The sequence below is a fragment of the Streptomyces sp. NPDC104307 genome (assembly GCF_055584045.1).
In genome coordinates this window covers 223,400-278,744 of record NZ_JBVJMU010000003.1, presented here as the reverse complement: position 1 = coordinate 278,744, position 55,345 = coordinate 223,400, and the positions used below count along the sequence as shown (strand labels likewise).

General features: G+C 70.7%; 54 protein-coding genes (2 of these 54 cut by a window edge). 33 read left to right on the top strand and 21 right to left on the bottom strand.

Annotated elements, in window-relative coordinates; translation table 11 throughout:
* The 6 genes from lpdA to ACZ601_RS11290 all read left to right on the top strand — a co-directional run.
* Window positions 1-74 carry the end of a dihydrolipoyl dehydrogenase gene (gene lpdA / locus ACZ601_RS11315; RefSeq protein ID WP_390090255.1) on the top strand. Its footprint begins 1,315 nt before the window's first position, so only the last 74 of its 1,389 coding nucleotides appear in the window; the start codon falls outside the window, past its left edge; its stop codon occupies window positions 72-74.
* 61 nt (window positions 75-135) lie between these two features.
* Window positions 136-1,920: a 2-oxoglutarate dehydrogenase, E2 component, dihydrolipoamide succinyltransferase gene (gene sucB, locus ACZ601_RS11310; RefSeq protein ID WP_469535883.1), complete on the top strand. Its 1,785-nt coding sequence runs from the start codon at window positions 136-138 to the stop codon at window positions 1,918-1,920.
* 147 nt (window positions 1,921-2,067) lie between these two features.
* The gene (locus tag ACZ601_RS11305; RefSeq protein ID WP_440575890.1) at window positions 2,068-2,691 is read left to right on the top strand and encodes a GntR family transcriptional regulator; all 624 of its coding nucleotides are present in this window, start codon (window positions 2,068-2,070) and stop codon (window positions 2,689-2,691) included.
* Window positions 2,692-2,991: 300 nt separating this feature from the next.
* Window positions 2,992-5,661, top strand: a complete 2,670-nt coding sequence (gene aceE, locus ACZ601_RS11300) for a pyruvate dehydrogenase (acetyl-transferring), homodimeric type (RefSeq protein WP_469535880.1) — start codon at window positions 2,992-2,994, stop codon at window positions 5,659-5,661.
* 450 nt (window positions 5,662-6,111) lie between these two features.
* Complete coding sequence (locus ACZ601_RS11295) at window positions 6,112-7,092, top strand: helix-turn-helix transcriptional regulator (protein ID WP_469535877.1); 981 nt, start codon at window positions 6,112-6,114, stop codon at window positions 7,090-7,092.
* Between the two features lie 87 nt (window positions 7,093-7,179).
* Entirely contained in the window at window positions 7,180-7,701 is a 522-nt protein-coding gene (locus ACZ601_RS11290; protein WP_469535874.1) for a DUF4240 domain-containing protein, read from the top strand.
* Window positions 7,702-7,758: 57 nt separating this feature from the next.
* Here the strand turns inward: ACZ601_RS11290 and ACZ601_RS11285 are convergent, their stop codons facing one another.
* Window positions 7,759-8,529: an SDR family NAD(P)-dependent oxidoreductase gene (locus tag ACZ601_RS11285; RefSeq protein WP_440577840.1), complete on the bottom strand. Its 771-nt coding sequence runs from the start codon at window positions 8,527-8,529 to the stop codon at window positions 7,759-7,761.
* Window positions 8,530-8,669: 140 nt separating this feature from the next.
* Between ACZ601_RS11285 and ACZ601_RS11280 the strand changes: the two genes are divergently transcribed.
* Window positions 8,670-9,299 carry a TetR/AcrR family transcriptional regulator gene (locus ACZ601_RS11280; RefSeq protein WP_440577841.1) on the top strand — a complete coding sequence of 210 codons (630 nt, stop codon included), beginning with the start codon at window positions 8,670-8,672 and terminating at the stop codon, window positions 9,297-9,299.
* 18 nt (window positions 9,300-9,317) lie between these two features.
* On the opposite strand, the gene ACZ601_RS11275 is transcribed toward ACZ601_RS11280, so the two are convergent.
* Window positions 9,318-9,845 (bottom strand): GNAT family N-acetyltransferase, encoded by a 528-nt coding sequence (locus ACZ601_RS11275; RefSeq protein ID WP_440577842.1) that lies wholly within the window; start codon window positions 9,843-9,845, stop codon window positions 9,318-9,320.
* 53 nt (window positions 9,846-9,898) lie between these two features.
* Between ACZ601_RS11275 and ACZ601_RS11270 the strand changes: the two genes are divergently transcribed.
* Window positions 9,899-10,798 (top strand): TIGR01777 family oxidoreductase, encoded by a 900-nt coding sequence (locus ACZ601_RS11270; RefSeq protein ID WP_469535870.1) that lies wholly within the window; start codon window positions 9,899-9,901, stop codon window positions 10,796-10,798.
* A 262-nt stretch (window positions 10,799-11,060) separates the two neighbouring features.
* The gene (locus ACZ601_RS11265) at window positions 11,061-12,410 is read left to right on the top strand and encodes an NAD(P)/FAD-dependent oxidoreductase (RefSeq protein WP_469535867.1); all 1,350 of its coding nucleotides are present in this window, start codon (window positions 11,061-11,063) and stop codon (window positions 12,408-12,410) included.
* Window positions 12,411-12,424: 14 nt separating this feature from the next.
* Here ACZ601_RS11265 and ACZ601_RS11260 read toward each other — a convergent pair whose 3' ends face one another.
* A complete protein-coding gene (locus tag ACZ601_RS11260; RefSeq protein WP_469535865.1) occupies window positions 12,425-14,188 on the bottom strand; it encodes a regulator in 1,764 nt (587 codons plus the stop codon).
* Window positions 14,189-14,453: 265 nt separating this feature from the next.
* Between ACZ601_RS11260 and lipB the strand changes: the two genes are divergently transcribed.
* The 4 genes from lipB to ACZ601_RS11240 all read left to right on the top strand — a co-directional run bounded on the left by lipB (window position 14,454) and on the right by ACZ601_RS11240 (window position 17,603).
* A complete protein-coding gene (gene lipB, locus ACZ601_RS11255) occupies window positions 14,454-15,266 on the top strand; it encodes a lipoyl(octanoyl) transferase LipB (protein WP_469535863.1) in 813 nt (270 codons plus the stop codon).
* A 133-nt stretch (window positions 15,267-15,399) separates the two neighbouring features.
* Window positions 15,400-16,362: a lipoyl synthase gene (gene lipA / locus ACZ601_RS11250; RefSeq protein ID WP_440577847.1), complete on the top strand. Its 963-nt coding sequence runs from the start codon at window positions 15,400-15,402 to the stop codon at window positions 16,360-16,362.
* A gap of 310 nt (window positions 16,363-16,672) precedes the next feature.
* Window positions 16,673-16,873, top strand: coding sequence for an SCO2195 family GlnR-regulated protein (locus ACZ601_RS11245; RefSeq protein ID WP_440577848.1), 201 nt, complete (start codon window positions 16,673-16,675; stop codon window positions 16,871-16,873).
* Window positions 16,874-16,892: 19 nt separating this feature from the next.
* Complete coding sequence (locus tag ACZ601_RS11240) at window positions 16,893-17,603, top strand: DUF4191 domain-containing protein (RefSeq protein WP_469535859.1); 711 nt, start codon at window positions 16,893-16,895, stop codon at window positions 17,601-17,603.
* Between the two features lie 253 nt (window positions 17,604-17,856).
* Here ACZ601_RS11240 and ACZ601_RS11235 read toward each other — a convergent pair whose 3' ends face one another.
* A complete protein-coding gene (locus ACZ601_RS11235) occupies window positions 17,857-19,881 on the bottom strand; it encodes a recombinase family protein (RefSeq protein ID WP_469535856.1) in 2,025 nt (674 codons plus the stop codon).
* A 229-nt stretch (window positions 19,882-20,110) separates the two neighbouring features.
* The gene (locus ACZ601_RS11230) at window positions 20,111-20,578 is read right to left on the bottom strand and encodes an RDD family protein (protein ID WP_469535853.1); all 468 of its coding nucleotides are present in this window, start codon (window positions 20,576-20,578) and stop codon (window positions 20,111-20,113) included.
* A gap of 287 nt (window positions 20,579-20,865) precedes the next feature.
* Here ACZ601_RS11230 and glnA point away from each other — a divergent pair, with 287 nt between their 5' ends.
* The 3 genes from glnA to ACZ601_RS11215 all read left to right on the top strand — a co-directional run bounded on the left by glnA (window position 20,866) and on the right by ACZ601_RS11215 (window position 24,609).
* Window positions 20,866-22,275, top strand: a complete 1,410-nt coding sequence (gene glnA, locus ACZ601_RS11225) for a type I glutamate--ammonia ligase (RefSeq protein WP_123526481.1) — start codon at window positions 20,866-20,868, stop codon at window positions 22,273-22,275.
* Window positions 22,276-22,580: 305 nt separating this feature from the next.
* Window positions 22,581-23,033, top strand: coding sequence for a hypothetical protein (locus ACZ601_RS11220; protein WP_469535849.1), 453 nt, complete (start codon window positions 22,581-22,583; stop codon window positions 23,031-23,033).
* Between the two features lie 511 nt (window positions 23,034-23,544).
* On the top strand, window positions 23,545-24,609 hold the full coding sequence (locus ACZ601_RS11215; RefSeq protein WP_469535848.1) for an outer membrane protein assembly factor BamB family protein: 1,065 nt from the start codon (window positions 23,545-23,547) through the stop codon (window positions 24,607-24,609).
* A gap of 57 nt (window positions 24,610-24,666) precedes the next feature.
* Here the strand turns inward: ACZ601_RS11215 and ACZ601_RS11210 are convergent, their stop codons facing one another.
* Window positions 24,667-25,227 (bottom strand): peptide deformylase, encoded by a 561-nt coding sequence (locus ACZ601_RS11210; RefSeq protein WP_469535846.1) that lies wholly within the window; start codon window positions 25,225-25,227, stop codon window positions 24,667-24,669.
* 5 nt (window positions 25,228-25,232) lie between these two features.
* Window positions 25,233-26,120: a helix-turn-helix domain-containing protein gene (locus ACZ601_RS11205; protein ID WP_469535843.1), complete on the bottom strand. Its 888-nt coding sequence runs from the start codon at window positions 26,118-26,120 to the stop codon at window positions 25,233-25,235.
* A gap of 236 nt (window positions 26,121-26,356) precedes the next feature.
* On the opposite strand from ACZ601_RS11205, the gene ACZ601_RS11200 reads away from it, so the two are divergent.
* From ACZ601_RS11200 to ACZ601_RS11180, 5 genes are all read left to right on the top strand, one after another.
* Complete coding sequence (locus tag ACZ601_RS11200; RefSeq protein WP_469535842.1) at window positions 26,357-27,514, top strand: glycosyltransferase; 1,158 nt, start codon at window positions 26,357-26,359, stop codon at window positions 27,512-27,514.
* A gap of 327 nt (window positions 27,515-27,841) precedes the next feature.
* Window positions 27,842-28,210 (top strand): hypothetical protein, encoded by a 369-nt coding sequence (locus ACZ601_RS11195; protein WP_469535839.1) that lies wholly within the window; start codon window positions 27,842-27,844, stop codon window positions 28,208-28,210.
* A complete protein-coding gene (locus ACZ601_RS11190; protein WP_469535836.1) occupies window positions 28,207-29,442 on the top strand; it encodes a glycosyltransferase family protein in 1,236 nt (411 codons plus the stop codon). Before ACZ601_RS11195 ends, ACZ601_RS11190 begins: the two co-directional genes overlap by 4 nt.
* A complete protein-coding gene (locus ACZ601_RS11185) occupies window positions 29,436-30,311 on the top strand; it encodes a glycosyltransferase family 2 protein (RefSeq protein WP_469535833.1) in 876 nt (291 codons plus the stop codon). The genes ACZ601_RS11190 and ACZ601_RS11185 overlap by 7 nt, the downstream gene beginning before the upstream one ends.
* A 39-nt stretch (window positions 30,312-30,350) precedes the next feature.
* The gene (locus ACZ601_RS11180) at window positions 30,351-30,881 is read left to right on the top strand and encodes a P-loop nucleotide/nucleoside kinase family protein (protein ID WP_469535830.1); all 531 of its coding nucleotides are present in this window, start codon (window positions 30,351-30,353) and stop codon (window positions 30,879-30,881) included.
* 376 nt (window positions 30,882-31,257) lie between these two features.
* Here ACZ601_RS11180 and ACZ601_RS11175 read toward each other — a convergent pair whose 3' ends face one another.
* The 3 genes from ACZ601_RS11175 to ACZ601_RS11165 form a co-directional block, all read right to left on the bottom strand.
* Window positions 31,258-31,863, bottom strand: coding sequence for a hypothetical protein (locus tag ACZ601_RS11175; RefSeq protein ID WP_469535827.1), 606 nt, complete (start codon window positions 31,861-31,863; stop codon window positions 31,258-31,260).
* A gap of 5 nt (window positions 31,864-31,868) precedes the next feature.
* Entirely contained in the window at window positions 31,869-32,792 is a 924-nt protein-coding gene (locus ACZ601_RS11170; RefSeq protein ID WP_469535824.1) for a metallophosphoesterase family protein, read from the bottom strand.
* A gap of 183 nt (window positions 32,793-32,975) precedes the next feature.
* Window positions 32,976-33,461, bottom strand: a complete 486-nt coding sequence (locus ACZ601_RS11165; protein ID WP_469535821.1) for a hypothetical protein — start codon at window positions 33,459-33,461, stop codon at window positions 32,976-32,978.
* Between the two features lie 135 nt (window positions 33,462-33,596).
* On the opposite strand from ACZ601_RS11165, the gene ACZ601_RS11160 reads away from it, so the two are divergent.
* Window positions 33,597-34,046, top strand: coding sequence for a hypothetical protein (locus ACZ601_RS11160; RefSeq protein WP_469535818.1), 450 nt, complete (start codon window positions 33,597-33,599; stop codon window positions 34,044-34,046).
* A gap of 58 nt (window positions 34,047-34,104) precedes the next feature.
* On the opposite strand, the gene ACZ601_RS11155 is transcribed toward ACZ601_RS11160, so the two are convergent.
* Window positions 34,105-34,374, bottom strand: coding sequence for a hypothetical protein (locus tag ACZ601_RS11155; protein WP_469535815.1), 270 nt, complete (start codon window positions 34,372-34,374; stop codon window positions 34,105-34,107).
* Between the two features lie 119 nt (window positions 34,375-34,493).
* Here ACZ601_RS11155 and ACZ601_RS11150 point away from each other — a divergent pair, with 119 nt between their 5' ends.
* Window positions 34,494-34,853: an arsenate reductase family protein gene (locus tag ACZ601_RS11150; protein ID WP_469535813.1), complete on the top strand. Its 360-nt coding sequence runs from the start codon at window positions 34,494-34,496 to the stop codon at window positions 34,851-34,853.
* Window positions 34,854-34,871: 18 nt separating this feature from the next.
* Here the strand turns inward: ACZ601_RS11150 and ACZ601_RS11145 are convergent, their stop codons facing one another.
* Window positions 34,872-35,750 (bottom strand): alpha/beta fold hydrolase, encoded by an 879-nt coding sequence (locus ACZ601_RS11145; protein ID WP_469535811.1) that lies wholly within the window; start codon window positions 35,748-35,750, stop codon window positions 34,872-34,874.
* Between the two features lie 69 nt (window positions 35,751-35,819).
* On the opposite strand from ACZ601_RS11145, the gene ACZ601_RS11140 reads away from it, so the two are divergent.
* Window positions 35,820-36,329 carry a MarR family winged helix-turn-helix transcriptional regulator gene (locus ACZ601_RS11140; RefSeq protein WP_469535808.1) on the top strand — a complete coding sequence of 170 codons (510 nt, stop codon included), beginning with the start codon at window positions 35,820-35,822 and terminating at the stop codon, window positions 36,327-36,329.
* A gap of 48 nt (window positions 36,330-36,377) precedes the next feature.
* On the opposite strand, the gene ACZ601_RS11135 is transcribed toward ACZ601_RS11140, so the two are convergent.
* On the bottom strand, window positions 36,378-37,292 hold the full coding sequence (locus tag ACZ601_RS11135; protein WP_469535806.1) for a Gfo/Idh/MocA family protein: 915 nt from the start codon (window positions 37,290-37,292) through the stop codon (window positions 36,378-36,380).
* Window positions 37,293-37,552: 260 nt separating this feature from the next.
* On the opposite strand from ACZ601_RS11135, the gene glnII reads away from it, so the two are divergent.
* Both glnII and ACZ601_RS11125 read left to right on the top strand, forming a co-directional pair.
* Window positions 37,553-38,587: a glutamine synthetase gene (gene glnII / locus ACZ601_RS11130; RefSeq protein ID WP_469535804.1), complete on the top strand. Its 1,035-nt coding sequence runs from the start codon at window positions 37,553-37,555 to the stop codon at window positions 38,585-38,587.
* A 369-nt stretch (window positions 38,588-38,956) separates the two neighbouring features.
* Window positions 38,957-39,568 carry a winged helix-turn-helix domain-containing protein gene (locus ACZ601_RS11125; protein ID WP_440576258.1) on the top strand — a complete coding sequence of 204 codons (612 nt, stop codon included), beginning with the start codon at window positions 38,957-38,959 and terminating at the stop codon, window positions 39,566-39,568.
* A 73-nt stretch (window positions 39,569-39,641) separates the two neighbouring features.
* Here ACZ601_RS11125 and ACZ601_RS11120 read toward each other — a convergent pair whose 3' ends face one another.
* Window positions 39,642-41,783 carry an MMPL family transporter gene (locus tag ACZ601_RS11120; protein WP_469535801.1) on the bottom strand — a complete coding sequence of 714 codons (2,142 nt, stop codon included), beginning with the start codon at window positions 41,781-41,783 and terminating at the stop codon, window positions 39,642-39,644.
* A 249-nt stretch (window positions 41,784-42,032) separates the two neighbouring features.
* Here ACZ601_RS11120 and ACZ601_RS11115 point away from each other — a divergent pair, with 249 nt between their 5' ends.
* On the top strand, window positions 42,033-43,301 hold the full coding sequence (locus ACZ601_RS11115; RefSeq protein ID WP_469535798.1) for a sensor histidine kinase: 1,269 nt from the start codon (window positions 42,033-42,035) through the stop codon (window positions 43,299-43,301).
* Window positions 43,286-43,933, top strand: a complete 648-nt coding sequence (locus tag ACZ601_RS11110) for a response regulator transcription factor (RefSeq protein ID WP_073735685.1) — start codon at window positions 43,286-43,288, stop codon at window positions 43,931-43,933. The genes ACZ601_RS11115 and ACZ601_RS11110 overlap by 16 nt, the downstream gene beginning before the upstream one ends.
* Here ACZ601_RS11110 and ACZ601_RS11105 read toward each other — a convergent pair.
* Entirely contained in the window at window positions 43,930-45,588 is a 1,659-nt protein-coding gene (locus tag ACZ601_RS11105) for an alpha-L-fucosidase (protein WP_469535794.1), read from the bottom strand. The two genes, ACZ601_RS11110 and ACZ601_RS11105, sit on opposite strands and share 4 nt — an antisense overlap.
* A 178-nt stretch (window positions 45,589-45,766) precedes the next feature.
* Window positions 45,767-46,261 (bottom strand): MarR family winged helix-turn-helix transcriptional regulator, encoded by a 495-nt coding sequence (locus ACZ601_RS11100; protein ID WP_469535791.1) that lies wholly within the window; start codon window positions 46,259-46,261, stop codon window positions 45,767-45,769.
* A 69-nt stretch (window positions 46,262-46,330) separates the two neighbouring features.
* Between ACZ601_RS11100 and ACZ601_RS11095 the strand changes: the two genes are divergently transcribed.
* From ACZ601_RS11095 to ACZ601_RS11075, 5 genes are all read left to right on the top strand, one after another.
* Window positions 46,331-46,882, top strand: a complete 552-nt coding sequence (locus ACZ601_RS11095; RefSeq protein WP_469535788.1) for a carboxymuconolactone decarboxylase family protein — start codon at window positions 46,331-46,333, stop codon at window positions 46,880-46,882.
* Between the two features lie 99 nt (window positions 46,883-46,981).
* On the top strand, window positions 46,982-48,931 hold the full coding sequence (locus tag ACZ601_RS11090) for a hypothetical protein (RefSeq protein WP_469535785.1): 1,950 nt from the start codon (window positions 46,982-46,984) through the stop codon (window positions 48,929-48,931).
* 76 nt (window positions 48,932-49,007) lie between these two features.
* Complete coding sequence (locus tag ACZ601_RS11085) at window positions 49,008-49,913, top strand: metal-dependent hydrolase (protein ID WP_469535782.1); 906 nt, start codon at window positions 49,008-49,010, stop codon at window positions 49,911-49,913.
* Between the two features lie 8 nt (window positions 49,914-49,921).
* Window positions 49,922-50,998, top strand: a complete 1,077-nt coding sequence (locus ACZ601_RS11080; protein WP_469536479.1) for a PDR/VanB family oxidoreductase — start codon at window positions 49,922-49,924, stop codon at window positions 50,996-50,998.
* A gap of 36 nt (window positions 50,999-51,034) precedes the next feature.
* Window positions 51,035-51,757, top strand: a complete 723-nt coding sequence (locus ACZ601_RS11075; RefSeq protein WP_469535779.1) for a TetR/AcrR family transcriptional regulator — start codon at window positions 51,035-51,037, stop codon at window positions 51,755-51,757.
* Between the two features lie 2 nt (window positions 51,758-51,759).
* Here ACZ601_RS11075 and ACZ601_RS11070 read toward each other — a convergent pair whose 3' ends face one another.
* The 5 genes from ACZ601_RS11070 to ACZ601_RS11050 form a co-directional block, all read right to left on the bottom strand.
* On the bottom strand, window positions 51,760-52,110 hold the full coding sequence (locus tag ACZ601_RS11070) for a 5-carboxymethyl-2-hydroxymuconate Delta-isomerase (RefSeq protein WP_440576265.1): 351 nt from the start codon (window positions 52,108-52,110) through the stop codon (window positions 51,760-51,762).
* A gap of 117 nt (window positions 52,111-52,227) precedes the next feature.
* Entirely contained in the window at window positions 52,228-53,529 is a 1,302-nt protein-coding gene (locus ACZ601_RS11065; protein WP_469535775.1) for an alpha/beta hydrolase, read from the bottom strand.
* A gap of 176 nt (window positions 53,530-53,705) precedes the next feature.
* Window positions 53,706-54,203, bottom strand: coding sequence for a hypothetical protein (locus ACZ601_RS11060; protein WP_469535772.1), 498 nt, complete (start codon window positions 54,201-54,203; stop codon window positions 53,706-53,708).
* Between the two features lie 202 nt (window positions 54,204-54,405).
* On the bottom strand, window positions 54,406-54,990 hold the full coding sequence (locus tag ACZ601_RS11055; RefSeq protein ID WP_469535770.1) for a DoxX family protein: 585 nt from the start codon (window positions 54,988-54,990) through the stop codon (window positions 54,406-54,408).
* Window positions 54,991-55,069: 79 nt separating this feature from the next.
* On the bottom strand, window positions 55,070-55,345 hold the 3' portion of the coding sequence (locus ACZ601_RS11050; protein ID WP_469535768.1) for an ATP-binding protein. It continues 1,761 nt past the right edge of the window; the window shows 276 of its 2,037 coding nt (coding positions 1,762-2,037); the start codon falls outside the window, past its right edge; the stop codon is at window positions 55,070-55,072.

The following is a 55,345-nucleotide window of genomic DNA, read 5'->3' as shown; positions in this document are numbered from 1 at the left end:
ACCCCACGCAGAACGAGGCGATGGGCGAAGCCCACCTGGCCCTGGCCGGCAAGCCTCTGCACTCCCACGACTGATTCAGTCGACGGGCGCGACGACCGACCTACTTCCGCACATTCGTAAGGAGCAACTGAAACCATGTCGGTTTCCGTAACCCTTCCGGCGCTCGGCGAGAGCGTCACCGAGGGCACTGTCACCCGTTGGCTGAAGGCCGAGGGCGAGCGCGTCGAGGCCGACGAGCCGTTGCTTGAGGTATCGACCGACAAGGTCGACACCGAGATCCCGGCTCCCGCCTCCGGCATCCTGGCCTCCATCAAGGTCGCCGAGGACGAGACCGTCGAGGTCGGCGCAGAGCTGGCCCTCATCGACGACGGCACCGGTGCGCCGGCCGCCGAGGCGGCTCCGGCCGCCGAGCCCGAGGCCGCCCCGGCCCCGGCACCGGCCGCCGAGGCCCCTGCCGAAGCTCCGGCCCCCGCGGCCGAGGCTCCGGCCGCCGCCCCCGCCGGTGGCGCCTCCGGCACCGACGTCACCCTTCCGGCGCTCGGTGAGAGCGTCACCGAGGGCACCGTCACCCGCTGGCTGAAGGAGGTCGGCGAGGAGGTCACGGAGGACGAGCCCCTCCTTGAGGTCTCCACGGACAAGGTCGACACCGAGATCCCGGCCCCGGTTTCCGGTGTGCTGCTGGAGATCGTCGTCGCTGAGGACGAGACCGCGGAGGTCGGCGCCAAGCTGGCCGTCATCGGTGCCCCCGGCGCCGCTCCGGCCGCTGCTCCGGAGGCCGCTGCCCCGGCTCCGGCCGCCGCCGCTCCGGCACCGGCCGCCCCGGCGGCTCCCGCCGCTCCGGCTCCCGCTGCCCCGGCTCCGGCCCCGGCTCCGGCCGCTCCCGCCGCACCGGCTGCCGCTCCGGCCCCGGCCGCTCCGGCGCCCGCCGCCGCCGCACCGGCTCCGGTCACCCCGGCGGCTCCGGCCGCCGCCCCGGCCGCGACCTCCGGTGACGACGGCGCGTACGTCACGCCGCTGGTCCGCAAGCTCGCCGCCGAGAACGGCGTCGACCTGGGCGCGGTCAAGGGCACCGGCGTCGGTGGCCGTATCCGCAAGCAGGATGTCGTCGCCGCCGCGGAGGCCGCCAAGGCCGCCGCTGCCCCGGCACCCGCCGCCGCTGCTCCGGCCGCCTCCAAGGCGCCGAAGCTGGAGGCCTCCCCGCTGCGCGGTCAGACGGTCAAGATGACCCGCATGCGCAAGGTCATCGGCGAGAACATGATGAAGGCGCTGCACTCGCAGGCCCAGCTGACGACGGTCGTCGAGGTCGACGTCACCAAGCTGATGAAGCTGCGCAACAAGGCGAAGGACGCCTTCGCGGCCCGTGAGGGCGTCAAGCTCTCCCCGATGCCGTTCTACGTCAAGGCCGCCGCCCAGGCGCTGAAGGCCCACCCGGTCGTCAACGCCCGGATCAACGAGGACGAAGGCACGATCACGTACTTCGACTCGGAGAACATCGGCATCGCCGTGGACGCCGAGAAGGGTCTGATGACCCCGGTCATCAAGGGTGCGGGCGACCTCAACATCGCCGGTATCTCGAAGAAGACCGCCGAGCTGGCCGGCAAGGCCCGCGGTGGCGGCCTGACGCCGGACGACATGTCCGGTGCCACCTTCACCATCAGCAACACCGGCTCGCGCGGTGCGCTGTTCGACACCGTCATCGTGCCGCCGAACCAGGCAGCCATCCTGGGCATCGGCGCCACCGTCAAGCGTCCGGCCGTCATCGAGACCGAGGAGGGCACCGTCATCGGTGTCCGTGACATGACGTACCTCGCGCTCTCCTACGACCACCGTCTGGTGGACGGCGCCGACGCCGCCCGCTACCTGACCTCGGTCAAGGCGATCCTGGAGGCCGGTGAGTTCGAGGTCGAGCTCGGCCTCTGAGCACCACGGTTGTAACCAGCCTCACCAGCGGCGCCCCCGTCCGGACCACTCCCGGGCGGGGGCGCCGCCGTATTGTCTAGACACCACCGGCCGCTCCGGCAGCCGAGTTGGGTGCAGGCAGCACCGGTTTGCCCGAAGGAGCCCCACATGACCCCGCCCGTCGTCCACTCGCTGCGCGAACAGATCCGCGAGCACATCGTGGACGGGATCGTCAGCGGGCGCTGGAAGCCGGGCGAGCGGATCGTGGAGCGGCGCATCGCCACCGAACTGGAGGTCAGCCAGACCCCCGTGCGCGAGGCGCTGCGGGAGCTGGAGACGCTCCGGCTGATCGAGTCCGCCCCCAACAAGGGCGTCCGGGTCCGCAACCTCACCGCCGCCGACCTGGAGGAGAGCTACCCGGTCCGGGCCGGCCTGGAGCAGATCGCGGCCGAGCTGGCGGCCCCCGGGCTCGGCGAGGACTGCTCGCTGCTCGCACCCCATGTGACGGCGCTGTACGAGGCCGACCGGCTGGCCGACGGCGAGGCCCAGGTGCGCCACACGGTCGGCTTCCACCGCGAGCTGGTCCGGGCGGCCGGCAACGCCGTACTGCTGCACACCTGGGAGGGGCTGGGCATCGAGGTGTTCACCGCCCTCTCGATCCGCTGGCTCGGCACGGTGCAGAAGTCGTACGCGGAGGAGCACGAGGCGCTCATCGAGGCGTTCCTGCGCAAGGACGCGGACATCGGCGTACTGGTCAAGGCGCATGTGCTCGGCTGCGCCCCGCGCGCCTGAGCGGGACGGGCACCTGAGCCGGGTGGGCGGACGTCGACGTCGACCATGGTGCGCATGTGACGTGAGTGGCGCTCGCCTGTGCAGTTGAGCGCCCCTTTTAGGCGCTATATCCCGTCACTGCGTGCCCTGTTCTGCGGCACGCCATGCCACTTTCTCCATATCGAGAAGTTTTGCCTTTCATCCTTTGATCGATCATCGATCGGCGACTTACAGTTCATCCGCGGGCCCACCGGCCCCATCGCCCTGTCCTGCCAGTCAGGGACCTTTCTCCACCCCCCTCCTCACCGGAAGGCGGCGATCATGACCGACCCCGTAGGAAAGCTTCCGAGCGAGCTCGACCAGCTCCCGGACCGCGACCCCGAGGAGACCGCCGAATGGGCGGCCTCCCTGGATGCCGTCACCAAGGCCGCAGGCCCGCACCGCGCCGCATACCTGATGCGCCGCTCGCTCCAGCATGCCGAGGGCGCCGGTCTCGCGCTGCCCAAACTGCTGGAGACCGATTACGTCAACTCCATCCCGACCGCCGCCGAGCCCGCGTTCGACGGCGACCTGGAGATGGAATCGAAGATCACCGCGTGGAACCGCTGGAACGCGGCCGCGATGGTCACCCGCGGCTCCCGCTTCGGCGTCGGCGGCCACATCGCCACCTTCGCCTCCGCGGCCTGGCTGTACGAGACCGGCTTCAACCACTTCTTCCGTGGCAAGGAGGGGGACGGCTCCGGCGACCAGCTCTACATCCAGGGCCACGCCTCCCCCGGCATATACGCCCGCGCCTTCCTGGACGGCCGGCTCAGCGAGCAGCAGCTCGACAACTTCCGCCAGGAGGCGGGCGGCGAGGGTCTGCCCTCCTACCCGCACCCGCGGCGGCTGCCCTGGCTGTGGGAGTTCCCCACCGTGTCGATGGGCCTCGGCCCGCTCTCGGCCGTCTACCAGGCGCGCTTCAACCGCTACCTGACCAACCGCAACATCAAGGACACGTCGAACTCGCACGTCTGGGCCTTCCTGGGCGACGGCGAGATGGACGAGCCCGAGTCGACCGCCGCCCTCGCCCTCGCGGCCCGTGAGCAGCTCGACAACCTGACTTTCGTCATCAACTGCAACCTGCAGCGCCTCGACGGTCCGGTCCGCGCCAACTTCCGCGTGGTCCAGGAGCTGGAGGGCGCGTTCCGCGGTGCCGGCTGGAACGTCGTCAAGACGCTCTGGGGCAACGCCTGGGACGAGCTGTTCCAGCTCGACACCACGGGTGCGCTGGTGCGCCGGCTCCGGGAGGTCCCGGACGCGCAGTTCCAGACGTACGCCACCCGTGACGTCGCCTACATCCGCGAGCACTTCTTCGGCGCCGAGCCCGCGCTCGCCGAGCTGGCGAAGCTGCTCACCGACGCGAAGATCGCGGAGTGCTTCCACACCTCGCGCGGCGGCCACGAGGCCCGCAAGGTGTACGCGGCGTACAAGGCGGCGCTGGAGCACAAGGGTGCTCCGACGGTGATCCTGGCGCAGACGGTGAAGGGCTACACGCTCGGCCCCGGCTTCGAGTCGCGCAACGCCAACCACCAGATGAAGAAGCTCGACGGCAAGCAGTTCCGCGCCATGCGCGATCTGCTGGAGCTGCCGATCCCGGACTCGAAGCTGGACGAGGGCCTGGTGCCGTACGGCCACCCGGGCGCCGACTCCCCCGAGGTCCGTTACCTCCAGGAGCGCCGTGCCGCCCTCGGCGGTCCCGCCCCGGCCCGCCGGGTGCACGCGGTGGCGCTGCCCGCGCCGGAGGAGCGCGCGTTCGCCGCGCTGAAGAAGGGCTCCGGCAAGCAGGAGCTGGCCACCACGATGGCCTTCGTCCGCCTGGCCAAGGACCTGATGCGGGACAAGGAGACCGGCAAGCGCTGGGTTCCGATCGTCCCCGACGAGGCCCGCACCTTCGGCATGGAGGCGCTGTTCCCGTCGGCCGGCATCTACTCGCCGCTGGGTCAGACGTACGACCCGGTCGACCGCGACCAGCTGATGTACTACAAGGAAGCCAAGGACGGCCAGGTCCTCAACGAGGGCATCACAGAGGCCGGCGCGATGGCCGACTTCATCGCCGCGTCCACGTCATACGCGACGCACGGCGAGCCGATGATCCCGTTCTACATCTTCTACTCGATGTTCGGCTGGCAGCGCACGGGTGACCAGTTCTGGCAGCTGGGCGACCAGCTCGGCCGAGGCTTCGTGGTCGGTGCCACGGCGGGCCGTACGACCCTGACGGGTGAGGGCCTCCAGCACGCGGACGGGCACTCGCACCTGATCGCGTCCACGAACCCGGCGTCGCTCAACTACGACCCGGCGTTCGCGTACGAGATCGCGGTGATCGTCCAGGACGGTCTGCGCCGGATGTACGGCCCGGACGCCGAGAACGTCTTCTACTACCTGACGGTCTACAACGAGCCGAAGCCGCAGCCCGCGATGCCGGAAGGCGTCGAGGAGGGCATCGTCAAGGGCCTCTACCGGTTCAAGGAGGGCACGCCGGCGAAGGCGGACGCGCCGCGCCTCCAGCTGATGGCGTCCGGTACGGCGATCCACTGGGCCCTGGAGGCCCAGGAGCTGCTGGCCTCGGACTGGGGTGTCACGGCCGACGTCTGGTCCGCCACCTCGTGGGGCGAGCTGCGCCGCGACGCGCTGGAGTGCGACGAGGCGCTGCTCCGCGGTGAGCAGCGGACGCCGTACGTGACCCAGGCGCTGGAGGGCGCTCCGGGTCCGGTCCTCGCGGTCAGCGACTGGATGCGCGCGGTGCCGGACTCGATCAGCCAGTGGGTGGAGCAGGACTGGTCCTCGCTCGGTACGGACGGCTTCGGCCTCTCCGACACCCGCGAGGCGGCCCGCCGCCACTTCGGCGTGGACGCGCAGTCGGTCACCGTCGCGGCCCTGGCCCAACTGGCCCGTCGCGGCGAGGTGCCGGCGTCTGCGGTCAAGGACGCGCGCGAGCGGTACGGGCTCTGACGGCCCGGAGGACGGGGCCCGGGTCCCCCTGCTCCCCGTCCTCCGCTTCTTCCAGCCCGTCCGGCAGAGGCTCTGTCCTCAATCGCCGGACGGGCTTGAATTCTCCGGGCTTCCCCGGCCCGAGGCCGCGTCCTCAAACGCCGGACAGGCTTGGACTCTCCGAGGTTTCCCGGCCCAAGGCCTTGTCCTCAAGCGCCGGACGGGCTTGATTTGCCTGCTCCAGCGATTTCATGCGCGGCAGGGCGCGCCCCCAAGCCCGTCCGGCGATTGAGGACGTCTTTTGAGCCCGGCCGGCGTTTGAGGCCACACTTCAAGCCCGGCCGGCGCTTGAGGCCAAACCCAGCCCGGCCGGCGATTGAGGCCACACACCAAGCCCGGCCGGCGATTGAGGCCACCCAGGCGCGCCGGGCCGCAGGCACACGCACCCCGAACCGCGGCCACAATGGCCGCATGCGTGCTGCCCGGCTCATCAGAATGGTGCTGCTCCTGCAGAACCGCCCCGCCATGACCGCCGCCGAGCTGGCCCAGGAGCTGGGGGTGTCGGAGCGGACCGTCACCCGGGACTCCCAGGCGCTCTCCGAGGCGGGGATTCCGGTCTACGCGGAGCGGGGGCGGGCGGGTGGGTACCGGCTCGTCGGCGGGTACCGCACCGGGCTCACCGGGCTCGCCCGTGACGAGGCCGAGGCGCTCTTCCTGTCCGGGCTGCCCTCCGCGCTGCGCGAGATGGGGCTGGCGGATGCCGGGGACGCCGCCCGGCTGAAGGTGTCGGCGGCCCTGCTGCCCGCCCTGCGGGACGCCTCCACCGGGGTCAGCCGCCGCTTCCACCTGGACGCGCCCGGCTGGTACCGGGAACCGGTCACCCCCGAGCTGCTGCCCGCCGTCGCCGAGGCGGTCCGGGACGACCGGACGGTGCTGGCGCGCTACCGGCGACCCGGCCGGGACACCGAGGTGGAGCGGGAGCTGTCGCCGTACGGACTCGTGCTCAAGGCCGGGGTCTGGTACCTCTGCGCCCGCGCGGCGGACGACTTCCGGGTCTACCGGATCGACCGGTTCACGGCCGTCACCGTCTCCGACACCCGGTTCGTCCGGGACGAGAGCTTCGACCTGCCGGGGTTCTGGGACGAACGCGCGGCGCAGTTCGCCCGGTCGATCCTGCGTACCGAGGTGACGCTGCGTCTCTCGGAGGCCGCTGCCGCCCTGCTGCCGCACACCGTGGACCGGGCCGCCGCCACCGACGCCCTGGACGCGGCCGGGCCGCCGGGGCCCGACGGCTGGGTCACGGTCACTCTGCCGGTCGAGTCCCTGGATGTCGCGTACGGCCAGCTGCTCTCCCTGGGACCGGAGTTGGAGGTCCTGGAACCGGCCGGACTGCGGACCCGGTTCGCCGACGCGGCCGAACGGCTGCACTCGCTCTACCGGCGGCCCCGGTAACGATCACCCCTGCGGTGGAGACCGTAAGGCTTCATTTCGGTGTCTCCGCGTGCATCGCCCGCCGCCAGGGCAGATGCTGGACCCGTGATGGACGAGACGGAATTCTGGGAGATCATCGACAGCACTCGCGAGGCCGCCGACGGCGACCCCGAGGACCACGCCGATCTGCTGGTCGAACGGCTGGTGCAGCTCGATCCCGATTCCGTGCTGGACTTCGCCCGGCACTTCGAGGCCCGCTACAACCGCGCCTACCGCTGGGAGCTGTGGGGCGCCGCCGCCGTACTGCTCGGCGGGGCGAGCGACGACGCCTTCGACTACTTCCGCTGCTGGCTGATCGGCCAGGGCCGGGAGGTCTTCGAGGGCGCCGTACACGATCCGGACAGCCTCGCCGAGCTCCTCGACGACTTCGACGAGGAGCTGGACGGGGACGCGGAGGAGCTGGGCTACGCCGCCGACGAGGCGTACGAGCAGCTCACCGGGGTGGTCACGCCGGACCTCGGTCTGCCGCCCCAGCCCGCAGAGCCGGAGGGCACCCCGTTCAGCCTGGAGGACGAAGCGGCCCTGGCCGAGCGCTTTCCGTCGCTCCGGGAGCGGTTCGGCGGCGTCTGAGCCCCACCCGCCCCCGGGACCTGCCCCGCACCGCCCTGCCCTGCCCTCCCACCCCGGTCAGTAGTGGGTGCCGCCGTCGATGCGGATCTCCGTACCAGTGATGAACGCGCCGTCCTGCGAGCCGAGCATCGCGACGACGCCCGCCACGGTGTCCGGGCTGGCGAAGCCCTCGCCCAGGGCGGGGGACAGCTTCGCGAAGAGGGACATGTCGGCGTCGGCCGGGAGCCCCGGGCCGTTGCCGCTGGTCATGTCGGACGAGATCGAGCCGGGCGCGACGGCGGCGAACCGCAGCCCCTGCTTGCTGTACTCGGCGGCCAGCGCGTGGGTCATCGACTGGATGCCGCCCTTGCTCGCCGCGTAGGCGGACATGTAGGGGTGCGCGAAGCTCGCGGACGTCGACGAGAAGTTCACGACGGCCGGCCTGTCGCCCGCGAGCAGTGCCGGTATCGCCTCACGGATCATCAGGAAGGTCCCGGTGAGGTTGACCGTGATGACCTTGTTGAAGAACTCCAGCGAGGTCTTGTGCGTGTGCTCGGAGCGCAGGATGCCCGCGGCGTTGACCAGCACGTCCAGCCCGCCGAGGGTGGCCACGGCGGCCGCGACACCGGTCCGCACGGCGGTCTCGTCCGAGATGTCCAGGACGGTGGTGGTGAGGCGCTCCGCGGTGCCGTCCGCCACGGCCGTCGCGTACGTGGCCTTCAGCCCCGCCTCGCTGACATCGGCGGCGACGACGAGGCCGCCCTCCGCGAGGACGCGGTGGACGGTGGCCTGCCCGATACCGGAGCCCGCGCCGGTGATGAGTACGCGTCGGCCTTCGTAACGGTTCATATGAGGTCTCCCGATCTCGAATCCCCCGATGACGATCCCTTTCACTGTCCACCGTACGCCTATGTGGCACGTTTTGCCATCACGACATTGTGCGCACTCGTTCGATGCGATCCGGGCCCGGTCGGGGTAATCTGCGGGGAATGAACCCGCCGCAGCCGTCACTCACCGAACGCCGCAAGGCCGCGACCCAGCTGGACATCGCGCGCGCGGCCGCCGCGCTCTTCGCAGAGCGCGGCCCCGACGGCACCACCGCGGAGGACATCGCCCACCGGGCCGGCGTCGCGCTGCGCACCTTCTACCGCTACTTCCGCTCGAAGCAGGACGCGGTGGGACCGCTGCTGACCGGCGGCGCAGAGCGCTGGCAGGCACTGCTCGACGCGGCGGAGCCCGGCGCCCCGTTCGCCGGGGTTCTGGAGCGGGCGGTGACGGAGGCGCTCAGCCCCGGGGACGAGTACGCCGCGGAGCAACTCGGCCAGACGCGCGGGCTGCTGCGGGCGGCGCAGGACGATCCGGCACTCCGAGCCGTCTGGTACCGGGTCAACCAGGACTCGGAGGAGCGGCTGCTGCCCGTGCTGACCCGGCTGGCGGGCGACGCGGCGGACCCGCTGGAGATCCGGCTCGCCGCGGCCGCCGCCACGGACGCGGTACGGGTCGCCCTGGAGACCTGGGCGGGCACCGACGCCCCGGCCGCCGGGGCCGGCTCCCCCGCAGAGCTCGCGGTCCGCTGTCTGCACGAACTCACGGGTGGAATGCGGCTCTTCAGCCGCTGACCGGGCAGGCCGGCCGGCTCAGGGCGCGAGCGGGCGCCCCATCAGCACGTCGTCGACATAGCGTCCGGCCAGGAAGAACTCCCCGGGCAGCACCCCCTCGACGACGAACCCCTCCGACTCGTACAGCGCCCGCGCGGGCGCGTTGTGCCCGAGCACCCGCAGAGTCAGCCGGTTCGCGCCCTCGTCGCGCGCAGCCGCCATCGCCGCCCGCAGCAGCGCCCTGGCGATCCCCCGGCCGCGCGCCCAGTCGGCCACGGCCAAGCCCTGTATCTGGCGTACGTGCGTGTTGCAGGCCAGCGGGGTCGGCGGGACGAGCCTGGTGTACCCGGCCAGCCGCGTCCCGCCCGTCGCGTCCGGCACCTCGGCCACCAGGAAGTCCGGCGGCCGGTGGTTGTCGTCGAAGAACGGGGCGTACGGGGGCTGCGGCCGGGGCGACACGGCGTGCAGCGTCGACCAGGTGGCGCGGTCCAGTTCGCCGAGCGCGGCTTCGTCGGAGAGAACCGAGGGGCGGACGGAGTGGGCCGGGTGCGTATGAATCTCGGACATGCGCGCCACTGTGCCACGCCCCTTCCGCCCGCCCGGTACGGCAGGATGGCCCCATGCCGCACTCCCGTATCGCCGTTACCGGATCGACCGGACTCATCGGAGCGGCCCTGGTCCGCTCCCTGCGCACCGACGGGCACGAGGTGGTCCGGCTGGTCCGGCACCCGGCCCGGTCGGGCGACGAGGTGGAGTGGGACCCGAAGCGGAGCTACGTCGACGTAGCCGGTCTGGTGGGCTGCGACGCCATCGTCCACCTCGCCGGGGCCGGGGTGGGCGACCACCGCTGGACCGAGGCGTACAAGCGCGAGATCCGGGACAGCCGGGTGCTGGGCACCGCCGCCATCGCGGAGGCCGTCGCCTCGCTCGACACCCCGCCCAAGGTGCTCCTGGCCGGTTCCGCGATCGGCTTCTACGGCGACACCGGTGACCGGGCGGTCGACGAGAGCGCGCCGCCCGGTGACGGGTTCCTGCCGTCGGTGTGCGTGGAGTGGGAAGAGGCCACGGCCGCCGCGCAGGAGGCGGGGGTGCGGACCGTGCACGCCCGCACCGGTCTGGTCGTCGCCAGGGAGGGTGGGGCCTGGGGCCGGCTCTTCCCACTGTTCCGCGCGGGTCTCGGCGGGCGGCTGGGCGACGGGCGGCAGTACTGGAGCTTCATCGCGCTGCACGACCACATCGCGGCCCTGCGGCACATCCTCGACACCCCGGAGCTGTCCGGGGCGGTGAACCTGACCGGCCCCGACCCCGTCACCAACGGCGAGGTGACGGCGGCGATGGGCCGGGTGCTGCGCCGGCCGACCCTCTTCACCGCGCCCGCGCCCGCGCTGCGGATCGCCCTGGGCGAATTCGCCGGGGATGTGCTGGGCAGTCAGCGGGTGCTGCCGGGGCGGCTGCTGGACGCCGGGTTCTCGTTCGCCTTCCCCGGGATCGACGCCGCCATCCGCGCGGCACTGCGCTGATCCGGCCCACCGCGGACCACGGCGGCGAGTCCGCCGCCCCGCTCGGCTGACGCATGCCCCGGGCCCCGGAAGCCCCAGCGACCCCAGGAACCCCACCCATAGGCCGATTCAGACGGATGTGCGACCCCGTGCACCGGTGCCCCGTTGCGCGCGACTGCGCCGATATCCGGCCGCACTCCTAGCCTCATGGCGAACTCGCGCATTCCGGTGGCCTGTTGAGGGCACAACCCTCCCACCAATCGCGCCGACTCGGGGAGGGCACGTGCTCAGCACGGCACACCACGCGGACGTCGTCATCATCGGGGCCGGGATCGCCGGCCTGGCAGCGGCTCACCAGCTGACCAGCGCGGGAGTGAGCGTCAGCGTCCTGGAGGCCGGCCCCCGGGTCGGCGGCCGGATGATGACGGAGGAGGTGGACGGGTTCCGGCTCGACCTCCTCGGCCCGCTCCTCAACACCTCCTATCCCGAGCTGTACGCGGCACCGGGGCTCGGCGAACTCGTCCTGCGGAACTTCGCCCCCGGCGTGCTCGTCCACAGCGAGGGCCGCCGCCAGCGCACCGGCGAGATACGAAGCACCCGGGGCGCGCGCAACGCACGCGGCGCGCTCAAGGCAGCGCGCGCCCTCGCGAGCGCCCCCAGGGCGCCGCTCGGCGGAGCCATCACCGGGGCCATGGGCGGCGCGATCGAACAGGCCAGGCTCGGCGCGGCGCTGTCCCGGCTGGCCGCCACCCCCCGGGCCCGGGTGCTGGCCCGGCCCGAACGGACCGCGCTGGAAGCCCTGTCCGGACGCGGCCTCTCCCCCCGTACGCTCAACGGCTTCGTGCGCCCGCTGCTCACCGCACTGCTCAGCGACCCCGGGCTCACCACATCCAGCCGGTGCGCCGATCTCGCCCTGCGCGACTACGCGAGCGGCAGGCTCTGTGTGCCGTCGGGGGGCTCCGGCACGCTGCCGGAACTGCTGGCGGCGGCGCTGCCGCCCGGCACGGTACGGACGGGCGTCCACGTCACGGCAGCCGACATCACCTCGGTGCGTACCAAGGAGCACGGCGAACTGGGCTGCCGTTCGCTGCTGCTGGCCACCGGCGCGGGCGCCGCCGCCGAACTGCTGCCCGGTCTGCGGGTGCCGTCCTTCCACCCGGTGACGGTCCTTCACCACACCGCCCCCGCTCCCCCGCAGACCGGCGCTTCCCTGGTGCTGGACGCCGACCGCTCGGGCCCCGTCGCGCACACCGCGGTGATGAGCGAGGTCGACCCCGTCCGCGCCCCGGACGGCCGGACGCTGGTCAGCTCGACGGTGCTCGGCACCCCGCCGCCCGATCTGGACCGCGCGGTCCTGGCCCATCTCGCCGTGCTGTACGGCACGCCCACGGACGACTGGGAGCTGCTGGCCGTTCACCAAGACCCGGAGGCGGTTCCCGCCATGGCGGCCCCGCACGACCCCCACCGCCCGGTCCGGCTGCTCGCCGGGCTGTACGTGTGCGGCGACCACCGCGACACGAGCACCGTCCAGGGCGCGCTGTCCTCGGCCCGCCGCGCGGCCGAGGCGATCCTCACCGACCTGGGCGTACGGCCGGGCCACGGCAGCGCCTCCGCGTTCCCGGCGGCGGCCTGAGGGCTGTCCCGCCCTCAGCCGAGTGCGGCGACCCGCTCCCGGTACCCGCGTACCGGGGCGGCGTCCCGGAACGGTTCGAGCCGGCGCTCGAAGTCGCGTACGTACTCGGTGGCGCGCACCGAACGCATCTCGGTGGCCTGCTGAGCGGCCTCCGCGCCCAGCCGGCAGGCCTGGTCGAGCTCCCCGAGCCCGAGCCGCGCGGAGGCCAGCACCACCCGGCAGAACAGCCGGCTGCGGGCGTACGCGGGGGCTCGCAGCTGCAGCGAGCGCTCCGCGTGCTGCGCGGCGGCCCGGTACTGCTGGAGGTCCCGGTGGCAGTGCCCGAACTCGTCGGCGAGCTGGGCCTCGTCGAAGTAGCGCGCCCAGTGCGGCACTTCGTCCCCCGGGCGCGATACCTCCAGCGCGCGTTCGGCCCGCGCCAGTGAGGCCAGGCAGGCCTTGGCCTCCCCGAGGACGCCGTGCCCGCGCGCCTCGACCGCGTGCAGCAGTGCCAGTACCGCGTTCGGCGCCGCCGAGCCGATGCCCTGCTGAGCGACCCGCGCCAGCTGCACCGCTTCCCTGCCGTGGCCGAGGTAGACGGCCTGCCTGCTCATGGTGATCAGGACGTAGCTGCCGTAGGCCCGGTCCCCTGCGGCCTGGGCCAGGCGTAAGGACTGCACGAAGTACCGCTGGGCGAGCCCGTGCGCGGCGATGTCGTACGAGGTCCAGCCCGCCAGGCGGGTCAGATCGGCCGCGGCGGCGAACAGCCGTCGGCCGGTGGCCTCGCCGTACGTGCCGCGCAGCATCGGTTCCGTCTCGTGCTCCAGGTACCGCACCAGGGCCTGGCGGGCATGGCCGCCGCCGTAGGCGTTGTCGAGGGTGCGGAAGAGCTCGGCGACCGACCTGAGGGCGGCGACGTCTCCACTGCTGACCTTCTGGCCGGAGCCCCGCTCCGTCTGCCGCTGCCGGGGCACGCCGGGCACGCCCGGGAGACCCGGGGCGTGCGGTGTCCCGGGCGCCCCCGGCGGGACGAGGGCTCCTGGAAGCCCGTTGGCCACGGGTGAGCCGGGCGGGCGGACCGAGGCAGGCCCCCGGGGACCGGGCCTGCCGCCGGGACCGGGGGCCCCGCCCTGCTCGGGCACCGCGCCGAGACCGCCGCCGGGGTGACCGTTCGCTCCGCCGCCGTAGCCGCCGTGACCAGCGTTCGGTCCGTTCGGTCCGGACGTCCCGCGCGGGCCACCGGGTGTCTGGGTGCCGGGGGTCCGCCCGGCCGCGCCGGTACCGGGAGCGCCACCGGTCCTCACCGGTCCGCCGGCCGCCCCCACGGCCGCTCCGGGCTCGACGCCGCGCGCCACCCACTCGTCCGCCCGGCCGATCAGCCAGTCCCGGCTGGGGACGACCAGGCCTGCCGGGGTGAAGGCGATCTTCCGCAGCTCCGCATGACTGCCGGAGTCCTTCCGCCACAGCCCGCTGACGATGTCGACCGCCTCCGCGGGGGTGGCGGCGAACTCCAGGCCCGCGTAGACCGGGGCGCAGGCGTCGAGGCCCAGGTCCTGGGCGGAGAGTCTGCGTCCCAGCCGCCGGGTGAAGACCTCCGCGATCAGTGCCGGGGTGGTCCCGCGCGGCTGCTGTCCGCGCAGCCAGCGGGTCACGGAGGTCTTGTCGTACCGCAGGTCCAGGCCGTGTTCGAGGCCGAGCTGGTCCACCCGGCGGGCGAGGCCGGCGTTGGAGAACCCGGCTTCGGTGATGAGCGAGGCGAGTCGGCGGTTGGGCGTGCGCTGCGGAGGTCGATCCGACATCAGCTGTACGGTCTCCTGCCTTCGGGGCCGGGCGGGCAGCCCTTATGGAACGGCGCGAATTTAGCGGCCTCCGGGGCGACCTCGGCCACCTTCGCTTCACTTTCATCCGATCGTGTGAGGATTGCGGAGAAGCTGACGGGAACCACCTGCCCGGCCGGTACCCGAACGCCGGTCGTACAGTTGCGGGTGGCGCGATTCGGTGCATGGTGACGCGGTGCGGGGACCCTTCCCGGCTTCCGGCACCGCAAGGAGAAAGGCTGCTGCCGTGACTGAGCTTCGGTTCGTCCGTCTGGGATTCGGCGAGGAATCCGTCGACTACCGGGAGGCCTGGCAGAAGCAGCGCGAGGTGCACGCGGCCCGGTTCGAGGACACCGTCCCCGACACCTGTCTGCTGCTGGAGCACCCGCCCGTCTACACGGCGGGCCGGCGCACGCTCGACAGCGAGCGCCCCCTGGACGGCACGCCGGTCATCGACGTGGACCGGGGCGGCAAGATCACCTGGCACGGGCCCGGCCAGCTGGTCGGCTACCCCATCCAGAAGCTGCCGCGCCCGGTGGACGTCGTCGCGCACGTCCGCCGCCTGGAGGACGCGCTGATCCGTACGGCGGCCGATTTCGGGGTGGAGACCAGCCGGGTCGAGGGCCGCAGCGGCGTATGGGTGCTCGGGGACCCGGTCGAGGAGCGCCCGGCGATCGGCGGCCTCTCCCTGGACTTCGACCCCAGGCTCCAGGACGAGGAGTTCGACGCGCGGCTGAACGGCCCCGAGTACGCCCCGTCCAACGCCGGACAGCGCCGCGAGGACCGCAAGCTGGCCGCGATCGGCATCCGGGTCGCCAAGGGCGTGACGATGCACGGCTTCTCCTTCAACGTGAACCCGGACAACACCTGGTTCGACCGGATCGTGCCCTGCGGCATCCGGGACGCGGGCGTCACCTCACTGGCGTACGAGCTGGGACGCGATCTCACGATCACGGACGTGCTCCCGGTCATCGAGAAGCACCTGCGGGACGTCCTGGAGAACGCCGAACTCGCTCCGCGCGTCGTCGAGCGGCCGACCGATGCCGTGGCCACGGCGTGACGCTCGGAACACCGCACCGGGAATAGGCCCTGCTGGCCACGGGTTGGTCCAGACGTAAAGCCGCATGAACCACGGGCGTACCCTGGTGTTCGCCGAAGAATCCAATGCAGTGAAAGCAAAGGGGAGTGCCGGAGTGTCCGCTGTCGCACCCGACGGGCGCAAGATGCTGCGCCTTGAGGTCCGGAACAGCCAGACCCCCATCGAGCGGAAGCCCGAGTGGATCAAAACCCGGGCGAAGATGGGCCCCGAGTACAACCAGCTGCAGAAGCTCGTGAAGAGCGAGGGTCTGCACACGGTGTGCCAGGAGGCGGGCTGCCCCAACATCTTCGAGTGCTGGGAGGACCGCGAGGCCACGTTCCTCATCGGCGGCGACCAGTGCACCCGGCGCTGTGACTTCTGCCAGATCGACACGGGCAAGCCCGAGGCGCTGGACCGGGACGAGCCCCGCCGCGTCGGTGAGTCCGTCGTCACGATGGACCTGAACTACGCCACCATCACCGGCGTCGCCCGCGACGACCTGGAGGACGGCGGTGCCTGGCTGTACGCGGAGACCGTGCGCCAGATCCACGCGCAGACGGCGGAGCGGGAGGGCGGCCACACCAAGGTGGAGCTGCTGATCCCCGACTTCAACGCCGAGCCCGCGCAGCTCGCGGAGGTCTTCGCCTCGCGCCCCGAGGTGCTGGGGCACAACGTGGAGACGGTGCCGCGGATCTTCAAGCGGATCCGCCCCGGCTTCCGGTACGAGCGTTCCCTGGAGGTCATCACCCGGGCCCGCGAGGCCGGTCTGATCACCAAGTCCAACCTGATCCTCGGCATGGGCGAGACCCGCGAGGAAGTCAGCCAGGCGCTGCGCGACCTGCACGACGCGGGTTGCGAGCTCATCACGATCACGCAGTACCTGCGGCCGACCCCGCGCCATCACCCGGTCGAGCGCTGGGTGAAGCCGCACGAGTTCGTGGAGCTCAAGGACGAGGCCGACGCGATCGGCTACTCCGGTGTGATGTCCGGGCCGCTGGTCCGTTCCTCGTACCGCGCGGGCCGGCTCTTCCAGCAGGCGATGGAGCGGCGCGAGGGCGCCGCCGCGCCGACCGCGTAGCCGGACGCCCGTGTGAAACCGGGCACAAGTAGTTACTGAACAGTAATAGCTGATTCGGCGCGGCCCGTCCGCTCCTCGCAGGTCGGAGGCGCGGATGGGCCGCGCCGACGTGCGCGGCGCCGCTATCAAGGTTTCATTGGTGTTTGACCGACCGGTCATGCGCTGGTAACACCGAGCAGTGACCCTGGATGCACGCAGCGCAGTGGCTTCCCGGCCGCTGGCCACGCCGCTTCCGTATCCAGTCCGCGCAACACAGTCCGCCCACTGAGCGCCGCTCAGTCCGCGCATCCGTTCCGAGGGGACTTCCACGATGCAGGCCGCGCCGGTACGCGCCACAGCCATTCCGTCCGTCACCAACGCCCTCCGCGCCGTCGAGTCGCTGCTGCTGAGCAGCGGCCAGGCCACGGCCCGCCGCAACGCCTGGACGGCCGTCCTGGAGGACCGCCGCCGGGCCAAGGACCGGGTCGAGTCCGAGTCCGTACTGGAGGCCGTGGCCGAGCACCGTTCTTAGGCCACGTAAACTTCATTGCATGGCGAGGAAGGCAAAATCCACTGAAGGCGCGGACAGCGCCGAGAACGCGGGGCGACTCAAGCAGATCGCCCTGACCTACAAGATGACCAGGCGGACCGACTCCAAGATCGGTCTTGTCGTCGCGGGTGTGGGAATCGTCACCTTCGGTGTCCTCCTCGCGATCGGTTTCTTGATCAACCACCCGATCTACGTGGGCATCCTGGGCTTCGTGCTCGCCCTCCTCGCGATGGCGATCGTCTTCGGACGGCGTGCCGAGCGGGCCGCCTTCGGGCAGATGGAGGGGCAGCCGGGCGCCGCCGCGGCGGTACTGGACCGCGTGGGCCGCGGCTGGTCCACGACCCCGGCGGTCGCGATGAACCGCAGCCAGGACGTCGTCCACCGTGCCGTGGGCAAGGCGGGCATCGTGCTGGTGGCGGAGGGCAACCCGAACCGGGTGAAGTCCCTCCTCGCGGCCGAGAAGAAGAAGATGGCCCGCATCGTGGTCGACGTACCCGTGCACGACATCATCGTCGGCAACGGCGAGGGCCAGGTGCCGCTCAAGAAGGTGCGCACCAAGATGCTGAAGCTGCCGCGCGTCCTGACCGGCCCCCAGGTGACCGCCGCCAACGACCGGCTGCGCGCGATGGGCGACCTGATGAGCAACATGCCGTTGCCAAAGGGCCCGATTCCTGGTCGTGGCGGTTCCGCTCGCCCCCCTCGCCCCCGCTAGGGCCTGTCGTCAAACTGCCGTCGTTGCCCGAAGGGCGGCAGTTTGACGACAGGGCCTAGGCCCTGTCTGCCACATACCGCCTGGCTCGCGACGCCTGGCACTTCCCCGAGCTCTCGGCTTCGCTTGAGCAGGGGAGGCCCCATCGCTCGCGGCGTTGTCGGAGTCGCCCGAGTACGTCCAGTACACGGGCGATCCTCCGCCTTGCGATCACACGCACCAGGCGCCGCGAGCCCCGCCCTGCGGGCGGACGGCGCTATGTGGCGGACACGGCCCAGGACGCCAGGTCGCGCACCCCGGTCAATTCCATCTTCGGCAGTCTGTGACGGGGAGCCACGGGTTCCCCGTCACAGCCGTTCATGGCGTCCATGACACGCTGCCACCGCCCCTGCCCGCTCCAGCGCCGCCAATGACCGATCAAGCCCGTAGAACCGCATTCGGCGTCCAGCTCAGGCCAGGCAGCCCCCGTACGTGCCTTATGCAGGAACGCCTCGAGAACTGTCCGGGGAGCGAGGCCTCCCCGTTGACGCGGCACAAGCCCTCCACCACGGAAGTCCTCCGTCTCGACGATCCGAGCCCACGTCCGGTCATCGAGAGCAGGCACCGGTCGGTCGTGCTCGCGGAACCACTCCCCGATGGGGCAGGCGAGCCCCCGTCGCATTGCTGGCGGCTCTTCCAGGATCTTGACCTTGACGTCCAGAAGGGCCAGCCACTCAGCTTGCCGCGAGGATGCGAACTCCTCCCACCCTCCATGCGCGGACGCGGCGAGCTTCAGCAGGTCCTTCGCCCGCTGGTCGGCCAGACGGCCCTCGGCCTGCCAGACCTCGATCTCCTTCCGCTCCGCCTGAAGGCGTGCGCGCTCCTCGTGCAAGGGACGGAGCTTTCGTTCGACAGCGGCCTCGGCGCCGGCGCCCGTCAGACCCTCGCGAGTCACCAGCTTTACCGCGACGACCGTCGTCAGGTCGATAATGTCGTTCCGCTCAGCGATCTCCCGATCCAAAGTGGCCAGGCGGGACCAGAAGTCGACCTGCTGCGTCGACGCCGAGACGGCCCATTGATCCGCCGGTGTCAGCAGTCGTTCCTTGTCGCCCAACGCGGCACACACCGCCTCCCAAGCCCAGGCGTCAACGCCTTCCGCCCAGAGCTGGGGGCAGGAGCACACATCAGCACCGGCATAGGCCTCCCGCTTACCGGCGCATACGTAGTGAGGAGCCTCGGCCGCTACGGGGCTGCCTCCTACGTAGTGCGCACCGCATAGGCTCAGCAGCCGCCCGGAGAGCGGGTATACCCGGCCTGCGGCGGGGCGCCGCCGAGTTGGAGAGGCAGCCACCGCGGCCCTCAGCTCCGCCACTTCATCAGGGGTGAACAGGGGCGGGAGAGGGATCGTGACGGAGTTTCCCCAGACGGGTTCACCGTCCGGGCCGAGCTGTGTACCGTTCTTCGGGTCTCGGAACACGAAGCGGGCACGCAGAAGGCTCTCGTCCATGAGACGTCCTCGAACGTTCGCAGCTGTCCAGGGCCTGCCCGAGCGCGTGAGGAACCCTTCCGCATTCAGGCGCAGTGCAACCTTGCGCCAGTTCCCTTCCACCCGAACAGCCACGGCACGAGCGAAGACAAGAACGTCGGCCTCGTGAACGGCCTCGCAGCGAACGGATCGCATGCATGCGTCCGATCCATCACACTTGTCCAAGACCCACTTCTGCTCGCCCTTCATTCCCTTGTGCCAGATCCGGTAGCCGTAGCGAGGCTGCCCGCCGGGGAAGCCGCCCGTTTCCGCCTTCTCCTGGATGCCTCCCTGCGTACGCCTGCGAATCCTGGCAAGTTCTCCGAACGCCTCATTGGCCTTGTCACGCATGCGCGACTCACCCTCTTCGGAAGCATTGTCGAAGTCCTCATCAACAACAGCCACGAAGATTCCGAGGTCTTGGAGCGTCCAGACCCACTCCCAGAAGACCCGTTTCTCTCGCCCGATCGCCCGCGTCTCGTAGACGCACACGAGCTCGAACGGACGGGGCTGCCCCGCTGCGAGCTCCATGATCTTGCTGGCACTGTCGCGCAGTTGCCAGGCAAGGGTTCCTGATTCACCCTCGTCGATGAAAGTGTCTACGTGCTCCCAGCCCTTGCGGGCGATGTGGGCAGCGGTCAGCTTGCCTGTGTAGGCGATTCCATACCCTTTTACCTGCTCTTCGGTGGACACGCGCAGGTAGTCGACTGCTCGAAACCGCATACCCGCCATAGCTTGAGCTGCGGCACCGATTGCGCTCATGACAGACTTATCCATGTCAGTCCCTCCGTGACTGGCGGGACCCTCCAGGAGCGTTCTTCAGGCCCTCCCGGGGGGTCCACTCATGTGGTCTGCTCGATCGTATTGTCAGCGCAAGGCATCAGGAGACGCATGACCTTTTGTGCTCCGAAAATGGAGGAATGCGCTGATGGCACGAACGAAAGAGGGCGGGTAGCGAACCATCCGGTCCGCTACCCGCCCTCACGTCCGACGTCCGCGCACTCACTCAGCCACGTACCTGGACGGCGCGGGCCACCCGGTCGTGCAGTCCCCGTCCGTCGCGGTCCCAGACCAGGGCCGGGATCACCAGGCACAGGAGCACGGTGCGCACCAGGACCCTCCCGAGCCCCAGCCGTCCGCCACCCTCCGCGACGACCCTGATGCCCATGAGGCGCTTGCCGGGCGTGCAGCCGATGGTGCCGACGGTGAGCAGGCTCAGTACGAGGAAGATCCCCACCGCCCAGTTGCCTGCCGCCTGCTGGTCACCGCGAGCGAACAGCCCGTATGCGATCACCATGCACAGGGCCCAGTCGATGAAGATCGCGCCGAAGCGGCGGCCGAGCGGCGCGGCGGCCCCCGGCCCCTGCTCGGGGAGCCCGAGCCGCTTGCCCCGGTACCCGAAGTCGGCGCCCATGTCCTCGGCGGCCGCACGCGGCCCGGAGAGCCACGATCCGATTGCTTGCCTATTGTCCACCCGACCACGGTACTGCGCCCGCCCCGGGCCCCTGCCGGGCGGGTGGAGGGGCCACGTTCCGGCACCCCCGGAAACCGGCCCGGAACCTGCCCGGAACCCGTCCGGAACCGGTCACCGCACGATCACGAGGCGCTACTCACACCCGGCCCGGTTAACTTCAGCGAAACAAATGGGTCATGCTTGAGAAATCCGGTCTGCCTATGGTCGGGTCCAGCGTGTGCCACCGCACTGGCCGCACAACGAGCTGCAACCCCGTCCCACCCCGGGCCGGGAGTAGGAGGAGTTGGATGTTCCAGAACGCCGACGACGTGAAGAAGTACATCGCCGACGAAGACGTCAAGTTCATCGACGTCCGGTTCTGCGACCTGCCCGGTGTGATGCAGCACTTCACCATCCCGGCGGCGGTCTTCGACCCGACCGAGGAGCTCGCCTTCGACGGCTCGTCGATCCGCGGCTTCCAGGCCATCCACGAGTCCGACATGGCGCTCCGCGCGGACCTGTCGACCGCCCGTGTCGACCCCTTCCGCCGCGACAAGACCGTCAACATCAACTTCTTCATCCACGACCCGATCACCGGCGAGCAGTACAGCCGTGACCCGCGCAACGTGGCCAAGAAGGCGGAGGCGTACCTGGCCTCCACCGGTCTCGCGGACACCGCGTACTTCGGTCCCGAGGCCGAGTTCTACGTCTTCGACAACGTCCGCTTCCAGACGTCGGCGAACGAGAGCTTCTACCACATCGACTCCGAGGCGGGTGCCTGGAACACCGGCTCCGAGGAGAACAACCGCGGCTACAAGGTCCGCTACAAGGGCGGCTACTTCCCGACCCCGCCGGTGGACCACTTCGCCGACCTGCGTGCGGAGATCTCCCTGGAGCTGGACAAGAACGGCCTCCAGGTCGAGCGCCAGCACCACGAGGTCGGCACCGCCGGCCAGGCCGAGATCAACTACAAGTTCAACACGCTGCTCGCCGCGGCCGACGACCTGATGCTCTTCAAGTACATCGTGAAGAACGTCGCCTGGCGCAACGGCAAGACCGCGACCTTCATGCCGAAGCCGATCTTCGGTGACAACGGCTCGGGCATGCACGTCCACCAGTCCCTCTGGGCCGGCGGCGACCCGCTGTTCTACGACGAGCAGGGCTACGCGGGCCTCTCGGACATGGCGCGCTACTACATCGGCGGCATCCTGAAGCACGCCCCGTCGCTGCTCGCGTTCACCAACCCGACGGTGAACTCCTACCACCGCCTGGTCCCCGGCTTCGAGGCCCCGGTCAACATGGTCTACTCGCAGCGCAACCGCTCGGCCGCGATGCGCATCCCGATCACGGGCTCCAACCCGAAGGCCAAGCGCGTCGAGTTCCGCGCCCCGGACCCGTCGTCCAACCCGTACCTCGCCTTCTCGGCCCTCCTGATGGCCGGCCTGGACGGCGTGAAGAACAAGATCGAGCCGCCGGAGCCGATCGACAAGGACCTCTACGAGCTGGCTCCCGAGGAGCACGCCAACGTCCAGCAGGTCCCGACGTCCCTCCCGGCTGTCCTCGACGCCCTTGAGGCCGACCACGAGTACCTCCTCGCGGGCGGCGTCTTCACGCCCGACCTGATCGAGACGTGGATCGACTTCAAGCGCACGAACGAGATCGCCCCGATCCAGCTGCGCCCGCACCCGCACGAGTTCGAGCTGTACTTCGACCTCTAAAACTCGGGACCGGGCGACCTGGCCCGAAGCCCTGGAAGCAGACGGTGAACAGCGAAAACTCTTCTCAGCAGTTCTCACGGTCACCGCTTGCTTTCCACCCCCGTGTACACCGAGGGTGCGTGGTTGATCCGCTGACATGAGGTCAACAACATGAACGAGGGGCGCTACCCCGCGCACGGGGTAGCGCCCCTCGTTCATCTGTATCCCGTGCGTAGACTCTTGGGCGGCAAATTCGTACCTGCTCAGGCGGTATGAAGCTCAGCGGGAGGCAGTCATGGGGACGGCCTGAGAGGACAAGGGCCCACATGAACGCATCGGCCGGCGCGAGTCCGTACTCGACCGGTGGAGGCGGGACCGTATTCGAGCATCACTACGGTGCGGTCCTGCTCTCACACCTGCTTACCGCCACTCCTGTGCCCGGCCTTCGTGACGAGGTAACACCTGTTGAGGTCCGCTTCCAGGCCCGTGCTGTGGCAGCCGTCGACGACTACCTGGTCATCGGCAGCGTGAACAACGGTCCTCGGCACAGTCTGTCCGTCGCCGTGCGCCGCCGCCCGAAACTGGCCGTCTCGGATCCCCCGTCGGTCAAGCTGATGACCTCGCTCCTGACCACTCTGCAGGAGCAGTGGGCGCTTCTGAAAGCAGGCCGCTGGCACTTGGCGGTGGCCGTGGCTTCCCCCCTTCCCGCGAGCAAAGCCCTTGTACGATCTGGGTATTACCGCCGTGGCCGCCGCTGGAAGCATCCGCGTATTTCGTGACCTCATGGCCGAGCCGAAGCGACTGGACAAAACGGCGCACCGCACGTTCGGATACCTGGAGGCTCTGGTCGCGGGTGCGGTCAACGCCGGTGCCCCTGACTCCGGACTCTCCTCGTATGGCCTGGCTTTTCGGCTCCTGGCTCACCTCTCCATTCTGGACCTTCGTCTGGAGGGGGTTCGTCCCGTAGATCGCACAGCGGCCGTGGAACGACTCCAGCCGATAGCAGCCCAGGGAGCAGCGGCCGACGGATCCGCGCTGTTCTCGCGGCTGAGGGAGTGTGCGAGCGACTACGCTCCGACCGGTGCGATCGTGACCCGCGAGTCGCTGCTCCAGGCACTCGCAAGCTGGCCACTCGCCCAGGCCCCGAGTGCACCCACTCCACCGGACACGCCACGACCGCAACGCGGACGAGCCGCGATTCGTAGGGCTCCACGCACCCTGTGGTCGCGTCCTGACCTATTGCGGCCAGGTGCCCGTCAGCCCCGGCTTCACGGCGACACCCTGCTGGTCGTGGACGGCCACGTCCTTCACGGCATCGACGCCAAGACAGGCCATCGACTGTGGACACCGAAGGCGATGGGACGCGATAACCAGCCGCCCGTGGACGGCACCACCGTCTTCACCTCGGGGATGCGTCATACCCTCCGCCCTCGCGATATCCGCTCAGGAGCGGAGACCGGCCCTCGCCTGGAACAGTGCGCGGCGGCACAGGCAGCATGCGATCGTGGCACGCTGTACATGCCAGATCTCACGGGCACCTTGCATGCTTACGACACGGCGTCGGGTCAGCATCTGTGGGACTGGCGTCCCGAGCCGACGGTCCCAGGTTTCCTTGAGGCTCCGCGCGTGGTCGATGACACTGTCTTCGTCACCTGGTCCTGCTCCGACTCGTCCCGCTCATGGGCGCTTCAGGCTCTCAACGCAGAGACGGGCAAAGCACGCTGGCGCGAACCGCTCCGTCTCTGTCCTCCGCAGCACTGGTTGATCTCCGACGACAGAGTCGTCACCGTGGCTCCGGAACCTGGGGCGAAGATGCCGCGTTTGGGTACGTACGACCTGTACAGCGGCAATCTCCTGTGGCAGCAGCCATTGAGGGACCTGGTTGTCGGTAGCCCGACCTCGTCCGGCAAGTCCTTCCATCTGGCTCACCCGACAGGCCAGGTCTCCTCCTGGGACGCGGTGACCGGCGAACACCGCTGGACAGTCAAGGTCGCACACTCACTCCGTACCGGGCCGGTGGAGGCGGACAAACACGTACTGGTCACGTCCTGGGACCCAGGTCGGCTCATAGCCTTGGACGATGTCGAAGGATCGGTCGCATGGCGCGGCGCGGTCCGGCCGACCTCCGCGCTTCTCACCCCCGCGTACCTGGCGGGCGACTCGGCTTGGGCAGTGAGTCGCGCGGGAGTGCTCCAGGGTTGGGATCTGAGCACCGGCCGACGTCTCGTAGGCACCCTCGACGGCGTGCTCTGGGACCCGGACGTTCAGGACATGCCCCTGTTGCACGGGAAGGTTCTGTACGCCGTCACTGGAAACGGCGTTATCCATGCGATCAGTCTTGACGCTGCGGAGTGACGCGCCTCAGCGCTGCCCCTTCGGGGACCCGGAGCAATACAGAGGATCGCAAAAGACTCACTCGCCCCTGTAGGCCCAAGCCCTACCAGTCTGCCGGTACTCCTCCACAGGGATCGGCGTAACACCGGCTGGCATACGAGTCGTGTAGACAAGCCCGCCGAGGTGGTCGATCTCGTGATGAATGAGGCGGGCGAGACCCCGCTCGTACGTGACAGTAACCGCTTCACCGGTCAGGGAGGTGGTCTCGACAGTGATCTGCAAGGGCCTTGGAACCATGCCTCGGACGTCGAAGAAACTCAGGCAGCCTTCGTACTGCTCGTCCGTCTCGTCCGAGCGGGCAGTGACCTTTGGGTTGAGCAGGACAATTGAGGGCGCGTCGTCGGACGGCTGAACGACAGCGGCGGCGCGGCTGCTGCCGATCTGTGGGGCCGCGAGGCCCATGCCCTTGGCGAAGGGGTGGACTTGGCCGATGCGATCCATGGCAGCGAACAACTCGTCTACGACACGCTCTGCTTCATGCCGCTCGGCAGGAAGGTCAAAAGCACGGGTCGGTTCGGCGAGGATCGCGGCACCCTGCTGTACGACGCCGAGGTCTCGCATCCGCTGGCTGGGCCGCATGTCCGTCAACTGAACTCCCCTTGGTTCGTCTCGGGTTCGGGCTGTGCCCGGAACCGCCATTCGAGACGGTACCGAGCGTGCAGTGCGGGTGCGGTCGTGTTCCAGGTAAAAGTCCGCTGTTCGCCGTCGTCACTGCGGATGGGTGGGGTTCGCAGCGGGGAAGCTTCGGCGGTCATGGATGTCTCGGTTCCCCAGACGACGGGGTCAAGGCCGGCCGGGAAGACGAGCTGGACTTCGAGTTGCTCGGTGGGCAGACGTACGGCTCGCTGGAACCAGTTGCCCCACTTCTCGTGGCCCACGGTGTACGCGTATTCGATCCAGACGGACTCGCCCGGGTAGAGGGGGAAGCGGCCGTGCTCGTTGTCGAAGAGCAGCCACACTTCCTTGAAGGCGTCACGGTCGTGTTTCGCTTGCCACCGCATCGATTCCCCTCGGCAGGTGGCATTGAGGTCGAGTTCGTCCCAGGTCAAGGGGTGTGCTCGGTAATGGGCATTGGATTGCTCGGGGTCGCCGGGGTAGCGATCCACGGAGATGCGGATCAGGTAGCGGCTCACCGGCTCGGTGCCGGTGTTGCGCAGTAGTCGGCGCATGGTGAGCCGGTAGGAGCGACCGTCGTAGTGCAGAAGGGCCGCGTCGTGTTCGACCACGAGAGCTGAATCGGTGGCGTACGGCTGCTCGGGGCGGCGGGGAGCCGACGGAGCTGAAGGTGGGACGGCGTTGCGCGCCCGTGCCTTCTCGTACTCGCGCCATCGTCGCCAGATGGCCTTCCCCGCATTCAGAGCCTCGTCGGCGAGCCGGGCGAAGTCCTCGCTGGGCTTGTGCCGGCCCGACTCCACATGGCTGACGTAGGACGGGTCGAACCCCATCGCCCTGGCCAGAGCGCGCTTGGACATGCCGCGCACCTCGCGCCAGCGCGCCACTTCTGCTGCGAAGTCTGCGGCCGCCTGGTCAGCGGTGATTTCTTCGCCTTGCGTGTCCATCGAAAGACCCGCCCCCGCGTGATGGTCAGTGAGCGTGAATGAACCGTGAGTGATACCAGTTCATCATCCCGTCACGGCCGGTGTCACAGGTTTCCTTCCCTCATCACCCCGGATCGACCTGTCCGGGCAGCTCAGGAAGGCGAAACCCGATGCACATCTTGTACTTGCTCAACATCTCCAACCCTGATCGTCTGTCTGCGGATTCGGGGTGGATCTTCGCAGACCTGCTCGCTCCGGCCCTGGTGGACGCCGGAGCAAGCGTGACCGTAGCCGCACCGGCGGCAGTCGGGGACGAACGGTGCGGTTTCTACCTGACCGGGGTGCCGAAGACGAAGTACCGGGCGCGGTTCTCGCCCGACCTCGACGAGTTGGTGGAACTGATCCAGGAAGAGCGGCCGGATGTTGTGGTGGCGAACCAGATCGAGGAGGCTCCCGCGCTACGAATCGCCCTGCTGGAGGCCGGATCGAACGCACTGCTGGTCGGCTACTGCCACTACCTTCCGTTCTCATTCACCGCTGAGGGACAGCTCGCGCTCGACCCCTCCCTGAACGACGCCGGACTGGGCAGGCCCGTACTGCTGGCGTTCGCGGCCGGGTTGGCCGCCTGCGACCGGGTACTGGTCCACTCCGCAGTGGCCGCGTCCTGGGTGTCCGCCGCTGCCGCACGGATGACGGTGAATCTCGATAACAAGCTGCGGGTCGTACCCGCTCCCCGCGACGAACGGCTCGTTCGCGACCCCGACCGCGCCAAGCCCGAGTACAGCGCCGGTTCGATCGGCGTCTACAACCACCGGCTGTACGCGCACTACGGCACCGATCAGTTCGTGGATCTCGCACGGGATCTCGCCGCTTCCGGGACGGTCCGGCTGCGGGTCATGGATCTCTTCGGGCCACGCCGCGCGGAACGGAAGAGCCTGGACGACAGCCCTGAACGGATGCGCGACCAGCTCGCGGCCCTGCCGCACGTGCAGCTCGTGTCCGACCGAGGTGACCGACTCCGCTACAAGAACCTCCTGGCCAGTGCTCGCTTCGGCATCGCCCCATTCCGCGCCGGCTGCCCCTGGTCCATGAGCGTGATCGACTGTCAGGGCATGGGCCTACCCGTCATCGCGCCCCGGCTGGGCTGGCTCGCTGAACACATCGATCCCGAGCTGTGCTTCACCACAGCAGCAGAAGCCGTCGAACTCGCCGAACGTCTGTCCGCTGACGACGAGTTCCACGCCGTGCACGCCAAGCGTGCGTACGCCTCCACCATTGACTTCACGCCTGTACGGGTCGCCGCACGCTACTTGGAGGCCCTGTCGTGAGCCTCTTCGACGCCGTTCTCCTCTCGTACGACGAACCCATGGCCGACGCACTGCACTCGCGGCTGCAACGGATCCTCGGGGGCTCGGTCAAACGCCTGCACGGAGTGCGCGGGATGCGCAGGGCCTATCGGCTGTGTGCCGAGGTCGCGGACCGCGAGCAGTTCCTCCTCGCCGACGGGGACTTCGCCATTGCCGCCGACTTCGATGCGGCTGCGATCGAACCATTGGACGAGGGGGTCTCCATGCGGGTGTGGCAGGCGATCAACCCGGTCCCTCACCTATGGATACGGCGGGCTCAAGCTCATTCGCCGCAGTGCCCTGCGCGAAATGGGCGAGGCCGTGGACGTGCTGGCCGCCCTGCCCGGACGGGTCGAGTTCGCCCCGCAGACCGCGGGGATCACGAGGTTCAACCAGAGCCCCTTTCACGCCTGGAAGGCCGGCTTCCGGGAGTGCTCGATGCTCGCTCGCGGCAGCGAGTACGGCATGGCCGACGATGACTCCCGCCAGCGGGTGGAGGCGTGGACCAACAGCCGCAACGGAGAATTTGCACCGTACGCCGCGGCCGGCGCTCGCGAAGGGGTCGCCTTCGCCAAGGAGTTCGCCCTTGTCTCCGGACCGTTCGATCGGCTCAACGACCCCATGTGGTTGCGGGCTCGATTCGCTGCCGCCCACGGGGACCAGGCGGTGGCCGGATGACCGGCCCCCTGGTGCTGATCGAGCCGTACGCCGACCGTCTGGGCGGGCACCACCAGCGCACGCTGGTGGCCCTTGCCCAAGCCCGGCCCTGGAGCCTGGTGGTCGCCCCGCACGGGATCGTCCACGAGGCGGTGGTGGCCCTGCGCGAGGCCGGGGCCGGGCTGGCGACCGCACCGGACGGACACCCGGCGGCCGTACTGCTGGCCGCCTCTCGCATCGCGGCCGGGCTCTCCAGAGCTGGGCTGCGGGTCTTCCGCTCGCGCCGTTGGCCGTGCTACCTGCGGCGGCTTCCTCACCAGATCACCCTCATCGCCCGGTGCCTTGCGGAGGCGTCGGCCCTGCGGACCGCCCGCCGACTGGCGCCCGGCGTCCAGGCAGTGGTGATCCTGAGCGCGAGCGAGGCCCTGCACGGTGCCGTCGCTCTCCTCGGAGGATTGCCGCACCTGCGGTTCGTCCACGAACAAGTCACTACCGAGGACGCCGCAGTGCGGTTCCTCGGCCGACTCACCCGCCGAGGCGAGAGACAGGTTCTGGCAGTGTGCCCGACCCAGGCCGTAGGCGATCAATTCACAGCAGCCTTCCCGGACTTGCCCGCCGCGGTGCGGGCCTTCGCGGTCGACGACGGCCGCCGCCTCACCGACGCCGAACGCGACGGCGGCCGCACCGCCTTCGACATCCCCACCGGCGAAGCCGCGGTGTGCCTCGTCGGCGGCTGGTGGCCCTACAAGGACATCGGAGTCATCGACGCCGCCCTGACCCTGCTGAAGGATCCGCTGCACCTGCTGGTCACCGGCATCCCACTCGACGAAGCCATGCTCGCCCGCTGGCGTGACCTGCCGAACGTTCGCCTGCACACGGTGCCCGGACCGGTCAGCGAATCGGTGCTGCGTCTGGTCTACGCCGCCGCCGACGTTGCCCTGGTCACCCGCCGCCCCGGCGTCGGCAAGGAGTCCGGGCTCGTGATGGACGCTGCCCGCCTCGGCGTTCCCCTGGTCGTCTCCGACCACGACCCCGGTCTCACCGCCCGCCTGAGCGGCCGGCCCTGGGCCCTTACCTTCTCCGCCAGCGCCCCGGACGCCCTCGCCGAGGCCCTGCACAGCGTCATCCGTCAGCCGCCCGAGCGGCCCGGCCCCGAGGCGCCCCACCTGCTGGGGATGCGGTCGGCCGCCGACCAAGCCGACTTTCTCACCCGCACCTTCACCTCTTTGCGTACCAAGGAGCCCCGATGCTGAGCAGCCCTCCCACGCTGATCGCCGTCGTCGGCCCCGTCGAGCCCTCGCTGCTGGCCGCCTGGATCGGCCACTACCGGTTGCTGGGCGTCGAGCGGTTCCTGATTGCCTTCCACTTTCCCGAGCACGTGCCCGACCAGCAGCGGCACGAACTCCATGACGCCAGCCGGAAACTGGGCATCATCCCCACCGGCACCAGCATCGGCCCGTGGCACGAGCACACCAACACCCAGCTCAGGGACTCCCTGCGGCACCGGGCCGGGCCGGGCTGGCACCTGCTCGCCGACGCCGACGAGTTCCAGCAGTACCCGTCCTCGCTGAGTGAGGTGATCGCCCAGGCCGAGAAGTCCGGGCACCGAGTGGTGGGCGGCCTGATGCTCGACCGGATCACCGCGAGTGGGCGCCTGACCGGCTGGGGCCCAGAAGTCGGACTGGATCTCGCCTATCCTCTCGGCGGGCACCTCACCCACCGGCTCCTGCACGGAGACCCCCGCAAGATCGTTCTCGCCCGCCACACCGTCACCGTGGCGGGCGGCAACCACAGGGCCCCCGAACAGCGTCCGGATGCCGACCGTTTCTGCGCGGTTCACCACTTCAAATGGCGCTCAGGCGTCCTGGACGACCTCCGCCGCCGGGTCCAGCACTTCTCCTCCGGCACATGGCAGGAACAGACCCCGGCCGTGCGCGACGAGGCCGGCCGTCTTCTGTCGCACGTTGACCAGCACGGCGGCGTGATCAACACCAGCGATCCGCGCTTCGCCTTCCGTCGGGTGAGTCTGGACCGCATGCCGTCCAGCTGGCCCAGCGAGGCCCGTAGCATTGTCACGGCCTGGCGATCGCACGCGCGCACCGGTCAGGACTGGACACAATGAACGCGCCCACGGACATCTTGTCGCGGAAGGGATGGCCACGTGCCCCTCGCCGTTCTCTTGGCCGGCATCACCGGCTCCGGGAAGACCACCGTCGCCCGAGCCTTGGCCAACCACGGCTACACACGGCTGTCCGTGGACGAGGAAGTGCATCGCCTCCACGGCCGATACGGCGTGGACTACGCCGAGCACACCTACTTCGAGCGCGAACGGCCCGTCGTCAGTGCAATCCGGCAGCGCTTCGTCAAGGAGCTGGAGGCTGGTGGCAACGTCGTCCTGGACCACGGGCTGTGGCGGCGTGCCGAGCGCGACGACTGGCAGCGGGCCGCCCGCGGAGCGGGGGGCCTCCCGGTCGTGGTCTACCTCCCCGCCGACCGGGAGGAGCTGCTGCGACGCCTCGCCGAGCGCAATCAGCGCGAGGACGCCAACGCCCTCGCCGTCACGCCCGAAGCCCTCGACGACTTCTTCGCCCGATTCGACCCCCCGGCCGACGATGAAGAAGTCATCGTCTACGCGGGAGACCTGGACGCGCTCGTTGCGGCGCTGGCTGCGGCCAGGCCCAGGCAGGTTTGAAGCAGACCCGCTGACACCGACCATGGCGTGGTCCGCCACGTGCTTGGCGTTGGCGCGATCAGCACCCTGCGCGCGCACCGCCGTGGGTGTGAGGGGTGGACACGAAGGACGTGGCGTCCACGGTGCTTCGCCTGCACACTGCTTGCACCCGCTTGTTCGGCTGAGCGGTGATACGCCAACACCAGGACCTGTGCCGGTGGTGAGTCTGCGAGCCAGCGGAACGGCAAGGCTGCCGCCTCCAGACTGCGAAGAAATCCGACACGTGCACCGGTGAACGCTCGGTCCTAGGAAACCTGCAGTTCAGGGCTATACCGGTCTGCCGTGGAGCTCGAAGCGCTCGGCGGCATCGGCGCGGTGAGCGGACCGGGTTTCCCGGTCAGTTCAGCTCCTTCGTGACCCGCTCCATCACGCCCTGCCAGTGGGCGCGTTGCTGCTCCCGCTGCTCCGCGCTCGCCAGGTGTTCCTGGTGGAACCGCAGGACGCTTCGGTCGCCGGAGCTGGAGACCGCCAGCTGTACCGTCGTCGTACCGCGAGTGGCCCGGATGCGGTCGAGCGGCCGGTAGCTGCGGATCTCCCCGGTCACCCCGTCGACCGTCTCGAACGTCGTCCCCTTGGTGGGCGAGGGAGGAAGCTCCGCGCCTTCGCCGAGCCAGAGCGCAATGCCCTCGGGGCTCACCATGAACTTCCGGTCGCCGTCGTCGAACCCGAGGCCGGGGACGCCCTGACAGTGCGTCATGCTGCCGACGAGTCCCGGCGGCCACAGCGGTGCGCCCCTGGGGCCGCGCAGGACGGGCACGGGCGCGCGGCCGAGCCGGGCCACGGCCCGCCGGGCGCAGGCACGGACGGAGGCGAACTCGGCTCTGCGGGCGGGCGTACTCCGCGCCACCTGGGCCGCTTCCTCGGGGAAGAGCGTGTCGGCGCCCCAGTGGTCCTCGTGGGAGGAGGCACAGGAGACCGAGGCGGGGACCAGCCGCTCGATCACGACACCTACCCCTGCCGGCTCCCGGCCGCTTCCCCTCGGCTGTCCGGCTCCTTCGGCGGTGGTTCGTACGGCAGGATCTGGCGCAGCAGTCCGTGGGGGTGGCCCCGCTTGCGCCACTCCCTGGGGTAGCCGATCGACACCTCCTCGAAGCGCACCCCGTCGTACCACGTGGTGCGGGGTATGTGGAGGTGCCCGTACACCACTGCCTCGACGTTGAAACGGCGGTGCCAGTCCGCCGTGAGCTCTGTTCCGCACCACTGGGCGAACTCCGGGTGCCACAGCACCGATGTGGGGTTCCGTACCAGCGGCCAGTGGCCGACGAGCACCAAGGGGATGTCCGGGGCGTGAGCGGCGAGCCGCTGCTCGGTCAGGGCGACCCGGGCCCGGCACCAGTCATCCCGTGCCGGATACGGGTCGTGGTGCAGCATGTACTCGTCCGTGCAGATGACGCCGGCCTCTTGGGCACGGGCAAGGGATTCCTCCTTGGTCGCCGTGCCCGGGACCCGGAAGGTGTAGTCGTACAGGAGGAACATCGGCGCGACGGCAACCGGTCCGCCCGGTCCCCGCCACAGCGGGAACGGGTCCTCCGGTGTGCTCACGCCCAGCTTTCCGCACAGCTCGACCAGGCGCTCGTAGCGTGCCTGCCCGGTCAGTCGCACCGGGTCCCTCTCCGTCGTCCACAGCTCGTGGTTTCCGGGTGTCCATATGACGTGGGCGAACCGTTCGGAGAGCAGCTTGAGTGCCCATTCCACGTCAGCCAGCTTCTCGGCGACGTCGCCGGCGACGATGAGCCAGTCCTGGTCGCCGGACGGGCGTAACGACTCGACGATCAGGCGGTTCTCGGCCATGCCGACGTGCAGGTCACTGACCGCGAGGAGCCGGCTCGCCCCCACTGCCGCCGACGGACCGGGGTCGTTCGGATGACTCATGGAGACGGTTTCCCGTTCTGTCGGCCGAAGAGTGCCCCCGCGACGACCGTGCGGAGTGTCCCAAATCACCGTCTCATGGCCAACTGGGCCATGGCAACGATCAGTTGCCCGTTTTGCGGTACGGCTGTCCGCTGCCCGTGCCGGCGTCTCCGGACCGGCCGAATCCGTTGACGCCCGTCCTGGTCAGTGCCGCAGCGCCTTGCCCACCTCGGCCTTGACGTCGCCGTCGAGCTTGCGGTTGCTACGGGCGGTGGCGTCCTTGGTGGCCTTGGCGGGGACGTCGTCGACCGTCACCACGACCGAGTCGAGCAGGTTCCCGTTCTGATCGCGGAAGTTGATCTGTACGCCGTAGGACTGCTTCGAGTCCCCACTGTTGCGCACGGTGACCTTCGAGGTGGCGCGGCCGTCCTTGTCAGTGGCCGCCGCACCGGTCTTGACGTCGCCGCTCGCGTTCACGCCGTCCTTGAAGCTGTTCAGCTTGTCCTGGGCGGCGGCCGTCGCGGAGGCGACCGCGTCGGCGCCCCTGGACGCCAGCGAGGAGGCCGCCGACGCCGCCCTCGACGCCGAGCTGGACGCGCTGTCCCCGTCGTCCGAGCACGCCGTGGCCCCCGCCGCCACGACCACCGCCACCAGCACGGTGCCCAGGCCCCGTACGCCTCGCCTCGTCATCGCGCCTCCCAGCACCAGCACTCGTCGACCGTCCCCAGTCAAGGCGGCGGCAGGTGGTACCGCATGCGCTGTGGGCCGGACGGGTGAGGGGGCGGCGGGGTCGCGGGGCGGGGCCGGAGCGTGGAGGGTGGGTGCATGAGCGAGCAGGCGAGCGATGACGGCCCGGACGAGCCGGACACGTCGCGGCCCCCTCGGCGGCGGCTCTGGCCGTGGGTGCTGCTGATGGCCGTCGTACTCCTGGCGCTGGCCGCGGGCGCGGTCGCCGCGGTGCTGGCCCACGGGCTCTCCGAGCAGAGCTCGGAGCGGCTGCGGATCAGGTACGAGGTCACCGGCACCGCCAAGGACGTGACGCTCACCTACAGCACCTGGCAGGGCGAGGCCCTGTCCACCGGACGGCTGACCCTGCGGACGCTGCCGTGGGCCGGGGAGCTGGAGACCAGGGGGTTCATGAACGGCGGCTCGTTCGCCGTCAGCCTCGGGAGGTCCGGCGGCGACGTCGCGTGCTCCGTGAAGGTGGACGACATCACCCGGCGGACCGGCCGGGCCTCCGGCGCCTTCGCCACCGCCACCTGCGACGGGTACTGAGACGCGGCTGCGCCCCCGGATCTCCCGGGGGCGCAGCGGGCTGGACCGGCGGCCCGGGTCAGCGGCCGTAGCGGATGAGCGCGCGGACCATGCGGCAGGTGGTGTCGGACGGCGGGTGGATGCCGAGGAGCTCGGCGGTCGTACGTATCCGGGCGTTGCTCGCGCTCGACGGCTGGTGAACTCCGCTGTCGAGCAGGACTATCGCCAGGCGCATCGCCTTCAGCCGCCGGTTGTGGGTGACGTACCACTCACGGGGACGGCCGGCGGGCAGGCGCTTCTTCTGCAGGGGCTTGTGGAGCGGCTTGGTCGTGACTGCGGCAACGGCCATTGGCAACCTCCTGGCACGGTGGTGGAACCCTCACGAACTCCCTTCATTTTACTGCCCGGCACTGACAATCGCCCCTGGCCAGAGGGGTTTTCGCGGGTCCATCCCGTACCGTTGGCCCCATGGAGATCTGGATCAATCCCGCCTGTTCCAAATGCCGCGGCGCGGTACGGCTGCTGGACGCGGAGGGCGCCGACTACACGGTCCGCCGCTACCTGGAGGACGTGCCGTCGCCGGACGAGATCCGGGATGTCCTCGACCGGCTCGGGCTGGAGCCGTGGGACATCACGCGGACGCAGGAGGCGGACGCGAAGGAGCTGGGGCTGAAGGAGTGGCCGCGCGACGCGGACGCGCGGGAGCGGTGGATCACGGCGCTCGCGGAGCACCCGAAGCTGATCCAGCGGCCGATCATCACGGCCGAGGACGGCACCGCGGTGGTCGCGCGCACGGACGAGGCGGTACGGGACGCGATGGGGCGCTGAGGCGGGGGCCGCGGACCGCTATCGCGCCTCGTCGAGGAACTGGGCCGTTCTGTGGTTGAGTTCGGCGGCCGTCGGCCCGTGCAGCGGCAGCGCGTGGTGGGAGACGCCGGGCAGGACGACCGTTTCCGCCTGCGGCAGCAGCCTGTTCGCGGCGGCCGCCACCCGGTCCACGTCATGGGCCCTGCTCGCTCCGGCGAGCAGCACCAGTGCCGGTACGTCGAGTGCGCGCAGGGCCTCGGGGGACGGGCGGGGTCCGGTGACCGGCCGGGCCGAGGGGAATCCGGCCGCCGCCTCGCGCAGCCGCAGCCAGGCCGGGTCGAGCGCGGCCCCGCCCGTCTCCCAGGTAAGGAAGGCGCGCGTCCGTGCGGGGCTCGGGCGCAGCAGCATCGGGAGCGCGTGGAGGATGTAGCCGGGGCGGAAGCCCGCGAAGCAGCCGGTCGGGTCGACGAGGACCAGCTCGCTGACCCGGTGGGTTGCGTGCAAAGCGTATTGGAGAGCGATCCAGCCGCCGTACGAGTGGCCGCACAGCGCGGTGGATTCGACGCCCAGGCCGTCCAGTACCGCGTCGAGCCAGGCGTCCAGATCGTCCACAGTGCGGATGGGGCGCTCCCCCGCCACGCTGCGTCCGGGCTCGCCCACGAGATCCACGGCGTGCACCCGGTGCGTGCGCCCCAGTTCGGCGGCCTGGGCATACCAGACCGTGGAGGTCGCGCCGCCGCCGGGCAGCAGGATCAGGGGTGGCGCGTCCTCGGGGCCGTGGCTGTTGAGGCGGGTGGTGCCGTACACGGTGGGGATGTCGCTCCGCGTCGTTCCGGCGGGCCACTTGGCCGTGATGACCTCTTCGTACGCCGCGAGGAAGACCGCGTCACCGGTCGCGGACTGCCGGGTGGATGTCATGGGATGCTCCCTCAACTCCGTACACCTGGATATTATCTCGCTGAGCGAGATAATAGACGAGGAGCCGTGATGAGCGACCAGGGCCGTGAAATGGAGATCGTCCATCTGCTGCGCAGGGTCACGGTCGAATTCGGTCTGCGTCAGGCCGAGTTCGCCACCCGGAACGGGATGCATCCAACCGATGTGCGGGCCCTGATCTGCCTGCTCGACGCCGGGCGGAACGGGACCGATGTCACGGCAGGCAGGCTCGGCGCGGAGCTCGGGCTGAACTCGGCGGGCACGACGTCACTCATCGACCGGCTGGAGCGGCTCGGCCACCTCACCCGGTCCCGTGACGCGCGCGACCGGCGCCGGGTGCTGCTGCGTGTGACGCCGCAGGCGGTGGAGCTGGGGTGGGCGGCGTTCGGACCGGCGATCGGGAGCGCCGTCGAGCTGCTGCGCGGATTCGACGACGCCGAGGTGGCCGCCGTCCGGCGCTTCCTGGACGGCTTCCACACCGCGCTGTCGCGGGGACCGGGCGACGCGGCCCCGGGGAAGGGCCCGGCCCTCGGACCGGTAGGCACACCCCCGCGACCCTGACCCGCCACCGGTCCCGGGAACGCCCGGCCCGTCCGGGGACGCGCGCCGCTACTCCCCCGCCCCCGCCTGCGCCTCGGCCTCCGCGAGCAGCTCCGTCAGCCGGAGCCCGAACCGTACGTCGCAGGGGTGCGCCACCCCCGTACGCACCGATTCGATCAGCGCGTCCACCGCCGCCAGGAAGGCGCCCACCGCGCCGTCCCACCGGGGCAGCCCGACGGTGCCGTGCTCGCCCCTGAGCTCCACCTCGACCCCGGTCGCCGCCTGCGGGGCGGCCAGGGTGAGCGTCACCGTGCTGGAGGCCCCGGAGGCGTGGCGGAGGATGAGGTGGTGGGTGTCGGCGGGGCCGCGGGCGGCGGTCAGCCGGGTCACGTCGCCCAGCACCGGGATGAGGACGGAGAGCGCGTGCGGGCCGACGTCCCAGAGGCCGCCCTTCTCGTGACGCCAGGGGGACGCGGCGTACTCACTGTCCGCGCCGGGCGCCCACAGGGCGCCGATCCAGTGGGCGTGCGCGGTGAACCAGCCGCCCTTCGCGTGCTGTTCCGCGATCCAGGCCGAGGTCTCCGGGGCGAACCGCAGCGTGCAGAAGACGACGGAGGCGACCCGGGCCCGCTCCGCCGCCTCCGCCAACTCGCGGGCCGCCGCCACGCTCGTCGCCACCGGCTTGTCCATCAGCAGATGGCAGCCGGCCGCCGCGGCGCGGGCGGCCAGCGGCGCCTGGACGTCCGGCGGCAGGGCGAACGCGATGGCGTCGCTCGCGGCGAACAGCTCGTCGAGCCCCGCGTCACCGGTGTACGCCGGGGCCCCATGCGCCTCGGCCAGCTCCCGCGCGGCCTCGGCCCGGCGGCCCCACACCCCGCTCAGCACGGCGCCGGGGTGCGCGGCGACGGCGGGTGCATGGGTGTTGCCGGCCCAGGGGCCGGTACCGACCAGGCCGATACGCAGGGGTTTCACGGATGTCGTCATGGCACAAGTGTGCCCGGTGCGGATGACGCCTCGAAGGAATCCGGTGGCGGGGTGTGCGGGCGGGCGGCCGCATTGACCCTGTATACGCGGGCCGCGGGGGCCGGGACGCCGCTGCGGGCCTGCGGCTGAGGCCCGTACAACACGCCCGTCCTGTGCGGGAAACCTAGGTAACACGGGGTTCACACGAGAGCAACGGACGGGAAATCGCGTCTTGCGAAGCTGCGCTGCATAGACCGCAGCACCCCCAAAGGATGGCTTCCGTGACGTTCAAGGCTGAGTACATCTGGATCGACGGCACCGAGCCGACCGCCAAGCTCCGTTCCAAGACGAAGATCATGCCCGGTTCCCCGTCGTCCGATGTGGCCGAGCTGCCCATCTGGGGCTTCGACGGATCGAGCACCAACCAGGCCGAGGGCCACGCCTCCGACCGGGTGCTGAAGCCGGTCTTCACCTGCCCGGACCCGATCCGCGGCGGCGACGACGTGCTGGTCCTGTGCGAGGTCTTCCACATCGACATGACCCCGCACGAGTCCAACACGCGGGCCTCGCTGCGCCCGGTCGCCGAGCAGTTCGCGGACCAGGAGCCGGTCTTCGGGATCGAGCAGGAGTACACGTTCTTCGACGGCCACCGGCCGCTCGGCTTCCCCGAGGGCGGCTTCCCGGCCGCGCAGGGCGGCTACTACTGTGGCGTCGGCTCGGACGAGATCTTCGGCCGCGAGATCGTCGAGAAGCACCTGGACAACTGCCTGAAGGCGGGACTGGCCATCTCCGGCATCAACGCCGAGGTCATGCCCGGTCAGTGGGAGTTCCAGGTCGGACCGGTCTCCCCGCTGGAGGTCTCCGACCACCTGTGGATCGCGCGCTGGCTGCTGTACCGCACCGCGGAGGACTTCAACGTCTCCGCGACCCTGGACCCGAAGCCGGTCAAGGGTGACTGGAACGGCGCGGGCGCCCACACCAACTTCTCCACCAAGGCGATGCGCGAGGGCTACGACGCGATCATCACCGCGTGCGAGTCGCTCGGCGAGGGCTCGAAGCCGATGGACCACGTCAAGCACTACGGCGCCGGCATCGACGACCGGCTGACCGGTCTGCACGAGACCGCCCCGTGGAACGAGTACAGCTACGGCGTCTCCAACCGCGGTGCCTCTGTCCGCATCCCGTGGCAGGTCGAGCAGGACCGGAAGGGCTACATCGAGGACCGCCGCCCCAACGCCAACGTCGACCCGTACGTCGTCACGCGGCTGATCGTCGACACCTGCTGCACCGCGCTGGAGAAGGCCGCCCAGGTCTGAGCCCGCCCGCACACCATTCTGATCCCGCCCGCACACCAAGAGGCGCCCACCGCACGGCCGGTGGGCGCCTCTTGGTGTGCCCGGGGGTGAGGAAGCCAACACGAAGCGTCCGTACCGACGGCTGGGAGAAGTCTGCTGCGGGGCCGTTTTCTCTGGTTCAATGGGGGCATGGCCAGCATCCAGCACACCTCGACAGGTCGCAGCGACCTGGAGCCGTTCTGGCCTTCCCGTCAGCATCACGACTTCGACCGGGTGTGTTGCCGCGCGTTGAACGCGCTGGCCCCCTAAAGCCGCTCACCCCGGTCTTCGGTCCGCGCGCACGCAGCAAGTCCGTCCACAGACGACTCCTCGCGCGAAAGAGCTGACCCCATGGCGAACACTCGTACCTTCTCCGCCGCATCCGCTGCCACCGCGGCCCAGTCGGCGGCCGCTGCGGCCACCACCGCCCGTCCCCCCTCCCCCAACCGGCACCGGCTGCGGGCCGTCGCGCCGGACGAGGTCTTCCAGCCGGCCGATGTGGCCGCGTTCCTGGCGCCGGGCACGACCTGGCTGCCCGCACCCCAGCACACCCTGCCGGCGCTGCCGGGCCGGCCGCCGATGGTCGGCTACCTGGTGCTCGTACCCGCCGACCAGCAGCCGCCCGCCGCGGCGGTCCGGGCCGGCCAGTACGTGGTGCCGGAGGTACTGGAGGAACCGGGCGCGGGCCCGGTGCGCATCGACCCCGTGCAGCGCACCGCCTCGGTGAACGGGGACAAGCTCGACCTCACCTACCTGGAGTTCGAGCTCCTCTCCCATCTGGTGGCGCACCCGAACCGGGTGCACACCCGCGACCAGCTGGTCACCACCGTCTGGGGCTACGGGCACGTGGGCGACGGGCGCACCGTCGACGTCCATGTCGCCCGGCTGCGCCGCAAGCTGGGCGCCGAGCACCGCCGGTCGATCCAGACGGTGCGGCGCGTCGGGTACAAGTACACGCCCTGACCCCCGGCAGATGCGGGTGGGCCCCGGTTCCGGTACGTACCGGAACCGGGGCCCACCCGCATCTGCCGGGGGTTCAGCCGTGCCGCACCGAGCCCACCGGGGCCGGCGCCGGGCCGGGCTCCGGCTCCGGCTCGCCGTGGTCCAGGGCGGGCAGCCGGGACAGTCCGCGCGGGGTCCGCCAGTTCCGCTCACCGAGCAGCGCCATCACGGAGGGCAGCAGCACCATCCGGACGATCGTCGCGTCCAGCAGCACCGCGACGGCCAGTCCGACGCCCATCTGCTGCATGTCCTGCATGGACAGCGTCCCGAAGACCGCGAACACCGCCACCATGATCACGGCCGCGCCGGTCACCGCGCCCGCCGTCCGGCGGATGCCCTCGTCGATCGCGGCCGGGGTGGCGAGGCCCCGGCCGTGGGCCTCGCGGATCCGGGAGACCACGAAGACGTGGTAGTCCATCGAGAGCCCGAACAGGACGACCAGCACGAAGAGCGGCATCCAGGACTCGATCGCGCCGACGCCCTCCGAGCCGATCAGCGAGGCGCCCCAGCCGTGCTGGAAGACGGCGACCATCACTCCGTAGGCGGCGCCCACCGAGAGGAGGTTGAGGAGGATCGCGGTCACGGCGATGACGTAGCTGCGGAAGCAGAACAGCATCACCAGGAACGTCACCGCGGCGATGAAGAGGAAGACGGGCGCGATGCCGCTCTTGAGCTGGGCGGTGAAGTCCACGGACCCGGCCGTCTCGCCGGTCACATAGGCACGGGCGCCCGTTCCGTCGAAGGCGGCCGGCAGCCGGTGTTCGCGCAGTTCGGTCAGATCGGCCTTCCCGCGCTCCATCGGGACCTCGATCTCGGCGACGTTCCGCGCCCGGTGGACGGTCACCTTGTCGAAGCCGTCGAGTGCCTTGCGTACGGCGGGGGCCTCGATGTCGTCGGCCTCGACGACCACCTGGGCCGGGGCGGGACCGCCGGGGAAGGCCTCGCTGATGTCGCGGTAGGCGACGGCCAGTTCGGACTGGGAGCCGAACTGTTTCTCCAGGCCGAGCGACTCGGTCTTCATGCCGAGGGCGGGCGCGGCGAGCACGAGGAGCACGACGACGGAGGCGGCGGCGAAGAACTTCGGGCTGGACAGCACGGGCCGCAACAGCTTTCCGGCGAACCGGCCGCTCTCCTTGTGCGCACCCCGCTTGCTCCGCCGGTTGAGCAGCGGCACGCGACCGGCGTCGATCCGGTCGCCCAGCCAGGACAGCAGGGCGGGCAGTACCGTCACGGAGCCCATCATGGCGATGAAGACCACGATGATCGTGGCGACGGCGAAGCCCTTGAACAGGAGCAGCCCGGACAGGAACATGCCGGCCATCGCGACCATCACGGTCAGCCCGGAGACCAGGACGGACCGGCCGCTGGTCGCCGCGGCGATCCGCAGCGCGGTCTCGGCGTCACGTCCCGCCGCCCGCTCGTCCCGCTCGCGCCGCAGGTAGAAGAGGCAGTAGTCGACGCCGACGGCGAAGCCCATCAGGAACATCACGGAGTACGTGGTCTGGAAGAGGTGCAGCTGGTGGCTGGCGAGCGACAGCAGACCGAAGGCGGCCATGCAGGCGGTCAGCGCGAGTCCGACGGGCAGCAGCGCCGCGACGACGGCGCCGAAGGCGACCAGCAGGATGCCCAGGGCCAGGGGTACGGCGGTGAACTCGGCCTTCTTGAAATCGTCGGAGAGCAGGTCGCCGAGCCACTTGCCGGCGCTGGCGTCGCCGAACTGGTGCACCGTGACGTCCGGCTGTCCCTTCCGGACCCCCTCGACGGCGTCCAGGACGGGCTGCACCCGGTCGGACGCGGTGGCGGCGTCCCCCTTCATCTCGAAGGTGATCAGCGCGTCCTTGCCGTTCTCGGCGGCGACCGGCGCCTTGAGGCCGGTCACCTCACCGGTCTTCCCGAGCGCGGTGGTCAGCTCCCGCGCCGCGGTCTTCCAGCCGTCGGGTTCGGCCGACGACACCATGACCAGCTCGCCCGCCCGGTGGCTGAGGCCGGCGTCGGAGAGGATCTGCTCGGCCCGCGCCGAGTCGCCCGCACCGTTCTCCGCGTTGGTCATCTCGACCATGCCCGACGCACCGCCGATGCCCGCGGCGAGCACGACGAAGAGCAGCCAGCCGAGAATGGCCGTCTTTCGGTGGTGTGCGCTCCACACACCGATACGTGCCGCGAGATTAGGCCTCATGGCGTGTTCGCCCCCTGAAAGAGTCGTTGGAAGAACCGGTTGTCCGGACACCTCGAATCTAGGAATCCGGGGACCGCCGCCCCAGCCGCTGGAACACCCACTCCCCCGCGACGTAGGGCGAGGCCGCGGGGGTGGTGCTGGGTACACCCCCGCCGGGTGTCAGAGCGGCTGACTCCCGGCCCGCCCCAGGCGTCAGACTGTGTGCGGACCGGGGCTGCCACGAGTGCCGGCGAGAGAAGAGGGACCGATATGAAGACGCCGCACGGACGGACAAGGGCCGCACTGCTGGCCGCTGGGCGCGGACTGGCGCTGTCGTTCGCGTCGATCGTGGGGTCGGTCACGCTGTTCGTGCTGGCGGCGGTCTCCATCGCGCTCATCCCGGTGGGCATCGGCCTGCTGACCACCCCGTACGTCTTGACGGCGGTCCGCAAGCACGCCAATCAGCGCCGGCTGCTGGCGATCACCTGGTCGGACGTCCGGATCCCGGTCCCGTACCGGCCGTTCCCGAAGGATGTCCGCAGCGGGTTCACCGGGCAGGTGGAGCGGACCACGCTGATGCTGAAGGACCCGGCGACCTGGCGGGACATGCGGTGGCTGCTGGTCGACATGACGGCCGGCTACGTGGTGTCGATCCTGGCGGCGGCGCTGTTCGTCTACCCGGTGGAGGGTTTCGTCCTGGCGGCGGGGCTGTGGCGCGTCTTCACCGACGACCGGTACTGGTACGGGTTCGTGCCCGTCGACAGCCAGGCGACCGCGCTCGCCGCGGCCGCGCTCGGCGTGGTGATCTTCGGGGCCGGGGTGCTGCTGAGCGAGCGGCTGCTGCACGCGCACTTCGCGATCGCCCGCTCGGTGCTGGCACCCACCCATGAGCAGGAGCTGGCGCTGCGCGTCGACCGGCTGACCGAGACCCGGCACGAGGCGGTCGACACCGCCGCCTCCGAGCTGCGGCGCATCGAGCGCGATCTGCACGACGGCGCGCAGGCCCGGCTGGTCGCCATGGGCATGAACCTGGGCACCATCGAGGCGCTCGTCGAGAAGGACCCGGCGCAGGCGAAGAAGCTCCTGGCGATGGCCCGCGCGTCGTCGGCGGAGGCGCTCACGGAGCTGCGCGATCTGGTGCGGGGCATCCATCCGCCGGTCCTGGCCGAGCGCGGGCTCGGCGACGCGGTCAAGGCGCTGGCGCTGCGGATGCCGATCGGGACCGAGGTCGAGGTGGAGCTGAGCGGCCGCGCGGAGGCGCCGGTCGAGTCGGCCGCGTACTTCGCGGTCAGCGAGATCCTGACGAACGCCGCGAAGCACTCGGGCGCGGACCGGATCTGGGTGGACCTGCACCATGGCGACCACATGCTGCGGATCTCCGTCACGGACAACGGAAAGGGCGGTGCGAGCGCCGGATCGGGCTCGGGCCTGAGCGGAGTCGAACGCCGACTCGGTACATTCGACGGCATCATGGCCGTCAGCAGCCCCGCGGGCGGTCCCACCATGGTGACCATGGAGATCCCTTGCGAGTTGTCCTAGCCGAAGATCTCTTCCTGCTGCGCGACGGCCTGGTGCGCATGCTGGAGGCGTACGACTTCGAGATCGCGGCCGCCGTCGAGACGGGGCCCGAACTCACCCGGGCCCTGGCCGAGTTGAAGCCGGACGTCGCAGTGGTCGACGTCCGGCTTCCGCCGTCCCACACGGACGAGGGGTTGCAGTGCGCGCTGGCGGCCCGGCGTGCCCGACCGGGCCTGCCGGTGCTGGTGCTCTCCCAGCACGTCGAGCAGTTGTACGCGCGTGAGCTGCTGGCGGACGGCAACGGCGCCATCGGCTACCTGCTCAAGGACCGGGTCTTCGACGCCGAACAGTTCATCGACGCGGTCCGCCGGGTCGCGGCGGGCGGCACCGCGATGGACCCGCAGGTGATCTCGCAACTGCTGTCGCGGCGCTCGCAGGACAAGCCGATGGGCGGGCTGACGCCGCGCGAGAAGGAGGTCATGGAGCAGATGGCACAGGGCCGTTCGAACGCGGCGATCGCCGCCCACATGGTGATCACGGAGCGGGCGGTGGCCAAGCACACCTCGAACATCTTCGGGAAGCTCGGCCTGCCGCCCTCCGACGACGACAACCGCCGCGTTCTCGCGGTACTGGCCTATCTGGACCGGGGTTAGGGCTTGACCGGTGCGGTGGTGAGGTGGAGTGTCGTGGCCGCCAGGTACGGCTTCGCCCTGGACTCCAGCACCTTGACCCGGACGTCGGAGGCGGTCACGGCCTCGGACAGCGGCAGGATGCGCTCGTGGCCGATGGTGGTGCCGTCGGCGATCCGCTGCCACGTCCCGTGGATCCGGGCCTCCACGGCGAACTTCTCCACCCGCTGTCCGTGCCGGATGTCCTCACGGACGGCGACCCGGTCGAAGGTGTACGGGCCCGGCCCCTTCTTGCGCACATCGGTGCCGTAGATCCGGCGCACGTCGGCGCCGTAGGCGGTCAGGGACGCGACGTCCTCGTCCGCGATCCGTCCGTCGGGCGCGGGCGGGACGTTGAGCAGCAGCGAGGCGTTGCGGCCGACGCTCTTCTCGTACAGGTCCATCAGCTGCGCCGGGGTCTTGGGCTTCTCCTGCGGGTGGTAGAACCAGCCGGGGCGGTTGGAGACGTCGGCCTCCGCCGGGTACCACTGGAGGTAGTTGACGCCGGGTTCCAGGAGCCGGTCCCGGGAGCCGATGTCGGGCTCCGTCGAGTCGTTGGGCAGGCTGCCGAGGCCCGTCCACGGGTCGGTGGTGTGCGGGGTGACGCTCCACTCGGTCTCGCGGGCGACGCCGTTCTCGTTGCCGACCCAGCGGACGCCCTGCGGGCCCTGGAAGACGACGGTGTTGGGCGAGAGCGCCTTGACCATGTCGAACCACTGCTTGACGTCGTACTTCTGGGTGATGCCGGAGCCGGACCAGGGGTTGGCGCCGTCCAGCCAGAGTTCCTCGACCGGGCCGTACTGGGTGAAGATCTCGTAGAGCTGGTTGAGGTAGTACGCGTCGTAGTCGTCGGCCTTCACCTTGAAGGTGGGCAGCTTGCCGCTCCTCACCCGGGCGGCGCGGTCGTCGCCGGGGACGAGGGTGGGGATGGTGCGCTCGGTGACGGCGCTGCCGTTGCCGAAGCGGCCCTGACCGGCGGGGGCGCGGTCGCCGTCCTCCAGGGCCATCCGCTCGGGCAGGCTCAGCGTCTCCCCGGCGGCCTCCTTGGCACGGATCTCCTCGACCCAGTCGGCGTGCCAGGCGTGCGGGAGTTCGGCGCCGTCGGAGGGCGAGAGGTAGAGGCCGACCTTCAGTCCCGCCTTGCGGGCGGCCTTCACATAGAGGGCGACGACGTCGGGGCTGCCGGGGCTGAGGGCGACCGAGTGGTCGGTGTAGCGGCTCGGGTAGAGGACGAAGCCGTCGTGGTGCTTGACGGTGAGCATGACCTGTTTGATACCGGCGGCCTTGTAGGCGCGCATCCACTGGTCGGCGTCGATGCTCTTCGGCGCGAACAGCTTCTCGTCCTCGGTGCCGGAGCCCCATTCACGGCCGGTGAAGGTGTTCATCCCGAAGTGCGTGAAGGCGGTGACCTCCCGCTGCTGCCAGGCCAGCTGTCCCGTCGTGGGGACGATGTTCGCGGCCTTCTCGATGATCCGGTCCGGACTGTCGCAGGCCTCGACCCTCATCTGCGAAGCGGGCCTCACGGGTGCGCCGCAGGGAGCGGCGGGATGCGCCGGCTGCTGCGCCGTGGCAGTCACGGGGATGAGCGCGGTGGCGGCCGCCAGTGCGAGCGCGCTGAGCACATGGGTGCGTCGTGCCATGGTTCCCTCCCATTCTCGACCACGAGTGGTCGGATCTCTTGGGTACCGACGCGTGCATGTTGCCGCACGGAGTGGCCCTCGGGAAGGGTGTCTACCAGATACGTCCTATCTCTAGTGCGTAAAGTCCAAGCGCTCGGCACATTCCGCCAGTTGCCGACCGGGTCAGTTGTCGATCCGGTCAGCTGTTGATCCAGCTCGCCACATCGAGCCGGAAGGCTTCTGCGGAGGCCATCGTGCGGAGGTCGGCCTCCAGCGCCGCGACCCGTTCCGCGCCGAGCACCCGGACCCATTCGGCGCGCAGCCGGTCGAAGCCCGCGGCGGACCGTGCCAGTACGTCGATCCCGCGCGGGGTGAGCCGTACGAGCTTGCGGCGGCCGTCCTGCGGATCGTCGGCGCGCTCGACGTAGCCGAGGGCTTCGAGCCGGTCGACGGTCTTCCCGGCAGCCTGCTTGGAGACGCCGAGCCGTCGCCCGATCTCGCTGGCGGTCGCCCCGTCGCGGCCGACCGCCTGGAGTGCGTAGCCGTGGGCGGGACGCAGTTCGGGGTGCCCCTGTCCGGCCAGCTCGCGGTGGAGGTCGTCGATGATCGAACGGAAGCCGGCGAACAGCAGGATGGGCAGCTCGAAGCCCGTACCGGCACCGCCGGAAGAGCCCCGCCCGGTGCGCTCAGCCATTGCGATACTCGACAACTTGGTTTACCTTTTCGTCAATCACGTTGTCGAGTTTACCGCGAGGGGACAGCCATGCCCGCATCCGTCTTCACCGACCACACCCCCGAATCCGCTCCCGCCGCGTCCCGTCCCGCCATGGCGGCCGTGACGGCGAAACAGGGCTACCTGCCCACCGCCGTCGCCCTTCTCGCCTCCTCACCGGAGCTGCTCAACGGCTTCCTGAAGATGAGCGCGCTCTTCGAGTCAACCACCCTGGACCAGCTCTCCCGGGAGGTCGTGATCATGACCATGGCCACCCGCAACGACTGCCACCTCTGCGTGGCGATGCACACCGCGAAGCTCACCGCCCTCGACGCGGACGGCGCGCTCATCGCCGCACTGCGCGGCGAGAGCCCCCTGCCGCTGCCCGACGAACGACTGGAGGCGGTACGCCGGTTCACCGTCGCCGCGATCGAGTCGAGCGGGGCTGTGGACGACGAGACCCTCCAGTCGTTCCTCGCCCACGGCTACACCTCCCGCAACGCGCTGGAAGTGGTCCTGGGGATCGGCGCCTACACCATGTCGACCCTGGCCAACCGGATGACAGCGGCCCCGGTCGATCCGCAGCTGGCCCGGTTCGCCTGAGGTCCCGGACCGGGAGGCCGCCACTCAGGGACCGGCCGGCCGCCGCTCAGGCGCCCGGCCCCGGGGTGACCATCGCACGATTCGCTCGTTCAGCTGAACGTGCGCCCACTGCCAGAGGTACCGTCAGCCGCCGCCCCGGTCGATGCGGAGCAGGCGGAGGCCTCGCTCGTCGAGCACTACCCGCGACTGGTCCGGCTCGGCTATCTCGTCCTGCCGCCCTCGCTGGGCCGCTCCCGGCGCGTTCTGGCGGCCCACGCCCTGGCCCAGCGCTCCCTCCAGGCCGCGCGCCGGGCCGGTCCGGCGCAGGGCACGGGCCTCCCGCTGCCACGCCGTTCCGGCCGTACGGCGGCGGCTGCCGGGCCCGACTACGCGTCCGTCCGGCAGCGGGTGCTGCGCGGCGCCCTGGCGGCGGAGCTGCCTCGGCAGTGGTGGTGGCCGAGGCGCGCCCAGTTGCCGCCCGCCCTGCCGCTGGTCTGGGGGCTGCGGCTGTTCCCGCACTCCGGCGGAGCCGATGAACTCGCGCTGGAGCAGCGGCTCTCCGCGCTCCGCGGACCGGCACGCGCCGCGTTCGTCCTGCGCGGCCTGGAGTCGCTCGCGGACGGCGAGGTCCGCCGCGAGCTGGCCGCCGCCGGGGTGGCCGATCCGCACGCGGCCCTGCGGGAGGCGGACGGGGTCGCCGCGCCCTACGCGCTGCTGGCCTCGCCCGAGTTCGACCCGTGCTCGCTCCAGGCCAGGCCGCCGGACCTGCCGCGCCGGCGCAGACACGCGCGGGCCGCGCTGGCCGCAGTCGCCGCGGCCGCCGTGTGCGGGACGCTGCTCGGGCTGCCGGGCGGCGGCTGGGGGCGCGGGGATCCGGCCGCGCCCCCGTACGCGCGCAATCCGGCTGCGGAAGAGGCCCTGGACCCGGGGGCGCTGCGGATGGTGCCCGCGACGTTCTGGCGGCGCTCACCGCGTACCGACTTCACCGCGTGGCCCACCCGGGGCGACCGCACGGAGGACGTCCGGCTGCTGCGGCGGGCGCTGGCGGTGTGGGCCCGGCCGGGCGGCGGGGTGCGGACGTCGGCGACGCCCCGCACACCCATGGGCCCCCCGATGGGAGCCCCGCAGCTGCTGTACGCGGGCGAGGTGGGCGCGTCGGCCGTCGTGCTGTTCTACGACGGACTGCGCGTCGTGCGGTACGCGGAGCCCCGTAACGCCGATCCGTCCGAGGGCGCGGCGCTCGACTTCGCCCGGGTCGACGGGGCGGGCGGGGCATCGGCGGGCGCCCTGGTCGTGGAGCGCGCGGCGGGCCGGGTCCGCTACCTGACGGCGCCCTGGGTGCGGAGGGCGTCGCTGCGCGATCTGCTCGCCCCGGACCGTGCGCCGCGCCCGCTGCACCGTACCCCGGACGGGGTGACCGAGGCGCCGGCCGGTACCGGGTCCACGGGCGGCTGCCGGTCCTGGGAAGCGGTCGAACTGTCCGACGGCACAACGGACCGGCTGGTGACGGATCTCGGTGAACTCGCCCCGGCCCGGCTGACCTCCGGCCCGCCCTCGGAGCCGCACGACGTGGCGGGGCGGCCGGAGCTGGAGAGCTGGGCACGCACCGCCTGTCTGCTCCCGGCGGTGCGCTCGCACGGGGTGCGCTCGGTCAACTCCTGGACGTACGCAACGCAGCCGCTGCCGGAGGGCGGCGGCTCCGCCCGGTGGCTGTGCACCCGGGCGGAGACCTGGCGGGGCACCGGGAGCCTGGTGCTCGCCCAGTTCCAGGCGCCCTCCGCGCGACCGCCCGGGAGCCGTCCGCCGGGGGCCGTCGCGGCGCGCTCCGAGGACTCGCCCGCGTGCGGGAAGCGCGCCCCGAGGGTGCTGGCGGGCGTGCTGTGGAAGTCGCGCGAGGGCCATTGGTACGTGCTCGCGGCGGGCAGCGAGCAGTTCACCTCACTGACCACCTCGGGCGGGGTGACGGGCAGCGCGCGGGGACGGCTGCTCGCGGTGCCCGCCGACGCGGGCGACCGGGCACGGCTGAACGGGCGGCTGAGAGACGGCAGTCGGGTCGGCGCCCTGCGGTGAGGGCCGGCCGGGAACAGCTGCGGGAATTCTCCGCAGGCCCCTGTTCCCCGGGCCTACCCCTCAGTACATTGACAACATGTCTAACACGCAGCCTGCGGCGGTCGCGTCGGAACGGATCGCGCTCAAGGCCCGGCGGGTCTCCTTCGCCTGGGACCGGACGCCCCTGCACTGGGTACCGGGCGATCCGTTCACCACGCACACCATCAACGTGCTCCATCTGCTGCTCCCGGCCGGGGAACGCTGGTTCATCCACGTCTACCGCCAGGTGCTGCCGTACATACACGACGAGCAGCTGCGCGAGGACGTCATCGGGTTCATCGGCCAGGAGGCGATGCACTCCCAGGCCCATGACGACGTACTCCCGCACCTGAGGGAGCTGGGCCTCGACCCGACCCCGTACACGGCCCAGGTCGACTGGCTCTTCGAGAAGCTGCTCGGGGACCGGACGCTGCCGCCGGGCCGGGCGCGCAAGTGGTGGCTGATGGAGCGGGTGGCGACGATAGCGGCCATCGAGCACTACACCGCGTTCCTCGGCGACTGGGTCCTGAACGCGGAGGAGCTGGACCGGCGCGGCGCCGACCCGACCATGCTGGACCTGCTGCGCTGGCACGGCGCGGAGGAGGTCGAGCACCGCTCTGTCGCCTTCGATGTGTTCTGCCACGTCGACGGCGGATACCGGCGGCGGGTGCGGACCTGGGCGACGGCGTTCTCCGCGCTGGCCTTCCTCTGGCAGCGCGGCGCCCGCTTCTTCATGGAGAACGACCCGAGCCTGCTGGACGGAAAGGCGTCCTTCGGACAGTTCTACCGCAGCGGCAGGCGCGGCACCCTGCCCAGCACCCCCTCGATGCTGCGGTCCATACCGCGCTACCTGAGCCGCTCCTACCACCCCTCGCAGGAGGGCAGTACGGCGCAGGCCGTCGACTACCTCAACCGCTCGCCCGCCGCCGTCGCGGCCGAGGCCCGTACGACGGAAGCCGGCTGACCATGCCCCTGCCCCTCCCCCGGCCGCGCACCGTCGTCGTGCTGGCCGCCGCCGCGCTGCTCGCCAAGCGGGCGATGCGCCGCCGCATAGAGACGTCCCCGCTGTGGCCGCTGCCGGCCCTCGACGAGCCCATATCCGGTCACTCGCAGCGCCGTTCGACCACCGGCAGGCGGCTGACGGTCACCGAACGGTCCACCCCTGCGGACGGGGTCGTGCTGCTCCGTCTGAAGGGCTACGGGCTGCCGCGCTGGCAGCCCGGCGCCCATCTGGACCTGGTACTGCCGTCCGGTCTGGTCCGCCAGTACTCGCTGTGCGGCGACCCCGCCGACGTCGACACGTACACCGTCGCGACCCGGCTCGACGAGGACGGCCGGGGCGGCTCCAGGGAGGTGCACGAGCGGCTCCGCGAGGGCGACGAGATCGAGGTGCGCGGTCCGCGCAACCGCTTCCCGCTGGCGGACGCCCCCGCGTACGTACTGGTCGCGGGCGGCATCGGGATCACGCCCGTGCTGCCGATGCTGCGGGCGCTCGCCGCCGCCGGAGCGGACTGGCGGCTGCTGTACGGAGGCCGCAGCCGGGCGACCATGCCGTTCCTGGCGGAGATCGCGGAGCTGGACGCGGACGGCGACCGGGTCACCGTCGTACCGCAGGACGAGGCGGGCCACCCCGATGTCGCGGCGGCACTGGCGGACGCGGCGCCGGGCACGGCGGTGCACTGCTGCGGTCCGCAGCCCCTGATGGACGCGGTCGCCGCCGCGCTCTCGGCCGGCTGCACCCTGCACCTGGAACGCTTCACCTCGGCCGCCCCGGACGCCACCGGCACCGCCCCGTTCGAGGTGGAGCTGCGCCGCTCGGGCCGCACGGTCCGGGTGGCGGCGGGCCAGTCGGCGCTGGCCGCCGTCCGCGCGGAGCTGCCGCACGTCTCGTACTCCTGCGAGCAGGGTTTCTGCGGTACGTGCCAACAGCGCGTGCTGGAGGGCGAGGTGGACCACCGGGACGAGCTGCTCGACGACGCGGAGCGGGCGGACTCGATGCTGCTCTGCGTGTCCCGGTGCCGGGGCGAGCGGCTGGTACTGGACCTGTAGAACCCGTCGGACCTGCCGGTCGGTACGCTGTTCCCCATGACGACCGGGGTGCGGCGCAGGATGGGCGTCGAGGAGCGCAGGCAGCAGCTGATCGGTGTCGCGCTGGAGTTGTTCAGCCACCGCTCCCCCGACGAGGTCTCGATCGATGAGATCGCCGCCGCCGCCGGGATCTCGCGGCCGCTGGTCTACCACTACTTCCCGGGCAAACAGAGCCTGTACGAGGCGGCGTTGCGGCGGGCGGCCGACGAGCTGGCGACCCGCTTCCTGGAGCCGCGCGAAGGCCCCCTGGGCGCCCGGCTGTTGCGGGTGATGGGGCGGTTCTTCGACTTCGTCGACGAGCACGGACCGGGCTTCGCCGCACTGATGCGGGGCGGCCCGGCCGTGGGCTCGTCGACGGCGAACGCGATGATCGACGGGGTGCGGCAGGCGGCCTGCGAGCAGATCCTGTCCCACCTGGGGGTCGAGGATCCCCCGGCCCGGCTGGAGTTGGCCGTCAGGTCCTGGGTGTCACTCGCGGAGTCGACGGCCCTGATCTGGCTGGACGGACGGCACATCCCGCGCGCCGAGCTGGAGTTGCAGCTCGTGCACGACTTCGCGGCGCTGACCGCCGTCAGCGCCGCGTACAACGAGGAGATGGCGGGCATCGTGCTGCGGATCCTCGCGCAGGAGCCGGCGGACGGGCCGTTCGGAGACCTGCTGGTGCGGCTCTCCGCGCTGGCGCCCGCCGTACCGGCCGTGCCTCCGCAACGCCTCCCGTAGCGTCAGGCGCTGCGGTAGGAGGGGTCGAGATCGCGGGTCTCGGCCGAGAGGTGCAGAGCCAGCCCTTCGGCCGGCCGGATACGGGCGGCCAGCAGCTCCAGCACCGATTCGGTGAGCCGGGCCTTGGTCTCCGGGGTGCGGCCGGCCAGCAGCGCGATCTCGATGTGCACGAGGGCGTCACCGTCCGGCGCGTCCGCCACCGCGGTCTCCTCGACCCGGCGGAAGCGGGTCTTGCAGGCGGTGATCTTGGTGGCCACCGTCTCGGCGATCAGCGGGTGCAGTGCGCCGGTGAAGCCGGCCCGGTCGAAGGTGTCGTCGAGCGCGGCGGAGTAGTCGACGGTGATCTGCGGCATGGCGGGGCTCCTGGGCGGGGCGGGAAGGGGAAGGGACGGTACGCCCCCACCCTTTCCCGCCCCGGGGAACTCGCACAAGCGGGAATCACTGGGTGAGCGGTTCGGCGTGCGAAGGGCTCAGTTGACGCCCCCGTCGAAGCGGGTACTGACGACACCGCCCGTCCCGGGGAACGACTTCTCTCCGGTCAGGTAGGGCTCATACCGCGTCCGGCCGAGCAGGTGGGCGGCGAAATAGGCGCCCACGTAGTCCTTGGTGATCCGGCGCTGCCGCTGCTCCGAGAGTTCCCTCTGATCGGTTCCGGGGGCGGTGGCTCCGGGGAACTGGGACTCGCAGGTGCCCGGCTTGCTGCCGGGCACGGCGTCGTCATGTGCGCTGACCTGGCCGCTGCTGGGCGACCACTGCTTGTTGTAGAAGTCGTGAACACCGCCGCGCACCGTGTACTGGGCTATCGGCGCACTGTTGTGGTCCTTGTTCCAGTCGAAGAACTCTCCGGTGTTCACCTGGTCACACGTGCCCCACATCACCGCGAACGGCGTCTTGGTGATGGGTGCGACGTCCCAGGTGGCGGTGGGCGCGAGAGCGAACGCGGCCTTGATGGACACGCCTTCGGGCCACGTGGCACGGCTGCTGTCGGCGATCTCCTGCATCACTCCGCCGCCGCCCATGGAGTGCCCCACCAGCCCGACGTTCCGCACGTCCACATGGTTCTTGAAGTTCACCGGTGACGGACGTCCGGACCTGGCGTCGACGAGGCTGCCACGCAGCGGCCCCCCGCCCGTCGACGACAATGTCCGCCACATGCGCAACTGGGCGTTGATCAGTGCCGCGCGCTCCTGATAGACCGTGTCGGCCTGGCCTCCGGACGTCGAGTTGATGCCGTTCGCCCCGATGGAGACGACGACGAACCCCCGGCTCGCCAAATCACGGCCCAGGTAGTCGTATCCGAGATAGCTGGGAATCTGCCGCACCCCGGGTGCGCACGGCCATGCCGACAGCCGCTCCGAGGCGGCCTCGATGATCGCCTCCTGCTTCGCCCCGTCGGCCGTGTCACCGCTCTGCTCGTCCTTCGCCAGCGCGGCCTGCGCGGCGGCGAGTGACCTGGCGGCGTCGGCATCGGCGCAGGTGTCCCAGAATCCATGCTCGATCATGATCAGCGGGTGGGTGCCGGAGGAGATGTCGTCGGGGTAGTAAACAGCCCCGTTCAGCTCGTTGTCGCCCACGTATCCGGAGGACTTGGGCGGCGGGAAGGCCTTGTCGCCCAGGTCGTAACGCACCTCGCTCACCCCGTGCCGCGCGGGCTGAGTACGGGACTCGCCGGCGGCGGCGAACGCCTCTGTCGAGGTGAAGGTGACAGCGCAGGCTGTTACGGGCGCCGCAAACAGCAGCAGCCTCGCACGCCCTGTGCGTCCATGTCTCATATCGGCCTCACCCATGCGGATCGTAGATTCGATAGTTGCGATGGCTGGTGACCCGCCGGGCCCGGTCGGTCAGCGACCGTCGTGGGCGGGATATCGCATGGGTGGAGGGTACGGAGAGGATGTCAGCAAGCTGTCAGATTCCTGTTTCCCGCTGATGCGGCCTCCGGTCTCCCCGATCAGTACCCCTGGCCGACCAGGAAGGAGTCGAAGTCGAGAGCGAACGAGCGGGCTTCGGCAACGTGGCCCTCGTTGGCCCCGTCGACCAGCGCGAAGATGCAGATGCCCTTGCGGGTCCGTACGACCCACATGCTCCGGTCTCCCTCACGAAGCAGCATCAGGTCGAGTTCGGTACCGGTCACCGCGTCTGCGACCTGCTCCAGGCTCTCGCGGCGCCACACGACCTCACCGAGGTGGAGGAGCGGCGGAGGCGCGTGTTCCGCGCCGCCCGTCCACAGGGCTTCGAGACGGGGGGCGAAAGCGTCTGAACCCGGTTGTGCGCCGGTCCCCTCCGCAGGGGCGAAGTGCGGTCGGCCGTCCTCTCCGCCGCGGCCTGCCACGGCGAAGAATCCTGATTCGGCCGAGTAGACCGCCGCTGCCCGTACGGCGGAGGGTTCTTCACCGAGGGCGAAGTGGGTGGTGAGTTCATCGGCCCATTGCTCCGTCACAGGAGACATCGGTAGTGACCTTCCTTCGGCGTCGGTGCGGTTCACGGGCCCGTTCGGTTGACGAACCTGCCCGGGGCGCCGCCGGGGCGGGCCCGTTGGCCCGCCCACCACTGCTGCGTAGCCTCTCCTGCCCCTCAACGCGCAGATCAGACGGGGTGGGCGGAAGACCGGTCCGTGAGGAACCCCTCCGGCCCGTCCCGCGTCCCCCGTCCTACTGGCCGGGCAGCATCGTGCGTGCGGACTCGGCGGCGGAGTTCACCGCCCGGCCGGCTCCGCTCGCGGCGTCGGACATGCTCGCGCCCACCGTTTCGATCGCCGAGTGGAGGTGCCCGCCCGCCTTGGCCGTGGCTCTGTGGGCCCTCTTCCGGCTGGTGTGCGCCGCTGTCCGGGCGCGGTAGGCCGTCGACGGTTTGCCGTGGGTATCGGCGGCGGAGAGCAGCAGCGCGCCGAACAGGCCGACGCGGCGGGCGAAGTGGAACTGCTCGTTCTTACGCAGTTCCGGGTCCTTCTCCTTCCACCACGCGTGCTCGGCAAGGGTGGTCGGCACGAGGCTCGCGGCCAGGACCAGCGAGGCGGAACGGGGAAAGCGGCCCAGCGCGAGCGCCCCGCCCGCGACGATCTGGACGGCGGCGTTGAGCCGGACCAGTCTCAGCGGGTCGTCAACGGTGACGCCGAACTGCTGGGCCCGGGAGGCGGTGCCGGTCGCGAGGGGGCGTGGGCTGCGCAGCGCGTGCCCCGCCTCGGCGACGAACGGGGCGGCCAGCAGCGGGCGGGCGATTCTTCTCAGTACAGCCATGCGTCTTCGTCTGCCCGTGCAAACAGGCGGCATACATGGTCATATGGCGTCGACTTCCAGGAACGGGTACGGGGGACCTCTAAGTGAGCAGCTCCCCGTGGAGGGCGAGCGCGAGGCCCGCTTCCGCGCTGTCCGCCCGGCCCCGGTCGAAGGCCCGCTGGTAGGCGGCGTCACCGACGGCTTCGCGGGCCTGGCGTTCGCAGGCCTCGCGCAGCGGGCCCAGCTCCGGGGTGCCGCGCTGCGGGTGGCCGACCATCCGCCAGTAGAGCTGCCCGGTGCCGTACACCCGGGCGGCGTGGGCACCCTCGCCCTGGGCGGCGACCGCGGCGGCCAGGATGTCCAGGCCGAGCGCGAT

What these genes read in the sequence shown, in the direction of transcription:
- ACZ601_RS11155 (WP_469535815.1), bottom strand. Translation starts at nt 34,374, where the DNA reads ATGGCCGTTGCCGCAGTCACGACCAAGCCGCTCCACAAGCCCCTGCAG.
- ACZ601_RS11140 (WP_469535808.1), top strand. Translation starts at nt 35,820, where the DNA reads ATGAGCGACCAGGGCCGTGAAATGGAGATCGTCCATCTGCTGCGCAGG.
- ACZ601_RS11125 (WP_440576258.1), top strand. Translation starts at nt 38,957, where the DNA reads ATGGCGAACACTCGTACCTTCTCCGCCGCATCCGCTGCCACCGCGGCC.
- sucB (WP_469535883.1), top strand. Translation starts at nt 136, where the DNA reads ATGTCGGTTTCCGTAACCCTTCCGGCGCTCGGCGAGAGCGTCACCGAG.
- ACZ601_RS11160 (WP_469535818.1), top strand. Translation starts at nt 33,597, where the DNA reads ATGAGCGAGCAGGCGAGCGATGACGGCCCGGACGAGCCGGACACGTCG.
- glnA (WP_123526481.1), top strand. Translation starts at nt 20,866, where the DNA reads ATGTTCCAGAACGCCGACGACGTGAAGAAGTACATCGCCGACGAAGAC.
- ACZ601_RS11285 (WP_440577840.1), bottom strand. Translation starts at nt 8,529, where the DNA reads ATGAACCGTTACGAAGGCCGACGCGTACTCATCACCGGCGCGGGCTCC.
- ACZ601_RS11165 (WP_469535821.1), bottom strand. Translation starts at nt 33,461, where the DNA reads ATGACGAGGCGAGGCGTACGGGGCCTGGGCACCGTGCTGGTGGCGGTG.
- ACZ601_RS11135 (WP_469535806.1), bottom strand. Translation starts at nt 37,292, where the DNA reads ATGACGACATCCGTGAAACCCCTGCGTATCGGCCTGGTCGGTACCGGC.
- ACZ601_RS11150 (WP_469535813.1), top strand. Translation starts at nt 34,494, where the DNA reads ATGGAGATCTGGATCAATCCCGCCTGTTCCAAATGCCGCGGCGCGGTA.
- ACZ601_RS11280 (WP_440577841.1), top strand. Translation starts at nt 8,670, where the DNA reads ATGAACCCGCCGCAGCCGTCACTCACCGAACGCCGCAAGGCCGCGACC.
- ACZ601_RS11305 (WP_440575890.1), top strand. Translation starts at nt 2,068, where the DNA reads ATGACCCCGCCCGTCGTCCACTCGCTGCGCGAACAGATCCGCGAGCAC.
- ACZ601_RS11185 (WP_469535833.1), top strand. Translation starts at nt 29,436, where the DNA reads ATGCTGAGCAGCCCTCCCACGCTGATCGCCGTCGTCGGCCCCGTCGAG.
- ACZ601_RS11095 (WP_469535788.1), top strand. Translation starts at nt 46,331, where the DNA reads ATGCCCGCATCCGTCTTCACCGACCACACCCCCGAATCCGCTCCCGCC.
- ACZ601_RS11270 (WP_469535870.1), top strand. Translation starts at nt 9,899, where the DNA reads ATGCCGCACTCCCGTATCGCCGTTACCGGATCGACCGGACTCATCGGA.
- ACZ601_RS11105 (WP_469535794.1), bottom strand. Translation starts at nt 45,588, where the DNA reads ATGGCACGACGCACCCATGTGCTCAGCGCGCTCGCACTGGCGGCCGCC.
- ACZ601_RS11275 (WP_440577842.1), bottom strand. Translation starts at nt 9,845, where the DNA reads ATGTCCGAGATTCATACGCACCCGGCCCACTCCGTCCGCCCCTCGGTT.
- ACZ601_RS11295 (WP_469535877.1), top strand. Translation starts at nt 6,112, where the DNA reads ATGCGTGCTGCCCGGCTCATCAGAATGGTGCTGCTCCTGCAGAACCGC.
- ACZ601_RS11260 (WP_469535865.1), bottom strand. Translation starts at nt 14,188, where the DNA reads ATGTCGGATCGACCTCCGCAGCGCACGCCCAACCGCCGACTCGCCTCG.
- ACZ601_RS11170 (WP_469535824.1), bottom strand. Translation starts at nt 32,792, where the DNA reads ATGAGTCATCCGAACGACCCCGGTCCGTCGGCGGCAGTGGGGGCGAGC.
- ACZ601_RS11055 (WP_469535770.1), bottom strand. Translation starts at nt 54,990, where the DNA reads ATGGCTGTACTGAGAAGAATCGCCCGCCCGCTGCTGGCCGCCCCGTTC.
- aceE (WP_469535880.1), top strand. Translation starts at nt 2,992, where the DNA reads ATGACCGACCCCGTAGGAAAGCTTCCGAGCGAGCTCGACCAGCTCCCG.
- ACZ601_RS11235 (WP_469535856.1), bottom strand. Translation starts at nt 19,881, where the DNA reads ATGGATAAGTCTGTCATGAGCGCAATCGGTGCCGCAGCTCAAGCTATG.
- ACZ601_RS11205 (WP_469535843.1), bottom strand. Translation starts at nt 26,120, where the DNA reads ATGTCCAAGCGCGCTCTGGCCAGGGCGATGGGGTTCGACCCGTCCTAC.
- ACZ601_RS11220 (WP_469535849.1), top strand. Translation starts at nt 22,581, where the DNA reads ATGAACGCATCGGCCGGCGCGAGTCCGTACTCGACCGGTGGAGGCGGG.
- ACZ601_RS11115 (WP_469535798.1), top strand. Translation starts at nt 42,033, where the DNA reads ATGAAGACGCCGCACGGACGGACAAGGGCCGCACTGCTGGCCGCTGGG.
- ACZ601_RS11120 (WP_469535801.1), bottom strand. Translation starts at nt 41,783, where the DNA reads ATGAGGCCTAATCTCGCGGCACGTATCGGTGTGTGGAGCGCACACCAC.
- ACZ601_RS11060 (WP_469535772.1), bottom strand. Translation starts at nt 54,203, where the DNA reads ATGTCTCCTGTGACGGAGCAATGGGCCGATGAACTCACCACCCACTTC.
- ACZ601_RS11065 (WP_469535775.1), bottom strand. Translation starts at nt 53,529, where the DNA reads ATGAGACATGGACGCACAGGGCGTGCGAGGCTGCTGCTGTTTGCGGCG.
- ACZ601_RS11190 (WP_469535836.1), top strand. Translation starts at nt 28,207, where the DNA reads ATGACCGGCCCCCTGGTGCTGATCGAGCCGTACGCCGACCGTCTGGGC.
- ACZ601_RS11075 (WP_469535779.1), top strand. Translation starts at nt 51,035, where the DNA reads ATGACGACCGGGGTGCGGCGCAGGATGGGCGTCGAGGAGCGCAGGCAG.
- ACZ601_RS11195 (WP_469535839.1), top strand. Translation starts at nt 27,842, where the DNA reads ATGGGCGAGGCCGTGGACGTGCTGGCCGCCCTGCCCGGACGGGTCGAG.
- ACZ601_RS11240 (WP_469535859.1), top strand. Translation starts at nt 16,893, where the DNA reads ATGGCGAGGAAGGCAAAATCCACTGAAGGCGCGGACAGCGCCGAGAAC.
- ACZ601_RS11070 (WP_440576265.1), bottom strand. Translation starts at nt 52,110, where the DNA reads ATGCCGCAGATCACCGTCGACTACTCCGCCGCGCTCGACGACACCTTC.
- ACZ601_RS11210 (WP_469535846.1), bottom strand. Translation starts at nt 25,227, where the DNA reads ATGCGGCCCAGCCAGCGGATGCGAGACCTCGGCGTCGTACAGCAGGGT.
- ACZ601_RS11145 (WP_469535811.1), bottom strand. Translation starts at nt 35,750, where the DNA reads ATGACATCCACCCGGCAGTCCGCGACCGGTGACGCGGTCTTCCTCGCG.
- ACZ601_RS11085 (WP_469535782.1), top strand. Translation starts at nt 49,008, where the DNA reads ATGTCTAACACGCAGCCTGCGGCGGTCGCGTCGGAACGGATCGCGCTC.
- ACZ601_RS11290 (WP_469535874.1), top strand. Translation starts at nt 7,180, where the DNA reads ATGGACGAGACGGAATTCTGGGAGATCATCGACAGCACTCGCGAGGCC.
- ACZ601_RS11100 (WP_469535791.1), bottom strand. Translation starts at nt 46,261, where the DNA reads ATGGCTGAGCGCACCGGGCGGGGCTCTTCCGGCGGTGCCGGTACGGGC.
- ACZ601_RS11245 (WP_440577848.1), top strand. Translation starts at nt 16,673, where the DNA reads ATGCAGGCCGCGCCGGTACGCGCCACAGCCATTCCGTCCGTCACCAAC.
- ACZ601_RS11200 (WP_469535842.1), top strand. Translation starts at nt 26,357, where the DNA reads ATGCACATCTTGTACTTGCTCAACATCTCCAACCCTGATCGTCTGTCT.